Genomic DNA, 55,506 nt, shown 5'->3' on the forward strand with positions numbered 1-55,506 from the left:
GGTTTCAAGCAGGCCACGATGCTGGAGCAGGAGCCTTATGCCACGTATGCCCAGCGCCGGGTTGACCTCTCCCCCGTCGCCAATACCCATGCGGGCAAGCACATCGCTGTTCTTCTCGCTGCCCCAGTCCACCACGCGAATCGTGACCGGGTCCCCCGCCATCGCCTCGATCAGGGGGCGGTAGACCGCTTCCTGCTGGTCCTCATCGGGCACGCCTGCGGCATTCATGAACAGGAATTCGCTGCGCAGCAGCCCGATGCCCGCGGCACCGGACTGGGCGATCATGGGCAGTTCGGCCGGTATTTCCAGATTGGCCTGCAGTGTCACCACCTCCCCGCTGGAAAGACGGGCAGGCAAGCGGCGCAGGCGGCCAAGCATCTGCCGCTCCCGCGCATAGGCGGCAACCGCCACCCGTGCCGCCGCCGCCGTGCGGGTGGCAGGGCGGATGGTGACGCGGCCGGTCATGCCATCGACCACCAGCCGGGTGCGCCGCCCCATCTGCGCCAGCACCCCATGGGCGGCCAGCACCGCCGGGATGCCAAGCGCGCGCAGCAGGATGGCGGTATGGCCGGTGCTGCCGCCTTCTTCCGTCACCACGGCGGCAATACGTGAGGGATCGATCAGGGCGGCATCGGCCGGACGAAGCTGTTCGGCCACCAGAATGGCCCCGTTGGGCAGGGCGGAAAAGGAACGGTAGGGCGTACCGCTGAGGTTGCGGATCAGCCTGCGCCCGATTTCACGGAATTCGCCCGCACGCCTACGGGCCGCCACCGCGTCCTCCCCCTCGGGCGCGGGGCGGCCGGGTGGGGTGAGCATGAAGGCGGCCAGTGCCTCTGTTTCCTGCAGGACGGCGGCTTCCGCCAGCATGCCCTGGGCAAGCCGGTTCTCGATGCCACGGCGCAGACGCGAAGGACCCAGCATGCGCCGGTAGACATCCAGCAGCGAGCCGATTTCCACCTGCCCGTCCTCGGGCAGCAGGGCCAGACGTTCATGCAGCCTGCGCAACTGGGCGGTGGAGCGGGTTATCGCCTCATGCAGGCGGGTCCGCTCCTGTTCGGGGTTGCAGTCACGCCGCGCGGTATCGACCGGCGGCGGCGGCGGATCATGCGCGACACAGCCATGGCCAATGGCCACACCGGGGGAGACGGGCTGCCCCGTCAGCCGGACCTCCCCATTCCGGGCGGAAGCCGCGGGACGGCGTTCAGTCGTCTTCATCAAACCCGGCCCCGACCAGGGCAACAAGGGCCGCCAGCGCGGGGGCTCCCTGCGGGCCACGGGCCGTAATGCCGATTGTCTCGCCCCGGGCCGCCCCCAGCATCATGAGACCCATGATCGAATGTCCCGATACCGTCATGCCGACATGGGTCACATCGATATCCGCCGTGAATTTTTCCGCCACCGTCACGAACCTGGCGGCCGCCCGCGCATGCAGCCCGCGCCGGTTTACGATTTTCACATCCGCCTGCAGGTCCGGCCCCCGCGCCACGGGGTCAGCCACCGTGGCCTGCCACGCTGTCAACGGCCGCCACCGCGCATTCGCCCGCCCCCGTCAGGCACGCCGGCGGCAGGTGGGAGGCAACCGAGATATAGCGCCGTCCTGCCTCTTCCGCCCCGCTCAGGCATTCACGCATACCCGCGTGGCCGCGCATCTGCGCAAGCTTGACCAGCATGGGCATGTTCACGCCCGCCAGTACCTCCACCCGGTCGTTTTCCAGCACGGAGACGGCAATGTTGGAGGGCGTGCTGCCGAACATGTCGGTCAGCAGGATGACACCCTGCCCGCTATCAACCGAGTCGATGGCCTGCCGCAACGCAAGCCCGCATGTGCCGGGCAGCGTGGTTGCGGTCACGTTGAACACCGCTGCCTGTGCCTGCGGGCCGACAACATGTTCAAGCTCCCCCTTCAGGGTCTCGCCCAGAACCCCATGCATGACGAATACAAGACCGATCATTTCCCGGGTGTCTGCTCCGTTGTCTGGGCCTGGCCGCGCGGGCGGCTGGCCCAGCGCCAGCTGCTGCGACCCTGCCGGGCCAGTTCACGATGCATGATCACGACCGGCCAGGCATCATGATGGGGACGCCCCGCCTGTTGCGCAAGCCTGAGCGCCATGGCTTCCACCAGCGTGACCGAACGGTGCCGCCCGCCCGAACAGCCTATGGCGATGGTGGCATATTTCTTTCCCTCGCGCACGAAACGCGGCAGGACCAGTTCCAGCAGGCCCACCATCCGGTCAAGGAATTCCTGGTAATCGGGGTCACGCGCCACGTATTCGGCCACGGGCGCGTCCAGCCCGGTCATGGCGGACAGGATCGGGTCGTAATAGGGGTTGGTCAGGAAACGGGCATCGAACACCATGTCCGCCTCACGCGGGACACCGGCGGGAAAGGCAAAGGACATCAGCGCCACCGTCAGCCCGTCCAGGCCGCCTGCCGACCATTCCCCGAACCGGGCCTCGACCAGCTGGCGCAGTTCGGGCGGCGGCAGGTCGGAGGTGTCGATCACCACATCGGCAGCCTCACGCAACGGGGATGTCAGCTTGATTTCCGCCTCGATCCCTTCCTTCACGGTGCCATGCACCGCCTGCGGGTGGCGCCTGCGGGTGGCGGTGTAGCGGCGCAGGAGCACGCTTTCCTCTGCCGTGGCATAGATCAGTTCCGCATTCAGCGCCGGGTTGACGCGCAGCCGCGCAAGGGCCGCCAGCACGGCGGAGGCATCGAACCCGCGCGTGCGCGAATCCACACCGATCGCCACCGGCCGCTCGGCACGGGCGACAATCTCGTCCAGCATGCCAAGGGGCGGATTGTCGATCACCTCGTGCCCCAGATCCTCCAGGATACGGAGAATCGAGGATTTTCCCGCCCCGGACAGGCCGGTCACAAGCAGGATGCGACGGGGGAGCGGTGTGTCTTCATCCATGGTGTCAGTCACGCAAAACCCTGTTTCCTGTCAGACCTGTGCCAGGTGACACATCGCTGTATCATGGCGGTGCCGAAACATGTTCCTGATTCCATTGTCCACCGAATGGCCGATAATAAAAAGGGCGTGTGCCATCACATCTGCCCTTCATCCAGCAACTGCCTGTATCCGACCACGCAATCCAGTATCAGCCCGACCCGGGCTACGGCGGAAGCCCGTGCGGGGTCAAGGAAGAATTCCGGCAGGCCCGTTACCCTGTCACGTCCCGGTGGCGGGGGCAGGCGCACGGTACGCTCATGCATGGAAACCAGCCGGACGACGGCCCTGACACCCACCCGCGCCCGCCATGCCATGCGCACGATGCCGATGCCCCGTACTTCCAGCAGGCCCGCAAGGGGCGGCGGCGCGCTGGCCCATCCCGCATGCAGGCAGACGCGGTCATCCGCCACCAGCGCGTAGCCCGCATCCACCAGCCGGAGCAGCAGGTCCGACTTGCCCGAACCCGACGGGCCGACAAGCAGGACCCCGTCTTCCCCCCGTGCGGCGCAGGAAGCATGGATCTGGATCGGTGCGCTCATGCCACGATCCTGTCCGGAACCGGCCAAGGGGCGGGAGAAGAAAAATTTTTTATGGACAAAACATGACCATTTTGTGATTCTGGCGATAATGGAAGAAAACACACCGTTCCACCCCCCGGCAGAGGTCCATATCCGGCACCTGACCGGCGTGGACAGACAGACCGGCACCTTCCCGCCCGATCTGTTCGCCCAGATCCGCCAGGCACTGGCAGCCGGCATGGACCAGCTGGCCAGTCAGGGCATGACTGCGGAAAACGTAACCCGAATCGTGTTCACGCTAAGCCGCACGGATGGCTTCAACGCCTGTTTCCCGCTGCTTAACGACCTGTTTGCCCGCACCTGCCCGGCCACGACACTCAGGCTGGTCAGCCCCTTCGCACAGGCCGGACAGCTCGTGGAAATCGATCTAGTCACGCTACCGGGAACAGATGGTGACTGAAAGTCAGATTTCCTGCAACCGGCTGATGAAAAATAACAAAATATGGCGTAGCGGTATTCGCCAGACCTTTGCGTGAAAAAGCTTCACCAAAAACGCCCCGCCGGTTCAAGGTGCTGAGGGTGGAAAACGCTTATTCGTAATTTCATGAAAGCAGGATGGTGGTGGAGCTGAGGGGAATCGAACCCCTGACCTCCTCATTGCGAACGAGGCGCTCTCCCATCTGAGCTACAGCCCCACAATCCTCGCGCGATAAATACCCGGGCTGGTAAGCAAGTCAAGACGCATTCTGGTGCCCGCATCCTTTTTCTGGCCACCCTGCCCGGGCCGTAATGGTTGTATAGGGACCGGACGGGCACTAGATTCAGCTTTTCGTGCTTCATGAAAGTTGGCCCGTTGCTCTCCATCATCTTCAATCTGCTGTTCGAACTGATCCAGCTCTATACCTGGGTCGTGCTGCTGGCGTGCATCTTCAGCTTCCTGCTGGGATTCGGCATTCTGGACCCGCGCAACCGGATCGTGTGGAACATTTCCAACTTCCTGTACCGCATGACCGAACCGGTGCTGCAGCCAATCCGTAACATGCTGCCCAACATCGCCAATATCGACCTGAGTCCACTCGTGCTGCTGCTGCTGATCCAGTATGTGCTGATGCCGGTGCTGGGCAAGATTTACGGGATGCTTATGGTCGGGATTGCATAAATGCCATGGCTGCGGGCTATCGCCGCCAGCAGCGCGAAGGGTATGATCGGCCGAGGACCGTGGGGTTCCCGCGGGCCGGATTTCAGGAGTTTTGCTTAAATGAAAAAATCAAACCGTTTTCTGGCGCTTGTCGCGGCCCTGCCGCTTGCGGCGGCACTGTCGGGCGCACCGGCCCATGCACAGGGCTTTGGTGGGCTGGGCGGCGGCTCCTCTTCCGGTGCGCTGGGCAATGCAGCGGGCCTGCTTTCGGGCAGCGGGGTCAAGATGCCCTCCATCTCGTCCCTGCCGTCTTCGAATGTCACGGGCCTGCTGAGCTACTGCGTGCAGAACAACTACCTGGAAGGCAACAGCCCGGCCACGCTGCTGTCCTCGCTCAAGCAGAAGTCCGGCCTTGATACGTCAGGCACCCAGTACACCAATGGCCAGAACGGCATTCTGGATACCGGCAACGGCAACACCTTCTCGCTGTCCTCGCTTGAGGGCAACCTGAAGCAGAAGGCCACCAAGAAGGTATGCAATGCCGTGCTGAAGCAGGGCAAATCCCTGCTCTGAAGCCGGACCGCAGGCGCCGCCCGTTCATTCAGAACGGGCGGACGACCACCATGATCACGATGATCATCATGAGAACGGTCGGCACTTCATTCGCCATGCGATAGAACCGTTCGGGCCGGGTGTTGCGGTCATGGGCAAAGTCGCGCCGCCACCGCCCGCATGCCCCGTTGAAACCCGCCATGGCCAGGACACAGGCCAGCTTGGTCAGCCACCAGCCGGAATGCCAGTCAACTAGGCCCGGTATGGATGACAGCAGGCCACCGAACACAAACGTGCTGATCATGGCCGGCGTGGTGATGAAGCGCAGCAGCTTGTATTCCATCACCTTGAAGCGTTCCGCTTCCGCCGATCCCGCCGCCACCTGGCAGTGATAGACAAACAGGCGCGGCAGATAAAACAGGCCCGCCATCCACGCAATGAACGACATGATGTGAAATGCCTTGAGCCACAGCATGTAAGGCGCAAGCATTTCAGGCATGTGCCGTATCTCCCCTGCCCTGCCCTGTCAGGATGCGGCGCAGCAGCGGCACGAATTCATCCAGATGCGTGATGCGCAGCAGGCCCGGCCATGATGGTGCCGGCAGTTCGGCAGGGCGCAGCAGCACGCAGCCCATCCCCGCCGCCTGGGCGGCGCGCGCGCCGGTATCGGTATCTTCCAGCACGATGCAGTTGCCCGGCGCCACGCCCTGCGCCCTTGCCCCGGCCAGATAGACCGCGGGGTCAGGCTTGGGCTGGCCCATGTCACGCGCGGAATGGATGCAGGATGCGGCAATCAGTTCATCCAGCCCGGTACGGCCGAATTTGGCTTCCATTTCCGCAACCGATGAATTGGAACCGATGCGGTAGGGCAGGCCCAGTGCCGCCACGCCACGCAGCATGGCGGGCGCGCCATCAATGGTTTCCGCCTCGTTGCGCATGAGGGTGACGAGGTTGCGCTGCATCCGGGCCGGCCAGTCCTCGGGCAGGGCAATGCCCTCCGCCTGTTCGATCTCGTGTTTGAGCGCGGTCAGCGCGTGCCCGGCAAAGCGGTGGACGGCATCGTCGTCACTGATCTCGCGGCCATACTGGCGCAGGTCACGGGCGATCATGCGGCATGAAGGCTCCTCGCTGTCGATCAGGACACCGTCACAGTCAAAAATGACCAGTTCAAGCGCGCCATCGGGGCGCAGGGCGGCAGGCAGCATGTTCAGACCTCCCTGATGGTACGGATCAGGTCACCCACATGTTCGGGCGGGGTGGACGGGATCACGCCGTGGCCAAGATTGAACACATGCGGCCGCCCCTTCATGGCATCGCGGATGGCGCGGGCTTCGATGCGCATGCCCTCGCCCCCGGCCAGCACGCGGATCGGGTCGAGATTACCCTGCAGCACCAGCGTGTCGGGCACCTTTTCCGCCACGGCCATCATGTCGGCCCCGGTATCCAGCGCCATGGCATTCACGCCTGTCTTATGACCGTATTCGATGGCCATCAGCCCGCCCAGACGGGGAAAGCCGATGACCGGCACGCCGGGATGGCGGGCATTGATGATTTCGGTAATCCGCCGCGCGGGTTCGATCACATGCTGGCGGAACTGTGAAGGCGGCAGCAGCCCGGACCAGCTGTCAAACAGCATCACGGCCTCGGCCCCGGCTTCGATCTGGGCACAGAGCATGTCGGCGGTGGATGTGGTGAGCAGGTCGATCAGCCGATCAAAGAAGGCGGGATCGGTATAGGCCAGCCTGCGCGTCTCCTCGAACTCACGCGAGCCGTGGCCTTCCACCATGTAGCACGCCACCGTGAAGGGCGCGCCCGCAAAGCCGATCAGCGTGACCTGTCCCGGTCGGGCCGGGCCGATCGCCTCGGGTCCGTCCACCGTCTTGCGCAGCCGTGCCAGGGTTTCCATGATCGGCTGGACCGCTTTGGCCACCCGCGTGGGGTCAAGCCGTTCCAGATCCGCCATCGAACGGACCGGTCCCAGCACCGGCCCGCGTCCATGCACGAATTCCAGCGACTGCCCCATGGCCCAGGGCAAGATGAGGATATCGGAGAACAGGATGGCCCCATCCATGCCAAACCGGCGGATCGGCTGGAGCGTGATGTCCACCGCCATGTCGGGTGTCATGCAGCGGGTTATGAAATCGGCCTTTTCACGCAGGGCCCGGAATTCCGGCAGGAACCGGCCCGCCTGCCGCATCAGCCATACCGGAGGGGGCCAGGTCGCCTCTCCCAACAGGGTGGCGAGCAGGGGTTTGCGTGTTTCAGTCATTGATCCGTCGTTCTGTTTCGTTGTGGCCGGACTATCTCGTACTTTGCCGGCCACGGATAGCGGGCAGGGACAACGCGCGCGCGCCTTTCAAAACAATAAAAGAAAAGAGAAAGAAATTTTTTGGGGTGTTTTAAGTGCTGTGAGTCATGGGGTACCCACGTTTCCGAAAATGTACCCCACTTTTCCCACAGGGTGTACAGTTTCCGACTCCAAGGATTCCCGTGGGCGTGGGGAGTTATCCAGATTGTACCGACATAAGCCTGTGTACAACCCACCGCGGATGGACCTGTACCCGTTGTCCCCGGTACTCGGTACGGCACAGAATTGTTTGGAGTACTATCCCCATGTACCCCAGTACTCCTGACGCCGGAATTTTATCTTTCACTTCCCCAGTACGGAGCGCGCGATGCCCGACGACTCGAATCTAGTACTAAAGCCGGTACCGTTACAGGCGGAGTCGCCGCCGATAGTACTCGCCAGCCGCTCCAGCGCCCGGCGCATGCTGCTGGAATCGGCATGGATACGGGCGGATTACCGGGCGGCGGATGTGGATGAACACGCCATCCGCGCCACCTGCCGGGCACAGGGGCATGATGCCGGCCACACCGCACTTGAACTGGCGGTTGCGAAGGCGCGCCATATTGCGGCGCCACCCGGCGCATATGTCATCGGGGCGGACCAGATCCTGACCTGCAATGATACCTGGTTCGACAAGCCTGAAACCCTGCGGGAAGCCCGAAGCCATCTCCGCCAGTTGCGCGGTCGTCCCCATACGCTGCACACGGCAGTGGTGCTGATGCGCGATGGTACCACGTTATGGCGTCACGTCGCCTGTCCGGTGCTGCATATGCGGGCGTTCAGCGATTCCTTTCTGGACCGTTATCTTCAGGTCGAGGGGGATGCCATCCTGTCCTGCGTGGGGTGCTACCGGCTGGAAGGGGTGGGCATCCACCTGTTTTCCCGCATTGATGGCGAACAGGCCGCCATTATGGGACTGCCGCTGCTGGCGCTGCTTGAGGCCCTGCGCGCGCAGGGAATTCTCCTGCAATAAATTTGGGGAAAGGGGGGTTGCATTGCCTGTGGCTTATGGTTATACCCCGCGAACCGGACCACGGCAGGCCACACAATGGCCCCGCCGATGGAACAAGTGGGGCCATAGCTCAGTTGGGAGAGCGCCTGAATGGCATTCAGGAGGTCAGGGGTTCGACTCCCCTTGGCTCCACCAGATTCCTTTATCTGGTACCCCCATAAATTGGAAATTATAGCAGTTTCTGGATGTTGCTTTTTATTTTGAAAGCGATGTTGCCCGAAGCTTTTTGAAAAAAGCTTCACCAAAAACTTTCTTATGATTCCAGACAGTTGCTAGCAACCGCACGCCGCATTTTCAGGAATGTGGCGCTTTTTGTGCTGCCTTAATCGGTTCGTAACGCCTGCCGCGTTAAAACTGCATTCCAGAGTAATGAAACGAAAACCGGTCATGCCCGTTAAGGCCGGTCCGGTGCAAGGCAGGTCTGAATGCAGAGCCATCCATCGTGTAAACGCCAGTTTGCCGGTAATGGTCCGGTTCCATGGGGCCAGCATGGCTGAGCATGGGCCGCTTTCCTCCGTTGCGTCACCGCCGGATGATGTTGGCCTGAAGCCGCATGCCCTTCCCATTGAGGGCCTGCTGCTGCTTGTGCCCACCATCAGGACGGGACGGGGCAGCACCTGCCGCGCGGCCTGCACGGTCCTTTCGCATGCCGGAATTGCCATGACCGAGTATTTCATGCGCAGCAGCCGGACCGAGCGGTATGACCGCCATGTCGTGCGCGGGTTGTATTGCCAGGTGCCACCCCATGCACAGGGCAGGCTCCTTCAGTGCGGGCGTGGGGCCGTGTGGATGGTGGGTGTGGATGTGCGGACCGGCTCACGCAGCTTCGGGCAATGGGCGGGCGTTACCCTGAGCGCTGAAAATGCCCGCCAGCTCTGGATTCCGCCCGGTTTCCTGCATGGCCTGTGCTGCCTGGACGGGAATACCGAGGTCACATGCCGCCAGACCCGGCCGGATGCGCGCGCCAGTACGCGCACCATACGCTGGAATGACGAGACATTGGGCATTGAATGGCCGGTCAGGGACCAGCAGGCCGTCCTGTCCCCGGCTGACGGGCATGCCCCTTCCTTTTCCAATGTCATTGACTGGTTTCCTTACCCATGACGACGCGCCTGTCCTCTCATGCCACCTCGGCGGGGTGGCGTATTCTGGTAACCGGCGGCTCAGGCCAGCTTGCCCAAACCCTGAAGCATTGCGGAGGGGATGCGGTAATGGTGGTGGGGCGGCCCCTGTTCGATTTTGAGCAGCCCGATACCGTGGTGCGCGTCATGCAGGACATGCGGCCTGATCTTGTCATCAATACCGCCGCGTGGACCGCCATTGACGCGGCGGAAGAGGAACCGGACCGCGCCCGCCTGGCCAATACGGAAGGTCCTGCTTTGCTGGCGTGGCTGTGCGCGGGGCAGGCGGTACCATTGCTGCATGTCTCGACCGATCATGTGTTCAGCGGCACCAGGGGCCGCCCCTACAGGGAGACAGACCCCACCGACCCGCAGAGCGTGTATGGACGGAGCCGGGCGGAGGGAGAAAAAGCGGTACTGGCCGCCTGCGCACGGGCCATGGTGGTGCGGACGTCATGGGTTTATGGCCCGTATGGCCGCAATTTTGTCCGCACCATGCTGGAGGCGGCCTGCAGGGAAACACAACTTCAGGTTGTTGCCGACCAGTCGGGCCATCCGACCGCCGCCCCGGACCTTGCCGATGCCCTGCTGCAGGTGGCGGCCCGGATACGGCAGTCGGGCTGGCAACCTGCCTATCGGGGGGTGTTCCATGTCGCGGGTGGCGGCAGTGCGACGTGGCATGAACTGGCCAGTGCGGCAGTGGCGCATGCGGGCCGGCATGGCCACCCCGCGCCGCCCGTCATGCCGGTCATGACAGCCGACCGGCCAACAGCCGCCGCCCGCCGGGTTGATGCGCGCCTTGACTGCGGGCGGTTCAGGCAGGTCTTTGGTCTTGAACTGCCCCACTGGCGTGACAGTCTGGGGGCCGTGGTGGAGGCCATGCTGCGGCAGCCTGATCAGGTGGAGTGATCAAGTTCATCCAGTTCGATCAGGCCGGCCTCACCTGTCTGTGGTGGCGGGATGACGGGCATGGCGTGCGCCGTGGCCAGATCCCCCGGATGCAGCCTGCGTACCACGGCAAAGGCGGTCATGACCGCACAGGAACCGAACAGCACGCTGCCCAGCACCTGGCCAACCTGCACGCCACCGGGGCCGAATTTCATGCCGAACCAGACAAAGGGCACGGTTCCCAGCGTGGCCCGCCCCCAGTTGAACAGGGTGGAATAAAGCGGAAAGCCCAGATTGTTGAAGGCCGCATTGGCGACGAACAGCATGCCGATGAAGACGTAGCCCGCTATCGTCCAGTTACAGAACAGGTGGATCAGCATGGCCGCCGTCCCCTGTGCCGAGAAAACCCGCACCACCAGGTCCTGGGCCAGGAACAGGACAGCCCATGTCAGGGCGACACATCCCGCCACCAGCCACAGCGAGGCCACCAGTGTCGCGCGTACCCGCTCCAGCCTGCCCGCGCCGAGATTCTGGGACATGATGGGTCCCACCGACCCCGTCAGCGCAAACACCACGGCAAAGGCTACCGGCACGATCCGTTCGATGGTGGCCTGTCCCGCAATGGCCGCAAGCCCGAATCCGGCCATGGCATGGGTTACGATGATGCTGCTGACCGGCGTTGCCAGATTGGTCAGGATGGCAGGCATGGCCACTTCGCCCACCAGTTTCGTATCGGTCAGCACATGCGTGCGCACGGGCCACGCCAGCAGCCCGTGCCGCCGGGCGCAGCGGAAGCCCATGAGGGCCACGAACCCGCGCGAAAACAGGGTGCTGATGGCCGCGCCTTCAAGTCCCAGCCCCAGTACCACGATCAGCAGCGGGTCCAGAATGGCGGAGATCAGCGCCCCCAACAGCGTGACATTCATGGAAATACGCGCAGCCCCTATGGCACGCAGCAGGCCCGAGCAGCCCATGCCCGCCGCGATCAGCGGCAGGCCGGGCGAGATGATTTCCAGAAACGTGGTGGCCTGCCGTGCCGCCTCCCCGCTGGCGCCAAGCAGTGCGAGGATCGGTGCGGCCAGCCATGCCGTGATCAGGCCAAGCAGCAGGCAGATCGCCATCATGACAACACCGAACGAGGAGGCCACGCGCCGCGCCTGCTCGATCCGGCCCGCGCCGATCAGCCGGCCGCTGATGGCCCCGATGCCGATCGACAGTCCGATGGAGACGGCAATCTGCACGTAGCTGACCACGCCCGAAAAGCCCACGGCCGCCGTCAGCGCCGGATTGCCCAGCCATGCGATGTAGAACAGGTTGAGCAGGTCGACCACGAACACGGCCATAAGGCCAATGGCCCCGGTTCCCGCCATGACCACGACATGACGCACGATGCTGCCCGTGCAGAATTTGGCCTGTGGTCGTGGTGCGGGTTCTGCCCCCATTAGGGTATCCTGTCTGCTGGGCGTTATGGGGTCTGGCTTATGCGGCGCAGCCCCCTGCCGCACATGATGCGGGGCAATGAAATCCGGCACAAGGCCCCCATTCGCACCGTTTTTTGTGTCATGACATAAAAATGGCGCGCTGTTCTTTATATATTAACCCCGCATTGTGCGGTGCAAAATAACCAGATGAATTGTGCAGTGCAAAAAAAGTAAAATCGTATTTTTATTTATGTTTATTGTTGACCTTTTAAAATAAGCATGTCATACAGAATCACATGAGGCCAGCAGGCTTCCATAAATACCAAAAATATCCGGCAAGAATACCGGGATGGGTGCAGGGCGCGGATGCGTTGGCATTCCACTGGCAGGGTCCTCCTTTATTGGGGGGCCCTGTTTTTTTGCGTATGGCATAAGTAATGGGGTGCCATCCGTCTTTTACGCATCTGGTTCGTTCAGGCTTTCACTACGCTGTGGCGTGCTGGCTGCCTGCTGGCACCATTATCGTTTAGGGAGCAACACCAATGTCCAGACTGACAGCGGCCGAACGCAATGCCCTGCCGGATTCCGCCTTTGCCCTGCCCGGCCGGCGTTACCCCATACCTGACGTGACCCATGCGCGTGATGCCCTGGCCCGGGCCAGCGAGATGCTGCATCGCGGTGACCTGACGCAGGAGGAATATGACACGGTCGTGGCCCGCGCCCATGCCGTGCTGGAAAACGAATAGCCCCTGTATGAAAAAAGGGGCGCGGACCTGTGCCCGCGCCCCCTTTTGAGGCTGTCTGAAAAGCCTGTAGTCATGCAAAAGTTTTTGGTGAAGCTTTTTTCAAAAAGCTCCAAGGAATGCCGCTTTTCTGAAAAAAGGCAGCATCCAGAAACTTTTGTTGTTTTTTATCAACGCATGGCTGGCGCAGGCTTCAGCCTGCCTTGTCCAGTTCCGCCTCAAGCTGCGGCAGGATGGTAAACAGGTCGCCCACGATCCCGTAATCCGCCACCTGGAAGATCGGCGCTTCGGGGTCCTTGTTGACGGCCACGATCACCTTGCTGTCCTTCATGCCTGCAAGGTGCTGGATCGCCCCGGATATGCCCATGGCGATATACAGTTCGGGCGCCACGATCTTGCCGGTCTGGCCAACCTGGTATTCGTTGGAGACGAACCCCTTGTCCACCGCCGCGCGGGATGCGCCAATGGCGGCACCCAGCCTGTCGGCCAGCGGTTCGAGAAGCTTGAAGTTCTCCTCGTTCTGCATGCCGTTGCCGCCCGAGACCACGACGCGGGCGGATTCCAGTTCCGGCCGCTCGGATTTGGAAAGCTCGGTGCTGACAAAGGTCGAACCACCGGGGCCTGCGGGCAGGGCCACGTCCTCGATCACCGCATTGCCGCCCTCCGCCGCCACCGGCTCGAAGGAGGAGGCGCGCACCGTGATCACCTTCTTCGCATCGGCCGATTTTACCGTTGCCAGCGCGCTGCCCGCATAGATCGGGCGGACAAAGGTGTCGGCATCGTTGATGGCAACGATATCGGGGATCGGCTGCACATCCAGCAGGGCCGCCGCACGCGGCAGCACGTTCTTGGCCGTGGCCGAGGACGTGGCGAGGATATGGGTGTAACCATCGGCAAGCTGCGCCAGCAGGGCGGCAACCGGCTCGGCCAGTTCGCTGCTGCCGGTGGTGTCGGTCACCTGCAGCACCTTTTTCACGCCGGGAATGGCGGCGGCTGACTTTGCGGCTGCCGCCGCGTCGGGGCCGGTCACCAGCACATCGACATCACCCAGCCTGTTGGCCGCCGCAATGGCCGAGCGCGAAGCCTGCCGGATCACACCGCCTTCATGGTCAAGGAAAACGAGTACGGTCATGATCAGATCACCTTTGCTTCGTTACGCAGACGCGACACCAGTTCCGCCGCCGAGTCGAGTTTGATGCCCGCCTTGCGCTCGGGCGGTTCGGCAACCGAGATCACGCTCAGGCGCGGCGTCATGTCCACGCCCAGGTCGGCTGGCGTGATCTTTTCCATCGGCTTCTTGCGCGCTTTCATGATGTTGGGCAGCGAGGCATAGCGCGGCTCGTTCAGGCGCAGGTCGGCGGTGATGATGGCCGGCAGCGCCAGCTTGATGGTCTGCGCACCGCCATCGATCTCGCGGGTTACGGTCACCGCGCCGTCAGCCACATCCACCTTGGAGGCAAAGGTCGCCTGCGGGCGGTCCAGCAGCCCCGCCAGCATCTGGCCGGTGGCGTTCATGTCATCATCAATGGCCTGCTTGCCCAGAATGACAAGATCGGGCTTTTCCTTTTCCACCAGTGCCTTGAGAACCTTGGCCACCGCCAGCGGTTCGGTCACCACGTCGGTTTCCACCAGGATGGAGCGGTCAGCACCCATGGCCATGGCCGTGCGCAGCGTATCCTGCGCCTTGGCCTCGCCAATGGAGACGGCAATGATCTCGCTCACCACGCCTTTTTCCTTCAGGCGCACGGCTTCCTCGACCGCGATCTCGTCAAACGGATTCATGGACATCTTGACGCCAGCGGTTTCCACGCCGGAACCATCGGCCTTCACGCGCGGCTTGATGTTGTAATCAATCACGCGCTTAACGGGTACAAGAACCTTCATTGCATATGTGCCTGTCTGTCTTCTTCGGATAAGGGCAATCGGTGTGGCGGATACATACCGTACCCGCCGCCCGAATTACATCCCACCCGGATAGTTCGGCCCACCCGCGCCCTCCGGCGTGGCCCAGTCGATGTTCTGGGTCGGGTCCTTGATGTCGCAGGTCTTGCAGTGCACGCAGTTCTGGGCGTTGATCTGCAGCTTCGGATCGGTGGCCTCATCGGCCACCTCATACACGCCTGCCGGGCAGTAGCGGCTTTCGGGCGCGCGGAACACGTCCCAGTTCACCGTCTTCCACAGCGACATGTTGCGCACCTTCAGGTGGACCGGCTGGTCTTCCTCATGATTGGTGCTGGACAGGAACACGGAAGACAGGCGGTCGAATGTGATCTTGCCGTCCGGCTTGGGGTAGTCGATTTTGGGTGAGATCGAGGCTGGCTCCAGCACCTCGTTATCGGCGTGGCGGGTGTGCAGTGTCCATGGCGCGCGGCCACGCAGCAGCATGGCATCGATGCCGGAATACAGCGCGCCGCCCTTCATGCCGAATTTCGCAAAGGCCGGGCGGATGTTGCGCACGCCCCGCAGTTCGGGCCACAGCCAGGAATCCCGCACCCGCCGGGTGTAGGAACCGGGTTCGGCCCGGTTGGTGGCCAGTGCTTCCGCCACCGCCTCGGCCGCGAGCATGCCGGACTTCATGGCCGTATGGGTACCCTTGATCTTGGGCACGTTCAGGAACCCTGCCGTATCGCCAATCAGCGCCCCACCGGGGAAGGTCAGGCGCGGGATGGACTGGATGCCGCCTTCGGACAGCGCGCGCGCGCCATAGGCGATGCGGCGGCCGCCTTCAAAATACGGGCGGAAGGCGGGGTGCAGCTTCACGCGCTGCATCTCGTCAAACGGGGAAAGCCATGTGTTGGGGTAATCCAGCCCGACCACGAACCCGTAGGAGACAAGGTTGTCACCAAAATGGTACATCCACGCCCCGCCATAGGTCCGGTCATCCAGCGGCCAGCCAAAGCTGTGCTGCACCAGGCCGGGGCGATGCATTTCCTTGGGAATTTCCCACAGTTCCTTGATGCCCAGCCCGTAGGTCTGCGGGTCCACGCCCTTGCGCAGGTTGTACATCGCGGTGACCTGCTTGGTCAGCGAACCCCGGCAGCCTTCGGCAAACAGGGTGTATTTCGCGCGCAGTTCCATGCCCGGCGCATAGTTGTCGCCCGGCTGGCCGTCACGGCCCACGCCCATGTCCCCTGTTGCAACCCCGATCACGCGGCCGCCGTCATCCACCAGCACCTCGGCACCGGCAAAGCCGGGATAGATCTCCACACCCAGTTCCTCCGCCCGGCCGGCAAGCCAGCGGCACAGGTCACCCAGGCTGGTGATGTAGTTGCCGTGGTTGCTCATGTGCGGCATCACGCGGTCAAGGAAGGGGACTTCCAGACTACCCTTGCGTGTCAGGTAGAGCATCTGCTCTTCCGTCACGGGGGTGTTGAGCGGTGCGCCTTCTTCCCGCCAGTGGGGCAGGAGTTCTTCCAGCGCGCGTGGCTCGATCACGGCGCCGGACAGGATATGGGCGCCAATCTCGCTGCCTTTCTCGATCAGGCAGACGCTGGCATCGGGGGCGACCTGCCGCAGCCGGATCGCGGCGGCCAGTCCCGACGGGCCGCCACCAACGATAACGACATCGAATTCCATAGTCTCGCGCGTGGTCTCGCTCATACCTCTGTTGTCCTCTTGCGTCATGACCGGGATGACATGGGATAAATGTTACACTGGATAGACGTGCTTCCTAGAACCGTTTGGTGCCTGAATAAAGGCTTGTTGCGCATTCCGTTCCCGCTGTGGCGCAATCTGGCCCCCATCAGCACGCATGGGTGGGCATGGCCAGTTCGTCCCGCGCTTCCCATTCGGGGCCGACATAATTGACAATCAGCGTGCGCCGCACCCCGTTCAGCGGCCGGGGCACGAAGCCATGCCATGACCGGGCGGACGGGATGAACAGCAGCCCGGAGTTGAAGGCACCCGATGCACGGGCCACGGGCGTGCCTGTGGCTGTCATGATGTCCGTGCCCCACTGTGCCGCCTGCGCCCCCATGGAAAGCGCAATGAGCAGCGTCAGCCGCTTGGCCCCGATATCGGTATGTGGTTCCAGCCAGAAACCGTTGGTATCAAGGCACAGTTCAAGGCGCAGGGCCGTATTTTCAAGCCGGGCCGCACAATGGGTGGTGAAGACCGCGCGCGTGTGCGGCGCATCGAACAGATGCGCCAGATGGTCCAGTGCCGGATTGGCCGCGCGCAGGGCCGGGGTAATGAACAGCCGCTGCCCGTTGCGCCCGGCGCGCTGGCCACCGCTGTCACCACCCATGAAACGCGCATCGGGCCGCCATGCCACCAGTGCCGCGGCGACCGGGGCGGGCAGCACGTCATGGAGCTGCCAGTGGGGATAGGGCCACGCAATGACCGGGCTGGCCTGCAGGGCGGCAATGACGCAGTTGGTTTCCATGGGATGGTTCATGTTGTGGTATGAAAAAGGAATAGAAGTTTTCGGGTACCGCCTTTTTTCAGAAAGGCGGCGTTCCCTGAAGCTTTTTGAAAAAAGCTTCACCAAAAACGTCTTTACGGTTTTCCGGGCATTCCTGGCTACAGGGCGCTGGCGTGGCGGGTGGCGCTACCGGCACCCAGATAGCGGTCAAACACCGAAGCCACATGCCGCACGAAGGGGCGTCCCTTTTCCGTAACCCGGATCTGGCGGCCTGTGACCTGTACCAGCCCATCGCGCGCCATGCCGGCCAGGCGGCCCAGTTCGGGGTCAAGGCAGTCGGCGGGCAGGCCGTACCGTGTCGTGGTTTCGGCAAGATCGGCCTGCAGGGTGCACATCACCTGTTCTATGATGGTGGCACGCAGCCGGTCATCGGCATCCAGCGCCACGCCGCGCACAACCGGCAGGCTGTCCGTATCCTGCGCCATGAGCCGGGCATAGGCTGCGGACGAGACGGCATTCTGTGTCATGCCGCCGGGCAGGGCGGAAATGGCGGAGGCGCCGATCCCGATCAGGGCGGCAGCGGCATCAACCGTATAACCCTGGAAATTGCGGTGCAGCGTGCCGGTCGCCATGGCGCGGGCCATGCTGTCGGTGGGGCTGGCGTAATGGTCCAGCCCCACGGGCAGGAAGCCCTCCGCGCGCAGCACGCCATCAATGGCTGTGCGCTGCGCCACGCGGTCGGCCGGTCCGGGCAACTGGCCCGTGGGGATGAGGGCCTGGCGCTTCTGCTTCCACGGCACATGGGCATAGCCGAACACGGCCAGCCGGTCCGGACGCAGGCTGGCCACGGCCCGTGCCGTGCGGGCAACGCCTGCCGTATCCTGCCGGGGCAGGCCATAGATCAGGTCGATGTTGATCGCGTTCACGCCCGCCGCGCGCAAGGCATCCAGGCAGTCACGGGTCTGCTCCCAGCTCTGTATGCGCCCGCAGGCTTCCTGCACGTCAGGGTCCAGATCCTGCACGCCCATGCTGGCGCGGTTGAAGCCCAGTTCATGCAGCAGGGCAGGATATGCGGGCGGCAGGTGGCGGGGATCGACCTCGATGCTGATCTCGGCATCGGGCAGGATGATGAAGTTCTGGCGGATGGCCTGCATGACCCGGCGCATCGTGCCCGTGGGCAGCGTGGTGGGCGTGCCGCCGCCCCATTGCAGATGGCTGATCCGGCGCTGCGGGCCGATGATCGCAACAATCCGGTGCAGTTCCTCCAGCAGCAGCGCGCCATAGGCGGCGCGCGCGTCCGCATTGCGCAGCACGGCGGTATTGCACCCGCAGAACCGGCATAGCGTGTCACAGAAGGGAACGTGAAGATAAAGGGAGACCGGCTGCGAGGCCGGCAGGGCAGAGAGCCATTGGCGGCTGTCCGCCGGGCCCACCGCATCGCTGAACTGCGCTGCGGTGGGGTAGCTGGTATAACGCGGCAGGTTGCCCCCGTAGCGCGAAAGCAGGGTGCTGTCCGCCGCGCTCATGCCATCAGAACCGGTAGGCGATACCGGCGGACACCACGGTCGGGTCGAGCGAGTCGTGGGCCTTGACCTTCAGGCTCTCGCTGCTGTTTTCCGCCCAGGCGTGCATGCGCACGAACATCTGCTTGACGTCGAAGTTGAAGAACCAGTTGCCGACCAGCTGGTAGTCCACACCGGCGTTGATGGACGGGCCACCGGTAAAGCCGGAGTTCAGCTTGGACAGGCCCAGCGCGCCGCTGGCGTTCATGTTGTGGAACCACATGAAGGTGCCGCCCACGCCCACATACGGGTTCAGGCGCTTGTGCGGACGGAAATGCCACGCAACGGTCACTGTCGGCGGCAGCACCCATGCGCTGCCCACGTCGGTCTTGCTGTTGCCGGTCATCTGGGACAGCGCGCCGCCATTGGCCTGCACTTCATGGCGGGTGCTGGTGGCGATCAGGTCGAGCGAGATGTTGTCGGTCACGAAGTATTCGAACGTCAGTTCCGGCATGACCTGGTCGGTCGTCTTGACGCGGGTGCCACTCAGGGCGGTGCCATTTGCCCAGACCTTGCTGTCACGGTCTTCGGGCAGCACGCCCACGGCGGACAGGCGGATCATGAAGTCACCGCGGCCCAGGCCGATCTTGGTTGTGGAGCAGGTCTGGAAGATGCCGCAATGGCCCTTGGGCTGCGCCACGGCAACGGGGTTGGCGATCGGGGCGTTGACGTAGGTGGAAGGGGTGGCGGTCTGCGCATGGACCGCAACGGGTGCGAGGGTCGCAGCACCCAGTGCTGCCGACATGGCGAATTTACGAATGTTTTTCATCGTGAGCAGACCTTAATTTTTCATTCCATCCGTGTGGAAAGGAAGACGTTGAGAATATTCAACCTGATGTGATCAGTGCAGAAATCACGGCCACCTAGCATCCGGCTTTGATGTGAATCAATCAAAGACCCCGATCTATTTCCTTGTTGTGGTCCAGGTGGACTGTTCTTTCGGTAATGTGGCCGGATGAACACAGTTTCCGTACCGCGCTGTCCCGGTTGATGGTGGGTTTATTATAGGAAAATGTTCGTATTGCATCGCAGCCGAGTTCACGCGCCAGGGTTTCCATGGCGGGCAGCAGGGCGTTCATGATCTGCTGTTCATGCGTATAGCTGAGGGCGATGATGTAATCGGATGTCAGCGTATCGCCCGAGCACAGGTCAAACCCGCGCCGGAACGTGGCCATGCCACAGGGCGGGCGGGCGGGGCCGTAACGGGCGACCAGCATGCCTTCGCGCGCACGGGGGCCGGAGCGGGCCAGCCTGCGGCCGATGCGTACCCATTCCTGCAGGGTGATATGGGGGAAGGAAATCCGGATCAGGGGATATAGCAACGGCACGTCCGCAGGTTCCAGTCGTCTGACCATGGGCTGGGGGGGGACGTGCACGCGTCGGGATTTCCTCGGGGCTGGAATTTTTTATGAAGACCTGCAGTGTTTACCTTATTATTGCCTTTGGGATGCATTGATTTACATCAAACCATCTGTCATACTCCTAGCTCTTGGCAAATGCATTTTAGTGTATTTCTAGGGAGCCAGGGCATCTCCGGTTACTTAAGGCGCCGGAACGCAGGCGCCTGAGAGTGATTGGAAATAATTATGTCGGATATGCCTTCGTGTCAGTTTGAATCGAGGCCACGGCGTATCGTGATCGGATCAGGCGGGGTGCAGGCCGATTTCTGCACTACCTGCACCGTGCGGCCCAACAGCGTATGCAGCGTGATCGAACCGGGTGACATTTCGCGCCTGGCGGAAGTGGCGGTGGAGTCCATCGTGCCCCCCGGCCGTGGCTTCATAGAAGAGGGTGCGCCCGCCACCGATTTCTTCAATGTCACCTCCGGCACGGTCAAGCTGTTCAAGGCCCTGCCCGACGGGCGGCGGCAGATTACCGGATTTGCCGCGCCAGGCCATTTTCTCGGGCTTGCGGTATCGGACAGTTATGCCTTCGGGGCGGAGGCGGTCGATACGGTGCGTGTCTGCCGCTTCTCGCGTGAGAAGATGACCGAACTGCTGGACGATTTCCCCAAGCTGGAACGCCGCCTGCTGGAAGAGGCCTCGAATGAACTCGTCGCGGCCCAGAACCAGATGCTGCTGCTGGGCCGCAAGACCGCGCGTGAGCGCGTGGCCAGCTTCCTGCTGGACCAGATGCATGCGGGCCTGCCACCCGGGCAGGATGGCAATGGCGGCCGCCTGCACCTGCCCATGACGCGTGGTGACATCGCGGACTACCTTGGCCTGACGATCGAGACCGTCAGCCGCACATTGAGCTGGATGCGCGCCCAGGGCATGATCGAGGTGGGCAAGGGCTATGCCATCACCGTCCTCTCGGTTGCCAAGCTGGAAGTGCTGGCCGCCGGTAACGGTTAGTCAGTCGTCCTGCCCCGTCGTGGTGGTTCCGTCCATTGCGGTAATGCGGGGCTTGGCTGCCGGCGTGCGGGCGGGTCCCCCCACGATGTGGCCGATGGGGGTCAGGATATCCACATGGTCACAGATGATCTTGAACACGGCCAGAAGCGGCACCGACAGGAACGCCCCGAAAATACCCCATAGCCAGTCCCAGAACATGAGGGACGCCATGACCAGAACCGGGTTGAGCGTGAAGCGGCGTGCCAGCACCATGGGGGTTATGGTCTCGCCTTCCGTCAGGTGGATGCACAGGTAGATGGCCGGCGGCAGCAGCGCCTGCCAGGCCGACGGATAGACGAACAGTCCGACCAGGAAGTAGATGATGATGCCCATCATCGGCCCGATGATGGGAATGTAGTTGAGCAGGAACGCCACCACCCCCCACAGCAGCGGGTTGGGCATGCCCAGCAGCCAGCACTGCGTCATGTTCACCAGCCCCACAAGGCTGTTGATGATGGTGATGGTGGCCAGGTACTGCGAGACATTGCGCTCGATCTGGTAGGCGATCTGCACCGCGCGCCGCTTGTCGGCAAAGGTGGGCATGATTTCCACGAAGCGCCGGAGCAGGCTGTCCCCCTGTGCCAGCAGGAAGAACAGCATCAGGATCATGGTGAAGAACTGCCCCATGAACGCCTGCGTGCCCAGCAGGATGGAGGAACTGAAGCGGTCCAGCCCCTCCACCCCCCCGCTGGGGGAGGTAATGACAATTATGTGACCATCCGCCGTTTCGGCGGGTGTATGGTCGACATGGCCACCCGCGATGGTCATGAAATTATGGATGCGCTCGGACGCGCTGGTCAGCAGCTGGAACGGCCCGCGCAGGAAGGCCAGCCGTTCGCGCAGCGTATTGAGCGCATCGGGCGCGCATTCCAGCCAGCCGGTGGCAGGTACGGAAATGGCGGTACCCACCGCCCCCACGATACCGAATACGCATAGGATCAGGCACAGCGCCGCCAGCGGCTTGGGCAGGCGCAGGCGCATGTGCAGGAAGCGCAGCGGTGTTGACAGCAGCAGGTTGACCACCAGCGCCAGGATCATGGGCAGGATGATGGCCGACGCGAAATACAGCGTATAGAAAACCGCCAGCACGCTCAGCAGCAGCAGGCAGGCGGTGCGCGTGTCGATCCGGCTGTGGCGCATGGCCTCGTTGGCGCGCTGCTGCTGGATCTGTTCATAGGATGGGGGTGGCTCGGTCTCGGGCGGCATGGATCAGGTGTCCTGGCGTGTGGCTGGCATGGCCTGGACGGCCAGGGCGCTTCCGGTGCCGGACCGGTCATGTGTCCGCGCTGGAACCCTTATGGCGGTACCACGCGGTCACGACCAAGGATTTTGGCACATTCCCGCTACGCAACCATTGCAGGGGCCTGCGGGGTACACGCTAACGTGAATTTTATGGCACGTCCGTGCCGGACTCACGACTTGAAAGCCCGGTTGGACAGGGGTCAAATACAACGGAGGGAAGGCGCCTGCCTTCCACCACCGCAACCAATGGAGAATCCCATGGCCTGGAACACCCCCAAGATTGTTGAAGTCCCCCTGGGCGCCGAGATCAACAGCTACGTCTGTGGCGAAAAGAAGTAAGGAATAGCGCCGCCTGTCTCGCACAGGCGGCGTTTTTCTTCTACACTCTGCGTCCATGATCGACATTATCGTTCTCGGCGCGGCGGCGGGTGGCGGATTTCCGCAATGGAATTCCAATGCTCCCGGTTGCAGACGGGCCAGGGCCGGCGATCCGGCAGCCCTGCCCCGTACCCAGGCTTCCATCGCCATCAGTGGGGATGGAAAAAACTGGTTCGTGGTCAACGCATCCCCCGACCTGCGGACCCAGATAAACCAGACCCCGGCCCTGCATCCCAGCGAGGGCCTGCGTTCCACCCCCATTGCCGGCGTGATCCTGACCGGTGGCGAGGTGGACACCATTACCGGCCTGCTCACGCTGCGTGAACGCCAGCCCTTTGAACTGCTGGCCACGCCTGAAGTGCTGTCCATGCTGGATGCCAACCCCATTTTCGAAGCCCTGAACCGCGCGGTCGTGACCCGCACGCCGATGGGACTCGACCAGCCCCTTACGCTGAAACTGCCTGATGGGTCGCCTGCCGGGCTGACCATCGTGCCGTTCGCGGTGCCGGGCAAGGTGCCGCTTTATGCCGAGTCCGGGCCCGATCCCGCCGCCATATGCGAAAATGGCGAGACAATCGGGCTGGAAATATCCGATGGCAGCCACCGCGTGTGCTTCGTGCCCGGCTGCGCGCGCATGACCGACAACCTGCGCGTACGCCTGAGGGGCGCGGATGCCGTGTTCTTTGATGGCACGCTGTGGGTGGATGACGAGATGGTCCGCGCGGGCCTGGGTGAAAAGACCGGCCGCCGCATGGGCCATATGTCCATGGATGGCATGGACGGCACCATCGCCGCCCTGCGTGACCTGGGCATCAGGCGCAGGATTTTCATACATATCAACAATTCCAACCCTGTCCTTCTGGCGGATTCGCCCGAACGCGCCCAGGTCGAGGCGGCAGGGTGGGAAATCTCCCATGACGGGATGAGGATTACGGCATGAGCGGAAAACTGCTTTCCCCCGATGAACTCGAGGCCGCACTGCGCGCCATCGGGGCGGAACGCTACCACAACCTGCACCCCTTCCATCGCGCGCTGCATGACGGAAAGCTCAGCCGCGCGCAGGTGCAGGCCTGGGCGCTCAACCGCTACTACTATCAGGCCAGCATTCCGGCCAAGGACGCGACCCTGCTCGCCCGCCTGCCCACGGCGGAACTGCGGCGCGAATGGCGCAGGCGGCTGGTGGACCATGATGGTGACGCACCCGGCACCGGCGGTGTTGCCCGCTGGCTGAAGCTGACCGACGGGCTGGGGCTGGACCGCGCTTATGTGGAATCGCTGGACGGGCTGCTGCCCGCCACCCGTTTCGCGGTGGATGCCTATGTGGCCTTCGTGCGCGACCGCTCCATCCTTGAGGCCATTGCCTCGTCGCTGACCGAACTGTTCTCGCCCACCATCATAAGCGAACGCGTGGCGGGCATGCTGCGGCATTACGATTTCATCACGCCGGAAACACTGGCCTATTTCCAGCCGCGCCTGACACAGGCCCCGCGTGATTCCGATTTTGCACTGGGTTACGTGAAGGAACATGCCCGCACGCCAGAACAGCAGAAAGCGGTGCTGGATGCGCTGAAATTCAAGTGTGGCGTGCTGTGGTCCATGCTGGATGAACTGGAATACGCCTACGTTACCCCTGCCCGCATTCCCCCCGGTGCCTTCCGCCCGGATGCGGCATGACCGGCACGGGCTTGACAGACGACAGCATCATCCGGTTTGCGCGCGGGGTCCGGCTGCAGCATGACCGCGTGCGTGAGCGGTGGATCATCCAGGCGCCGGAGCGGGCCTTCATTCCCGACCCGATTGCCGCCGAGGTGCTGAAACTGGTTGATGGCACCCGCACGCTGGGGCAGATCGTGTCCGAACTGGCCAGCCGGTTCGCCGCCCCGGTTGATGTGATCGGGCGTGATGTCCATGTCATGGTCAGTGACCTTACAACCCGGCAGGTGCTGGTGGTATCATGACAGACACGCTCCTCTCCCCCATGAGCCTCCTGGCGGAACTGACGCATCGCTGCCCGTTGCAGTGCCCGTACTGTTCCAACCCGCTGGCGCTGGAACCGCGCCGGAACGAACTGTCCACCGCCGAATGGATCAGCGTTCTGGATCAGGCGGCGGAAATGGGGGTGCTGCAGGTCCATTTTTCGGGTGGGGAGCCGATGAGCCGCCCCGACCTGCCCGACCTGATCCGCCATGCGGTGGGGCTGGGGCTTTACACCAACCTCATCACGTCCGGCGTGCTGCTGAACGAGAAGACGTTCCCGGTGCTGGTGGAAGCCGGGCTGGATCATGTCCAGCTTTCCTTTCAGGATATTGATACGGCAAATGCCGAGCATGTGGGCGGCATGAAGGGCGCGCAGGCCCGCAAGATTGAAGCGGCCCGGCTGATCGCGGCCGATGGCATGCCGCTTACGCTGAACTTCGTCATCTACCGCGAAAACGCCTGCCGCGTACCCCGGATGCTGGAAGCGGCGGTGGAAATGGGTGCCCGCCGGGTCGAGATCGCGCATACGCAGTATTATGGCTGGGGCCTGGCCAATCGCGCCGCCCTCATGCCCACGCCAGCCCAGCTTGAACAGACCACGCAGGCGGTGGAAGCGGCGCGCAAAGAATACGAAGGCCGCCTGAGCATCGATTACGTCACCCCCGATTATTATGCCGACCGGCCAAAACCCTGTATGGGCGGCTGGGGGCGGCGGTTCATCAACATCTCCCCCTCTGGCCGGGTGCTGCCGTGCCATGCGGCCGAGACGATTCCCAACGTCACCTTCCCCGATGTGCGGACCGACACGCTGGAGCATATCTGGCGTGAGGCGCCGCTGTTCACCATGTTCCGGGGCACGGACTGGATGCCCCAGCCCTGCCGTAGCTGCGACCAGCGGGAAAAGGACTGGGGTGGCTGCCGCTGCCAGGCGCTGGCACTGGCGGGGAATGCCGCCGCGACCGACCCGGTCTGCAGCCGCGCGCCCGATCACGGCCGGGTGCTGGAAGTGCTGGAAACACTGCCTGTCGAGCCGCCGCCCTTCCGCTACCGCCGCTACACCCGCGCTACGGATGAGGTCGGCTGACCTCCGGCTTGGGTTCCACCCGGGGCAGGCAGATCACGAAGCGGGCACCCTGCACATGGCCATCGGCATCGGTGCGGTTTTCCGCACTGATGGTGCCACGCAGCGCGGTGATGATCTGCTTGCTGATGGACAGGCCCAGCCCGGAATGCTGGCCGAAATTCTCGCTGCTGGGCCGTTCCGAATAGAAGCGGTCGAAAATGTTGTCCAGCTTGGCCTGCGGAATGCCGGGGCCGTCATCACTGACCGCAATTTCCACCATGTTGCCCGCCGGTACCGCGCTGAGCAGGATCTTGCCGTCGGGGGGCGAGAACGAAATGGCGTTGCCGATCAGGTTGCGCAGCACCTGTACCAGCCGGTCCTCCACCGCCAGCACGGTCAGGCGGCGCTCCGGGCTGTCGCCACTGCTGGCCACGACCATGTAGGGCTGGCCGGGCTGGCGGGTGGCCTGATGGATTTCGGTCAGCACGGACAGCAGCGGCACGATGGCCACCGGCTCGGTCCGGGTGCGCGAGAGTTCGGCATCCACGCGGCTGGCATCGGCGATATCGGTAATCAGCCGGTCGAGTCGGCGCACGTCATCATTGATGATCGACATGAGGCGGCGCTGGCGCGCGGGATCATCGATGCGCAGCAGGCTTTCGATGGCCGAGCGGATGGAGGAAAGCGGGTTCTTGATCTCATGGCTGACATCGGCGGCAAAGCGTTCGATGGCGTCCATGCGGGCCCACAATGCGCTGGCGCTGTCCTGCAGGGCGCGGGCGACTTCGCCAATCTCGTCACCCCGGGCCAGCAGGCGTTCGGGCACCATGTCCGTCCGGCCCGAGGATTCGCGCATGATATGGGCCGAGGCCGCCAGCCGCAGCAGCGGGCGCGCGATGGTGAGCGACAGGTACCATGACAGCAGGATGGTCAGCGCCAGCGCCATGAGGAACAGCGACAGGATGGAGGAGCGCACCGCGAACAGCGAGCGGTCCACATCCCGTGCCTCCCGTGTCAGCTGGATGATGCCGACCGTCGTCTGGGCATCATCCATTACCGGTTCGGCCACGGTTACCATCAGCTGGTGGTTGGCGTTGCGGCGGATATAGGGCGTGATTTCCATCACCCGCGTGCCATCGGGCTGGGTGACCGGCTGGATGGAGGGGTCGGAATCCGGCGTGTCCAGCATCATGATCCGCTCCCCCGACAGGGTGGGCAGCTGGGCCAGAAGCCAGTTGTACAGCCGCTCCCCCATGTTGATGGAAGGCGGATGGAGGGGGGAGGAATGGTCCTCCTCCTCGGCACTGGAAAGTGGCGTGGCCCGGACCGGGGCACCGGGGGGCACGGGCTGGTCGGCCCGGCTGTCGGCCACGACCTGCCCGTCGGGTGCGAACAGGCGGGCATGGGCACTCGGGCTGGGTTCGGTCAGGCGCAGCAGCAGCGGGCGGGCCAGTGCCGGTTCCAGTACCGTCTCATGGCGCGCGGTGGCCATGGCGCTGTGGCCCAGGGCACCGGCATAGATGCGCGCCTGCTCACGCAGGGCCGACACCTCGGCTTCCAGCAGGCTGTTCTGGAACTGCGTAAGATAGAGCAGCGTCAGCGCCAGCAGCCCCAGCGGCAGCGTGTTGACCAGCAGGATCCGCCGCATGAGCGGGGAAACCAGCCGGGTCCGGTATTCCATGAATTCGGCAACGCTGTTCTGGCTGTCCCCGCTCCACCGGCGCGGGACCAGCCTGCGCAGGGGGGGCGGCAGGGGAAGGGAGGACAGGAAGGAACGCGGCATCCGGCGGGGTCATTCTTCCTTGTAGCGGTAACCGATTCCGTACAGCGTCTCGATCTGGTTGAACGCGTCGTCCACCTGCCGGAACTTCTTGCGCACGCGCTTGATGTGGCTGTCGATCGTGCGGTCATCGACATAGATGTTCTCGCCATAGGCCGCATCGATCAGCTGGTCACGCGACTTGACCAGTCCGGGGCGTGCCGCCAGGGCCTTGACCAGCAGGAATTCGGTGACCGTAAGCTGGATGTCGCGGCCATGCCACAGGCACTGGTGGCGGGTCTCGTCCAGCGACAGCGCGCCGCGCACCATGGTGCCGGTGGGGCTTATGCCGGCGGCCTCGCTGCGGCTGACCTCGTTGCGGCGCAGCAGCGCGCGGATGCGTTCCAGCAGCAGGCGCTGGGAAAATGGCTTGGTGATATAGTCATCCGCCCCCAGCCGCAGGCCCATGAGCTGGTCCACCTCCTCGTCCTTGGAGGACAGGAAGATGACCGGCAGTTGCGAGCGCGCGCGCAGGCGCTGCAGCAGCTCCATCCCGTCCATGCGCGGCATCTTGATGTCGAGCACGGCCAGATCCGCCGGACGGGACGACAGACCGTGCAGCGCACTCTCGCCATCGGTATAGGTGCGGACAATGAAGCCTTCCGCCTCCAGCGTCATCTGCACGGAGGTCAGGATGTTCCTGTCATCGTCAACCAGCACGATCGTCTGTTTCGTTGGCTCCATGGGGGGTCTCTTTTTGCTCCTGTACCGATCCGGTCATGACCGCCGGTACCTTGCCCGGCAGGCGGTTGCAGCATAGCGTCATATCCGCCCGCATGTCATGAGGGGATGCGGGTTCCTGCTTCACTGGAGTGACAACGTCATTCCGGCTGCCCCGTTCACGGCGGGTACGTTGCGCAAAATCGGCATGCCTGCCGCAGGCGCAACGCCTTGTCCATCGGCCAGCCGTTACCTACTTGTAAGAGCATGAGCGAGAACACAGACCCCAACCCCTTTGCCGGAACCCCCGAGGGCCACGGCACACCTTCATCCCATGCGGCGGCCCAGCCGGAGGCACCCGGTGCCGCCCCCGCGCAGGAAAGCCCGGTCGATGCCCGCATAGCCGAGCTTGAGGCCGAGGTGGCGGCCCTGCGTGACAAATGGGTCCGCGCGGAAGCCGAGACCCAGAACGTGCGCAGCCGCGCCAAGCGCGAGGTGGAGGACGCGCGGCAGTACGCCGTGCAGAAATTCGCCAAGGACGTGGTCGAGGCCGCCGACAACCTCAAGCGCGCGGTGGCCAGCCTCCCCCCCGCCACCGAAGGCGAGGACAGCCTGCTGACCCGTATGCGTGAAGGGATCGAGAGCACGGAGCGTTCCTTCGTCGGCATCCTTGAGCGCAATGGCATCAAGGCCGAAGACGCGAAGGGCAAGCCGTTCGACGCCAACCTGCATCAGGCCATGTCCGAACAGCATAGCGACGAACATGGCCATGGCACCGTGATGGAAGCCTGGACCCCGGCCTGGACGCTGCACGGGCGGCTGCTCAAGCCGGCCATGGTTGTCGTCTCCAAGGGGCCGGCGCAGGCAGGCTGAAATCCTGCCGGGCGGTGTCCCGATCCTCTTGAAAGGGGGGGGCGGGTTGCCTACATCGGTAATAACAGCCGGGAATACGGGCGGATGTGGAACGACAGTCCACCCCATGCCCCGGACGATAGGAAAGAAAGGGTCTGTCCCGATGCTTCGGGTCCGGACAGGCCGCTGAAAAGGAGAGTATCCATATGAGCAAGGTTATCGGTATCGACCTTGGTACGACCAATTCCTGCGTTGCCGTACGGGAAGGCGACGAAACCCGCGTCATCGAGAACAGCGAAGGCGCACGCACCACCCCGTCCATGGTGGCGTTTACCGACAGCGGTGAAATGCTGGTTGGTCAGGCCGCGAAGCGTCAGGCCGTCACCAACCCGGCCAACACCCTGTATGCGGTCAAGCGCCTGATCGGCCGCCGCTACGACGACCCGACGGTCACGAAGGACAAGGAACTTGTCCCGTACGCCATCGTCAAGGGTGACAACGGCGATGCATGGGTGGAAGCACAGGGCAAGAAATACGCCCCGGCACAGATCTCCGCCTTCATTCTGGGCAAGATGAAGGAAACCGCCGAGTCCTACCTCGGTGAGAAGGTGACCCAGGCGGTCATCACCGTTCCGGCCTACTTCAATGACGCCCAGCGTCAGGCCACGAAGGACGCGGGCCGTATCGCCGGTCTGGAAGTGCTGCGCATCATCAACGAGCCGACGGCGGCAGCCCTTGCCTACGGGCTGGAGAAGAAGAACGGCGGCACCATCGCGGTCTATGACCTTGGTGGCGGCACGTTCGACGTCTCCATCCTCGAGATTTCCGATGGCGTGATCGAGGTGAAGTCCACCAACGGTGACACCTTCCTTGGTGGTGAGGACTTCGATGCCCGCATCATCAGCTATCTGGCCGACGAGTTCAAGCGTGAGCAGGGCATCGACCTGCGTCAGGACAAGCTGGCCCTGCAGCGCCTGAAGGAAGCGGCGGAAAAGGCGAAGATCGAGCTGTCCTCCTCCAAGGAGACCGAGATCAACCTGCCGTTCATCACCGCTGACGCGTCCGGCCCCAAGCACCTTGTGCTCAAGCTGACCCGCGCCAAGCTGGAAAGCCTGGTGGATGACCTGATCCAGCGCACGCTGGAACCCTGCCGCGCGGCGATGAAGGATGCGTCCGTTTCCGCCGGCGAGATTGACGAGGTTGTCCTGGTCGGCGGCATGACCCGCATGCCCAAGGTGATCGAGGCGGTCAAGCAGTTCTTCGGCAAGGAACCCGCCCGTAACGTGAACCCCGACGAAGTGGTCGCCATTGGTGCTGCGGTGCAGGGCGCGGTGCTGCAGGGTGACGTCAAGGACGTGCTGCTGCTGGACGTGACCCCGCTGTCGCTGGGTATCGAGACGCTGGGTGGCGTGTTCACCCGCCTGATCGACCGCAACACCACGATCCCGACCAAGAAGAGCCAGACCTTCTCCACGGCCGAGGACAACCAGAGTGCCGTGACCATCAAGGTCTATCAGGGCGAGCGTGAGATGGCGGCTGACAACAAGCTGCTGGGCAACTTCGACCTGACCGGCATCGCGCCCGCCCCGCGTGGCGTGCCGCAGATCGAGGTGACGTTCGACATCGACGCCAACGGCATCGTGTCCGTCTCGGCCAAGGACAAGGCGACCGGCAAGGAGCAGCAGATCAAGATCGCGGCCTCTGGCGGCCTGTCCGAATCCGACATCCAGGCGATGGTGAAGGATGCCGAGGCGAATGCCGCGGCGGACAAGGTCAAGAAGGAGCAGGTCGAGGCCCGCAACCAGGCCGAAGGTCTGACCCATCAGGTCGAGAAGTCCCTGTCCGAAGCGGGGGACAAGGTTCCGGCTGCTGACAGGACCGAGGCGGAAGCGGCGATTGCCGAAGTTCGCAAGGCGCTGGAAGGCACCGATGCCGAGGCCCTGAAGACGGCGACCGATCGCCTGACGCAGGTTGCGATGAAGGTTGGCGAGGCTGTCTACAAGGCAGGCCAGGCCGAAGGTGCCGCGCCGGGTGCCGCCCCCGGCGGCGCACCGAAGGACGAAAAAGTGGTCGATGCCGACTTCGAGGACGTGGACGACTCCAAGAAGTCCTGATCGCCGCAAGGCGTCCATACAGGCTCCGGAAGGAAGGGGTGGCCCGGGTGGCCACCCCGCCCTTTCACCAGGGTGGCGCCCGTGCTTCTGTGAAGACGGGCGCTTTTCATATTCTGACCAACCATTACCCGGAACGCGAGGCGCGCGCCGCATGAAGACGGGCCGCCGCGTTTGCTAGAGGATCCCCATGGCCACCAAGATAGATTATTATTCAGTCCTTGAGGTTTCGCGCGATGCCAATGGCGACGAGATCAAGCGGGCGTATCGCAGGCTGGCCATGAAATACCACCCCGACCGCAATCAGGGCGATGCGGAGGCGGAAGGCAAGTTCAAGGAAATCAATGAAGCCTATGATGTCCTGAAGGACGAGAACAAGCGCGCCGCCTATGACCGCTTTGGCCATGCCGCCTTCGAGGGCGGTGGACCGGGCGCCGGGGCCGGTGGGTTCGATTTCGGCGGCGGGGGCCTTGGCGACATCTTCGAGCAGATGTTCGGCGACATGATGGGCGGCAGGCGCGGTGGCCGCCGTTCGGGTGCGGACCTGCAGGTGCAGGTGACCATCACCTTTGCCGAGGCCTTTGCCGGGGTAAAGAAAAAGATCACCGTGCCCAGCCGGGTCACATGTGAAAGCTGCGACGGCACCGGATCGGCCGACAGGGACCAGCCGCCCGAAACCTGCCCATCCTGTCATGGCGCGGGCAAGGTGCGTGCCCAGCAGGGCTTTTTCTTTGTGGAACGTCCCTGCCCCACCTGTCATGGCACGGGCCGCCTGATCCGCAATCCGTGCAAGGAATGCCACGGCACCGGCACGGTGGAAAAGAACCGCACCATTGAAGTTGCCATTCCCGCAGGGGTCGAGGACGGAACCCGTATCCGCATGTCTGGCGAGGGCGAGGCGGGCGGCAAGGGCGTGCCGGCGGGTGACCTGTATGTCCATGTAACGGTGGAAGCGCATCCCATCTTCCAGCGTGACGGGTCCAACATCTACTGCCGCGTGCCCGTGCGCATGGCGCAGGCCGCACTGGGTACCGAGATCGAGGTGCCGGTGGTTGATGGGTCACGCTCGAAGGTCAAGATCCCGGCAGGGACCCAGACAGGCGAGCATTTCCGCCTGCGCGGCAAGGGTTTCTCGGTGCTGCGTTCATCCGCGCGGGGTGACATGTATATTCAGGTGGTGGTGGAAACGCCGCGCCACCTGACCAAGCGCCAGCGCGAGCTGCTGGAGGAATTCGAGGGCGATGCCTCGGGCCATGCCAAGGGCAGCCCCGAGAGCACGGGTTTTTTCAGCAAGGTGAAGGATTTTTTTGAGGGAAAGCTGTAGGTCCCTGTCCTTCCGCCTTGGCTGGCATGCCGGGGTGGTGGTTGAAAAGACTGGTTATTCAGGTGTAGGGTCAGGGCACTATTCATGGTGATTCCCCCCAACTCGCACCATGGATAGGTTCAGGCGGCGCGATCCCCCGGTCGCGCCGCCATTTCTGTATCTGGACTGATGGAGAAGACTGCATGGACACGCAGCCATTGCGTATCGGGATTGCGGGCCTGAACGGGCGTGTCGGTCGCCTTCTGGCCGAGGAAGTGCCCGCTGGCGGTGCCCTGCTGGTTGGCGGCACAACGCGCGATGGGGCCTCTGTGACCGGAATAGACTGCCCGGTCTATGCGGATATCTCGGATCTGGCACCGCAATGCGATGTGGTGATTGATTTCACCCATGTAGCGACGGTCGAGACACATGCGATCGCACTGACATTGGCCGGCACCGCGTGGGTACTGGGCACGACCGGCCTGTCCACGCGCGCGCAGCAGGCGGTTGATACCACGGCCCGGCGGATTGCCGTGGTGCAGGCGGCCAATTTCTCGCCCGGTGTCACACTGGTCACGCGCCTTGCCCGGCAGATGGGGGCCGCCCTGCCCGGCAGTGATTACGATGCCGAGATACTGGAAATGCACCATCGCCAGAAGGTGGATGCCCCCTCGGGCACGGCGCTGGCCATGGGGCGCGCGGTGGCCGAGGGGCGCGGCATCAGGCTGGAAGAGCATATTGAAAGCGGGCGTGACGGCCATACCGGCCCGCGCACCGATGGTGCGATCGGCTTTGCGGCTCTGCGCGGTGGCCAGATCGTGGGGGAACATTCGGTCATCTTCACCTCCAGCCATGAACAGATCAGCCTGACCCACCGCTCGTTCGACCGCAGGGTTTACGCCACGGGTGCCGTGCGGGCCGCGCAGTGGCTGCGCACACGGCCACCCGGCCTGTATGACATGGAAGACGTGCTGGGCCTGAAGCAGCCGACGCGCTAGATCCGCCTGCATTCCATGGGGCAGCGGGATGGTGCCATTCGGGGAAATGGCTTGACGCCTGAACAGCTTTCGGCCAAACGCATGCGATCATGCGCCGGGTTCCGCAGGCGTCAATCATCCTACTCCATATGAGGCAGACAGGACCATCATGCGTAATAAAGGCGATTTTCTGTTTACATCGGAATCCGTATCCGAAGGGCATCCTGACAAGGTCGCCGACCGGATCAGTGATACCGTTCTGGATGCATTCCTGACGGCAGACGGTGAATCGCGCGTTGCGTGCGAAACGATGGTCACCACCAACCGCATCATCCTGGCGGGTGAAGTGCGTGGTCCGTCCTCCGTCACGCCCGAACTGCTGATCGAGGGCGCGCGTGAGGCGGTGAAGGATATCGGCTACGATCAGGCCGGCTTCTCATGGCGCAATGCCGAGGTGGAATACTACCTCCACGCCCAGTCCGCCGATATCGCCGTGGGCGTTGACAGCGCGGGTGAGAAGGACGAGGGCGCGGGCGACCAGGGCATCATGTTCGGCTTCGCCACGCGTGAGACCGAAAGCCTGATGCCGGCCCCGCTGTTCTACGCGCATGACATCCTTCACCGCGTGCGCGACCTGCGCAAGGCGGGTGATCCGCGTGCGGCAGCGCTGCAGCCCGACGCCAAGAGCCAGGTCACCCTGCGCTATGTCGATGGCAAGCCGGTTGGCGCCACCTCCGTCGTGATTTCCACCCAGCATGTTGAAGGGGCCAGCCAGGCCACCATCCGTGAGGAACTGGGCAGCATCGTGCGTGATGTCCTGCCCGAGGGCTGGATGCCGCCGGAGAGCGAGTTCTACGTCAACCCCACCGGCATCTTCGTCATTGGCGGCCCGGATGGTGACTGCGGCCTGACCGGGCGCAAGATCATTGTGGACACCTATGGCGGCGCGGCACCCCATGGTGGCGGCGCATTCTCGGGCAAGGACCCGACGAAGGTTGACCGCTCCGCCGCCTATGCCTGCCGCTATCTGGCCAAGAACATTGTGGCGGCTGGCCTGGCTGATCGCTGCACCCTGCAGGTTTCCTACGCCATTGGCGTGTCGCACCCGCTTTCGGTCTATGTTGACCTTGATGGTACCGGCAAGGACGTGGACGAGGAAAAGCTGGGCCGTGTGCTGCGTGAGGTCATGGACCTCAGCCCGCGTGGTATCCGCAAGCACCTGCGTCTCAACCGCCCGATCTATACCCAGACCTCGGCCTACGGTCACTTCGGCCGTACGCCGGATGCGGCGAAGGACGACTTCACATGGGAGCAGACCGATCTGGTCGATGCCCTGCGTGGCGCGTTCAACCGCTAAAAGACAATAAAGGTTTTTGGGTGCCGCCTTTTTTCAAAAAGGCGGCGTTCTTCGAAGCTTTTTGAAAAAAGCTTCACCAAAAACTTCTGTATCAAGGGGGCTTGCCATGGCTGCTTGTAAAAGCGGGTCGTGGCGGCCCCCGCTGCGTTTTTCAATCATGCCGTGTGCCACGGCAGCAGGAGCAGGATTTTCGGACACATGACCGCCTCCGTGGATGTAAAGGCATCGCCAGAACGGCTTTATGGGCGCCAGCGCGGCCATCCGCTGCGCCCGCGCCAGCAGCGCCTGCTGGACCAGACCCTGCCGCGCATGCGTTTTCCCGAGGCGGCGATAACGGACCCGGCCACGGCCTTTGGCCATCAGCCAGCGCAGATATGGCTGGAGGTAGGCTTCGGTGGTGGCGAGCATTCGCTGGCCCAGAACGAAGCCAACCCGGATGTGGGCTACATTGCGTGTGAGGTGTTCGAGAACGGCCTGTGCTCCTTGCTCTCGCGCGTCGTGCCCGAAGGGGGGGAAGACATCGCCCCGGTGCCCGAGATGCTGCGGATCTGGGACGAGGATGCGCGTATCCTGCTGCGTGGCCTGCCCGATGCGTCGATCGACCGGCTGTTTCTCATGTTCCCTGACCCGTGGCCCAAGTCACGCCATGCCAAGCGCCGCTTCGTGCATCCTGAAACGGTAAAGATGGCCGCCCGCATCCTGCGCCCCGGCGCGACCTGGCGTGTGGCGAGCGATGATCCCACCTATCAGGCATGGGTGGAGGAAGTCATGGGCGCGCAGGACCTGTTCGAGACGGCGCCGCCTGCGACCGTCCGGCCCGAAGGCTGGCCCCCGACCCGCTATGAAGCCAAGGCTTTCGCCGCAGGCCGCAGGCCGCTGTACTGGACCTTCACCCGCCGCTGAGGGAACAAAAGTTTTTGGTGAAGCTTTTTTCAAAAAGCTTCGAAGAATGCCGCCTTTTTGAAAACAGGCGGCACCCGGAAACGTTTATCTGCTGACTACGATAGCGACGTGCCGGTCAGACGCTCGGCCACCTGCCACAGCCGCCGCGCCACCCCCAGGTCGCGCGCGGCAGGGGGAATGAAGGCTTCGCCCACATGCCCCCGGCGTTCGCCGCGCCCGTCTGGGCCGTAATAGCCGCCATCGCGGGCTTCGGGCGCCATGGCGGCGAATTCGATCGGCAGCGCGCCATGGGCTGCGGACTGCCCCATAAGCTTGAACGCCCACACCGCGCCAAGGCGGGTCAGTCTTTCCTGCAGGCCCTGTTTGGATGACAGGCGGCTGGTGGAAATATCCGTCATGGCCCAGCCCGGATGGGCGGCGATGGAGTGCAGGTTCCAGTTATGGGTGCGCGCCTGCCGGTCCAGTTCCAGCGCCAGGATCAGGTCGGCCAGCTTGCTCTGCCGGTAGGCGCGGAACGGGGCGTAACGCCTGCGGGCCTGCAGGTCATCGAACACGATATGGCCATCCAGCGCGGCAAGGCTTGCCACCGTGACCACCCGCCCCCCCTGTGGGGCGGCACACAGCAGTGGACGCAGCCGGGCGGTGAGCGCAAAGGGGCCAAGGAAATTGGTGCCGAACTGCAGTTCGAACCCGTCGCGTGTTTCCAGCCGGTGCGGGGTACCCATCACGCCCGCATTGTTGACCAGCACGTCCAGCCTGCCGGTTTCCTGCGCCAGTTCATGGGCAAAGGTGGCAATGGCGGACAGGCTGGCCACATCCAGCAGGCGGAAGGAGGCTTTGGCCCCCGGTACGTCGCCCTGAAGCCGCATCAGCGCCGCCATGCCCTTTTCGGGGTTGCGGCCCGCCAGCATGACGGTGGCCCCACGGCTGGCAAGGCCAAGTGCTGTCTCGTAGCCCAGCCCCCCCGTTGCCCCCGTTACCACGGCCAGATGGCCATCCATGCGGGGTGCCTGTTTCAGGCTCCAGTGTCTGGTCATGTCCTGCCCTCCTGCTGTGACTGTTCCATCTCACGCCGTGCGGCGGCTTCCACTTCGGCTGTCAGGCGGCGTTCATGCCGGCGCAGGAACAGGACACCGCCCAGTGCCACCACCGCGCCACATGCTGCCAGCGTCATCCCCGCCGGCCCGGAAATCCGTGTTATCCTGTGCCCCAGATAATAGGCCGCATAGGCATATCCCCCCGCCCAGCATATCCCCCCCAGCGCGTTATACACGATAAACCGGGGCCACGGCATGCGGTTGGCCCCCGCAAGCAGGGCCACGAACACGCGCAGTATGGCAACAAAGCGGCCAAGGCAGACAATAATGCCGCCATACCGCCTGAACAGGAACCGCCCGGCCTGCAGGCGGCCTGCCGTAAGGCCCACCCTGCCGCCCTTGCGTTCAAGTAGCGGGTAGCCCAGCCACCGGCCGATCAGGTAGCCGAAATTGTCCCCCATGATCGCCCCGATGATGGCTGCTGTCGCGACCCATGTGATGTTCATCTTGTGGGTGGCGGCGCAGTAGAGGGCGGCGGAGATGAGGAGGGTCTCCGCCGGAAGCGGAATTCCCATGCTTTCCAGCATGATGGTAACGCCGATTACGCCATAGCCGTAATGCTGGAAAAGATGTTCAAGATGCTGGAGCAGCGGATTACCTGTCACAAAAAAAAGAATTATGTAGGTTACGGACCCAGACCGTGAAACGCGGTTTGCGCAATCCCGATCCCATTGTCACGCACAAATGGCAGGAGCAGACACATGACCCAGTCCGGCGGCAGCGACAGGCCAGCCCCCGTAACCGCCCCGTATGGCACCTGGCCCTCGCCCGTCAGCGTGGAACTGGTGGCGGGAAAGACGGTCTCCCTGTCCGACGTGCGGGTGGACGGGCGTGATGTCTACTGGGTGGAAGGCCGCCCGACCGACGCCGGGCGGCGCGTGCTGGTGCGGGCCCGGGACGGTCATGTGGCGGATGTCACATCCGCCCCCTTTGATGTGGGCACGCGGGTGCATGAATATGGCGGTGGCGCCTATGCCGTATGCCGGGGGCGCATCGTGTTCAGCAACCGGGGCGATGGCAGCGTATGGCTGGTGGAGGATGGGCCGCCGCGCTGCCTGTGTGCGGGTGCCGGGCTGCGGTATGCCGACCTTGCCTTCAGCCCCGACGGGCGCTTCGTGTTCTGCGTGCGGGAGGACCATCGCGCGCAGGACGGGGAACCGGCTGCCGCCATTGTGGTGCTGGACTGCACGGATACGACTGATCCCGCCTTCAATACCGGCACGCCGCTGGTGATGGGACCGGATTTCCTGTCCTCTCCCCGTCCCTCGCCCGACGGGCGGTACCTGGCGTGGATCGAATGGGATCATCCGGCCATGCCATGGGACAGCACGCGCCTGCGCGCGGCCTCCCTGCTGCAGGAAGGCGATGATCCACCCCGCCTTGCCGCACCGTGGAGTGTCGCGGGGGAGGACGGGCAGGCGGAATCCGTAATCGAGCCCTGCTGGGACCGGTCTGGGCACCTGCTGGCCCTGTCGGACCGTAGCGGATGGTGGAACCTCTACCGCTTTGACACCACGGGCGCGGCACCCGTGGCCCTGGCCCCCATGCAGGCCGAGATTGGCCAGCCGCACTGGGTGTTTGGCCTGCGCAGCTATGTGCCGCTTGATGATGGCAGCATCCTTGCCATGGTCATCAGCGAGGGCGCGGCCCATATGGTGTCCATCCGTGATGGCGCGGTGGACCCGGTCGCACTTGGCCATCCCGCCGCCTGCCCGCTGCCGGTTGCAGGGGGCGGGTTCGCATGGCTTGATGCGCCGCCCGATGATGCGGCGGCCGTGGTGTATGGCAGGTTAGGGCAGGCTGCCCATGTGCTGCGTCGTGCGGCCACGCTGCCCCTTGCATCGGCCGATATGGCCCGGGCCGAGACGGTCCGTTTTCCCCTGTCCGGGGGTGAGGGAACGGGACACGCCTTTTTCTATGCCCCCGCCAGTGCCCGCTATCAGGGGCCTGCAGGCGGGAAGCCGCCGTTGGTGGTCATGGCCCATGGTGGCCCCACCGGGCGGGCCAGTACGGCGTTTTCGTTCAAGGTGCAGTGGTGGACATCGCGCGGGTTTGCGGTGGTTGATGTCAATTATGGTGGCTCCACCGGCTTTGGCCGCGCCTACCGCCAGCGGCTGGAAGGCCAGTGGGGCGTGGTGGATGTGGATGACTGCATTGCCGCCTGCCAGTACCTGGCCGATGCCGGTCGGGTGGACCCGGCCCGCATCGTCATACGTGGCAGCAGTGCGGGCGGGCTTACGGTACTGCTGGCCCTGGCGCGTTCCGACCTGTTTGCCGCAGGCACCAGCCTGTATGGCGTGACCGACCTGCGCGCGCTGGCGCGTGATACCCACAAGTTCGAATCCCGCTACCTTGATACGCTGGTTGGCCCCTACCCGGCTGATGAGGCCACCTATCTGGCCCGTTCGCCCATTACGCAGGTGGCGGATATCAGGGTGCCCGTCCTGTTCCTGCAGGGGCTGGATGACAGGGTGGTGCCGCCCGCGCAGGCGGAGTCCATGGTGGCGGCCCTGCGGGCGCGGGGCGTGCCATGCGCGCTGTATGAATTTGCAGGCGAGGGCCATGGCTTCCGGCAGGAAGCGACCATCCGGCAGGCATGGGAACTGGAACTGGCGTTCTACCAGCAGGTACTGAAGCTGCCGGCCCCCCCTGCCCTCAAGGTTGAACTGAGGGTGGATGCATCTGTGGCATAAACCTGCGGCAGCATTTCAGATTGGCAAAAAGGAATAAAAGTTTTTGGGTGCCGCCTTTTTTCAAAAAGGCGGCGTTCTTCGAAGCTTTTTGAAAAAAGCTTCACCAAAAACTTTTTGGGTTATCCAGGGCGTGCGGCTGCGTTGACAAGCGCGGTCGTGGACCGGCCTGATACGATATCAACCAGCACCACGCGGCCGCCACCGGCCTTTACAATATCACCGCCCACCACCTGGTCCTCGCGGTAGTCGGCACCCTTGACCAGAATATCGGGCATGATGGCGCGGATGGCTTCAAGTGGTGTGTCATCATCAAATAGCACCACCAGATCAACGGCGCGTAGCGCGCCGATCACGGCGGCACGCGCCTGTTCATCCTGAATGGGGCGGCTTTCCCCCTTTAGGCGCTTGACGGAACGGTCCGTGTTCAGGGCCACGATCAGCTTGTCCCCCTGTGCCGCCGCCGCCTGCAGGAGTGCGATATGCCCCGGATGCAGCAGGTCGAAACAGCCATTGGTGAACACGACCCGCATGCCATGGTGCCGCCATTCACTGGCGATCGCGGCTGCCTGTTCCAGTGTGACGCGCTTGCCCGAATCCGGCATGTCCTGCATGAGGGCGCGGCTCAGTTCCGCTCGTGAGACGGTGGCGGTACCCAGCTTGCCAACAGAGAGCGAGGCCGCCGTCCCCGCGATGGTCACCGCCGTCTCGACCGGCTGGCCCGCGGACAGGATGGCCGCGACCGTGGCCACCACGGTGTCACCCGCGCCCGATACGTCAAATACTTCGGCGGCTTTGGCGCGCACATGGGTTACAGCCCCGTCCGTGCGCCACAGGGTCATCCCTTCGTCGGAGCGGGTCACGAGCACATCGCTACCAGACTGGGCGCCGGCTTCCCGCGCGGCGGCCACGACCTGCCCGTCATCAAGCAGCGGCAGTCCCGTGGCGCGCGCCATTTCCTGCCGGTTGGGGGTAATCAGGCTGGCACCACGATAGGCGGCGAACGTGCTGCGCTTGGGGTCGACAATGACCGGAATGCCCCGGGCACGGGCGCGCGTGAAAATGGCGTCCAGCACACCATCCCCCAGCACGCCCTTGCCATAGTCCGAACAGACCACGATATCGGCCCGGTCGATGGCGGCATGGGCCTGTTCCACCAGTTGCGCCGTAATGGGCGGAGCGGGTGGTGTGGTGTCCTCGTTATCGATCCGCACGATCTGCTGGCGGCCGCTCATGACACGGGTCTTGGTAATGGTGGGGCGGCCCGCATCCGTCACCAGCCCGGTCGTGTCGATCCGTGGCCAGCGTGCCAGGGTCTGGATGAGTGCGGGGGCGAACTCATCCGCCCCGACCAGGCCGACCAGCAGCACGCGTGCGCCCAGTGCGGCGGCATTTGTCGCGACATTGGCGGCGCCGCCCGCAACAGCCGTAAGCTTTTCATGCAGAAGGATGGGAATGGGCGCTTCGGGCGAGATGCGGCTGACAATGCCGGAAATGTAACGGTCCAGCATCACGTCGCCAATGACGGCGATGGTCCCGAACTGCATGTTTTCTATCATGACCTGTCCATCATTCCCGTGGCCGCCTGCGGCATCCTGATCAGGGGCGCAGGGTTTGCGCAAGCCCCGCCGCATAAAGAAAGCTTTCCCGATCCGCAATCAGGAAAGCGTCCGTCAGGGAAACAGGCCGGAGGGTGATCTCATCAGCCCGCAAGGGCTGTTTCAAAAGCAGGAAGTTCTTGGGTGCCGCCTTTTTTCAACAAGGCGGCATGTTTTGAAGCTTTTTGAAAAAAGCTTCACCAAAAACTTTTATTACTTTTTTAAAAACAGTCGGTTACTCTTCTTCTTCCACAATGGCGGTATTGCCGCGCGTGGGGCGGAAGCGGCCTTCGCGCAGCGCTTCCTCGATATCCTCCAGCGAGGCACCCCGTGTTTCCGGTACCATGAAATACACGAACAGGACCGACAGCAGGTTCACACCCGCATAGAACCACATGGTCCCCCCCAGCGTGATCTTGGTCACCAGCGTCAGCGCCGTGCTGGTGACCAGCAGGTCACTGCCCCACAGCATGGCGGAGTGCAGGCTGGTGGCGTTGCCGCGCATGGACAGCGGGAACATTTCCGCCCCCAGCAGCCAGCCCACCACCTGGATGCCACCAGCATTGAACACCATGAACAGCAGCATGAAGACAATGATCAGCCAGCTTCCCATGCTGCCCGGCTGCGGATGCATGAGGAACATGACGCCAAGCCCGATCAGGCTGAGCACGCTGCCCGGCCCCATCACCAGCACCAGACGGCGGCGGCCAATCCGGTCCACGATGTTCGAACCCAGAATGGTCATGACCAGGTAGATGATCGAGATGCCGATGCTGGCCATCAGCGCCGAGGAACTGCCAAACCCCGCATCCGACAGGAAGGTCGGCGCGTAGTAGATCATCATTTCAAGGCCGCCAGCCTGCGTGAAGAAGGCAACGCCAAGGGCCGCGATCAGGGCCGGGCGTACCCAGGGCTGGCGGATGCCGCGCCAGCCGCTGTCACGCGGGTCGGTTTCCTCATTCGCATTGGCATGGATGCGGCGCATCTCGCGGCGGATGTCGCGCTCGGAAGTACGGATGCGCTGAAGCTGCTCCAGTGCGGAATCAAGGCTTTCATGCTCGGCCGCCCAGCGCGGGCTCTTGGGCAGGAAGAACATGGAGATGAACACCACCGCCGCCGGGATGGCGGCAATCGCCACCATCGGCCGCCAGCCCCACGCATCGCGTGCGGCAAAGCCGATGACATTGGCGGCAAAGATGCCAATGCCGATGGCGATGTTGAACATGGTCACCATGTGCCCGCGCTTGTGGGCGGGTGCCAGTTCGGAAATGTACATCGGCACTACCTGCGTGGACCCGCCAACCGCAAGGCCAAGGAACACGCGCGAGATGATGAGCGTATAGACATCGGGCGAAAAGGCGCAGGCCAGTGCGCCGAGCACAAAGATCGCGGTCACGATCATGATGGATTTGCGCCGGCCGTAATGTTCGGACAGCCATCCGGTCAGCAGTGACCCGATAACCGCGCCCGCCAGGATGGCGGAGGCCACCATCTCCTGCAGGAAGCTGCTCAGGTGGAAATCACGCGTGATGAGCAGCAGGGCGCCCGAGACAATGCCGGTATCGTAACCATAGAGGCCGCCACAGATGGCGGCCACGATGGCTGCGAGCCACAGGGTCTTGCGCGCGTTGGGGGAAATCTCGATCTGTGACAGGTCGGGTAGCGGTTCGGTCTGCTGGTCTGGCCGGGCGGTTGGTACCTGGGTATTCATACGGGGCCTTTCCCTTTCTTGTTGTTATAATAATCCGTGCCCGACCGGTTGGTTCCCCCTATGGCGTAGCCACATCTGGCGGAGACGGCGGGACAAGCGCTGACTTCATGCTGGCGATCTGGCGCATGGCGTCGTGCAGGCCGGACCAGTCATCCGCCGTGGCGATGGGCTGCCACAGGGCTTCCACAGTTTCCACCGGCATCATATGGGGCGTCTCACCGCGAAAATACGGATGCGACAGATCGATACCGGGCGCAGGCTCATGCTGCATGATCCCGTCCCGCAGGGTTCTGAAACCGTCCTGCGCATAGAAGTCGGAACGCAATCCTGACAGGGCACGTTTCTGGCTCTGGGCGCCACCATACCAGTCAAAAAACGGAAATTCAAACCCAATCTGGCTTTCTTCCATGAAAGAAAACAGATCTGTGCGCAGGATGGTCGAAGATTTTCTTGAAATCTCTTTCAGGCCAAGCCGACACAGCACTGAAATATCAAGAAAACGTTCATAACGTTTCCAAAAATCATCAAATATACTTTGGATCTTCTCAAGGGTGGAAAGGGCGATCAGGCATTCCCCCAGCCGGGCCACGTTCCACATCATCGCCTCGGGCTGGCGGCCATAGGCATACAGGCCGGAATGGTCGAAATAGGCGGCGGTGAAGCTGGGGTTGAAACTGGGCAGGAAGCGCCACGGCCCGTAATCGAAGCTCTCGCCGGTAATGTTGATGTTGTCGGTGTTGAGCACCCCATGCACGAAGCCCGCCGTCATCCATTGCGCCGTCATTTCCGCCATGCGGGTGGTGGCGGCGTCATACAGGGCGGCGGCGGGGTCGGGTTCGTTGGCCAGGTGGGGGTAGTAGGTCTCGATCACATAGGCCACCAGATGCTTCAGGCTGGCGCTGTCCTGCAGGGCGACCAGACGCTGGAACGTGCCGATGCGGATGTGGGAATGGCTGAGCCGTGCCAGCACGCAGGAGCGCGTGGGCGATGGCTCATCGCCACGGTGCAGGTTTTCCCCCGTTTCGATCACGCTCAGGGTGCGGGAGGTGCGCACGCCCAGTGCGTCCAGCCGTTCGCTGGCCAGCATTTCGCGTACGCCGCCCTTGAGTGTCAGCCGCCCGTCCCCGCCGCGTGACCACGGCGTGGTACCGCTGCCCTTGGTGCCGATATCCAGCAGGCGGCCATCCACCGCGTCCAGAAGCTGGGCAAACAGGAAGCCCCGCCCATCCCCCAGGTCGGGATTGTACGCACGGAACTGGTGGCCATGGTAGCGCAGCGCCAGCGGCCGGGGCAGCGAGCCGGGCAGCGGGTCGAAATAGCCGAAATGACGGACCCATTCCGCATCATCCAGCGTGTCGAGGCCGATGCGCGGTGCCACGTCGTTATTGCGATAGCGCAGGATATGGGCGGGGAAGCGGGCCGCCTGCACCACGTCATAGAATTCATCGCCCAGCCTGCTGTGGTGGGTGGCGGGGTGGTAGTGGTTGGAAAATGGCATTTTGATCTGCTTTATGTGTGATAATGATTAATTGCTGTCCGTGCTGGCCAGCGGCAGGTCGAGCGAGAAGGCCGAACGCGCCCGCAGGCAGCAGGCGACTTCATGTTCGGAAACATCACGGATGCGGGCGGGCGTCCAGCGGGGGGCGTTGTCCTTGTCAATCAGCAGGGCCCGCACGCCTTCGGCAAAGTCGGGGCGGGCGAGCATGTGGCAGACAAGCTGGAATTCCTGCTCCAGCGCATGGTCCAGATCAGGCAGCCTGCGGGCCGCATGCCATGCGGCAAACGTCACCCATAGCGAGAACGGGCAGGCGCGCTGCATGGCGGCAAGGTCCGCCTGTGCCCAGTCCGCGCCATGGGAACTTAACCGACCCATCAGTTCAGGCATGTCCGGTGCGCTGTAGACCGGGGCGATTTCCGCCGTGTCCGGCCCGGCATCAAGCGGTGGGCACGGGGGCAGGCTGTCCATCACCACACCTGCGGGCTGATGGGCCAGGGCGTCCCGTATGCTGTCCAGTTGGCTGGAGAGCACCTGCCGGTCGGCAAAGCCTGCGGCAAGGGCGGCGGTTGCGTTCATGCGGCCCGCCGTCAGGGCCAGGCGCAGCCCGCTCAGGCCGGGCGCGCGGGAAAGCAGGTACGACCCCCCGGCATCGGGTGTCAGGGCAATGGCGGTCTCTGGCATGGCAAGGCAGGAGCGTTCGGTCACCACCCGGTAACGCACATGCCCCCCCAACCCGATGCCGCCGCCCATTGCAATCCCGTCCATGAAGGAGACGACAGGCTTGGGATAGCCCGCCAGCAGCGAGGCCATCCGGTAGCTTGTGCGGAAGGGGGCTGCTGCGGCGGCCACGCCCTCGGTTTCCAGCCGGGCGCGGATGGCGCGGATGTCACCACCCGCGCTGAAGGCTTTCGGGCTGGCGCTGTCCAGCAGCACGGTCTCGATGCCCGGATCATCACGCCATGCCAGCAGACAGGCACCGATGGCGTGAAACATGTCCATGTTCAGGGCATTGAGCGCGCGCGGGCGGTTGAGCGTGATGCGCCCCAGCCTGCCGGTATGGGTGATCTCGATCAGTTCAGGTTCCATGCAGCGACTCCTTGCGCGTTTGCAGTGTTCAACCGGGGTAGAATGCGCTACCCCGACTGTTGTCCGGCGTCACGGCTGCGTGCGGACCACAGGCATGCAACAGGGACCGAGGCAGAGCACACCATGGGGATTGACGCCCTCACTTTCCGTAACGCCATGGCGCGTCTGGGCGCGGCGGTAAATGTCGTGACCACCGGCACGCTGGATGATCCGGCGGGTTTTACCGCCTCTGCCGTATGTTCGGTTACCGATACGCCGCCGACCGTCCTGGTCTGCGTCAACCGCGCGTCGCGCGTGCGGGACCGTTTCAGGGTGGATGGGGCCATGTGCGTCAACGTTCTGGCAGGGGACCAGCAGGATATCTCGGGTGTGTTCGCAAGCCCGCTGGAACAGGCTGAACGTTTCCGCGCCGGCCACTGGTCCACGCTGACCAGCGGTGCCCCCGTACTGGAGGAGGCTGTGCTGTCGCTTGACTGCCGGATCGAACGGATTGTGGAGGTTGGCACCCATAGTGTCATGTTTGGCGTGGTGGAAAGCCTGCGCAGCAGCACGCCACGTGGTGGGCTGGTCTATTTCAACCGTACCTACCATACCCTGCCCCACGAATAACACAGGCAAAGGGTAGGGAAGTTTTTGGTGAAGCTTTTTTCAAAAAGCTTCGAAGAATGCCGCTTTTTTGAAAAAAGGCGGCGCCCAAAAACTTTTATTCTTTATCAGGGATTTGTTTTCCCCTCACTCTTAAGGGAAAATCCAGCCTTTTGACGCATGCAGGACCGGATGCACCGATACCGGAGGGAATGCGCGCCATGGGGAACAGACAGTATACACAGAGCATGTCTGCTGGCAGGGTTCCTGTCTTGACGCTGCACGGGCTGATCTGGATACATGCTGGGCTTGCGCTGTTCGTGGCGCTGATGGCCATGTGGGTGGACCACCTGCCGGATTGACCCCTGCCCCATCGGGCGCAGGGCCTGCCCCGGCGACCGGATACAGGAGGGCGTGCAGTGACCCGCGTGATACAGATGGATACGGCTGGCCCCCGGCCACAGGCGGGCATGCAGCCCCTGCTCGACCAGGCCAGCCGGTTGTGCCACGAGCGTGGTGTCAGGCTGACCGAAATGCGCCGCCTTGTGCTGGAACTGGTGCTGGCGGCCGAACGTCCGCTGGGTGCCTATGACCTGCTGGAGCAGTTGCGGGCAAGCCGGGGCAAGCCGGTGGCGCCGCCCACGGTCTACCGGGCGCTGGACTTCCTGATGGAACAGGGGCTGATCCACAAGATCGAACGCCTGTCCGCCTTCGTGGGCTGCCGCCACATGCTGGAGTCGGGACATCTATGTCACGGGCATGGCCATGTCCATGCGGCCCAGTTCCTGATCTGCAGCCAGTGTGGGCGGGTGACGGAGCTTGATGACCCCCATATTCTCAAGGCTCTGGTCGAGGTGACGCGCGCGCGTGGCTTTACGGTCAGGCAGAGCACGATCGAGGCCGAGGGCCTGTGTGCCGCCTGCGCCTGATCCGCCGCCCGCAGCAGGCAGGATCATAACGGTTTTCGGGCATGGATTGAGACACGGACATGGCGCAACGCCGAAAAGGCCGGATGGCGGAACTGCCCTTTGCGCCCCAGCCACGCGCCCGTGGCCCGAAGCGCCGCCCGCGTGGGCCGGACGCGGCCGCCTCCCCGCCGCCGGCAGCCCTGCCCCCACAGCCTGACCTGTTCGCGGCCCCCGTGGCTGCGGGGCGCAGGCTGACCTATCTCGATAACGCGGCCCTGGGCCTGGCACGGGTGGACATGCGGGGCTGGCGGGTAGGCGAAGGCCCGGACAGCTACCTGTATCATGTAACGCAACGTGACGAGATGGAGACGATACAGGCCCGGGGCACGATCCTGTTTTCCCCCCGTGCGCCGCTGGTGCTGACCGAACGCCCCGGTGTCGCGCCATGGCTTGCAAACATGATGGAAGTCATGGAACAGGACACGATTGCGGGCCATAGTGACGAAACCCCGGTCGTTTTTCGGGTAAAACGATTTTTAATCGATGAACTGCTGGAACATGATCCAGACCGGACGCGAAGATATGGTGTATCGTTTTTTCTGCTGACGGGCCTGACCCGTTCCGACTGACACGATCACCGGCAACAAGAAGAATATTTAAAGGACCGGCCATAATGGACAACAAGACAGCCGCCACCACGCCACCCACCACCAGTTTTGATACGGCACGGCTGCGTACCCTCATCATTGGTTGCCTTGCAGCCCTTGCCGGCCTTATGGCGGGGCTGGACATCGGGGTCATTTCCGGTGCGCTGGACCTGCTGGCCAGCACGTTCCATGCCACGACCATCCAGCAGGAATGGATTGTCAGCGCCATGATGGCGGGGGCCGCCGTGGGGTCGCTGTGCGGGGGGTGGATGTCCCACCAGATCGGGCGCAAGCATGCGCTGCTGGTGGGGGCGGCCGTATTCGTGGCGGGCTCGCTGGCCTGCGCGCTGGCATGGTCGATACCGTCCATGATCGCGGGCCGCCTGATCATGGGGCTGGCCATTGGTGTCGCGGCCTTCACCGCGCCGCTCTACCTGTCCGAAATTGCCAGCGAACAGGCGCGTGGCGCCATGATCTCGACCTACCAGCTCATGATCACGGCGGGCATCTTCATCGCCTTCCTCAGCAATACCATGTTCAGCTATTCGGGTAACTGGCGCGGCATGTTCGCGGTGGCGGCCGTGCCGGGCGTGCTGTTCCTGATCGGGGTGCTGTTCCTGCCCTACAGCCCGCGCTGGCTCATGATGCGTGGCCGCCGCAAGGAAGCACTGGCCGTGCTGGAGGACCTGCGCAACGACCATGGTGTGGCCATGCAGGAAATCCAGAACATCAGCCGCCAGCTCCAGCAGAAGCAGCGCGGCTGGAGCCTGCTGCGCAACAATGCCAATTTCCGCCGCTCCATCTTCCTGGGCATGGGGCTGCAGGTCATGCAGCAGCTGGCGGGCGTGAACGTGGTGATGTACTACGCCCCCAAGATCTTCGCGCTGGCGGGCTATGTCGGCCCCGCGCAGCTGTGGTGCACCGCCATGGTGGGGCTGGTGAACATGCTGGCCACCTTCATCGCCATTGGCCTGGTGGACCGCTGGGGCCGCAAGCCCATCCTGTATACCGGCTTCCTGATCATGGCTGTGGGCATGGGGTGTCTGGGCTTCATGCTCAACCGGCCCCATCTGGGGCAGACGGAGCAGATCATCGCGGTGTTCATGCTGCTGATCTACATCTCCGGCTTTGCCATGTCGGCCGGTCCCCTGATCTGGGTGCTGTGTTCGGAGGTACAGCCGCTGCAGGGGCGTGACCTTGGCATTTCCATCTCCACGCTGACCAACTGGATCGCCAACATGATCGTGGGCGCAAGCTTCCTGTCGCTGTTGCAGTGGCTGGGCAATGGCCCGACCTTCTGGCTGTTTGCCGGGTTCAACCTGTTCTTCGTGCTGGTGACATGGCGCTTCATTCCCGAAACGCGGGACATGTCGCTTGAAAAGATCGAGCAGCGCCTGATGGCGGGCCTGCCGCTGCGTGAGATCGGGCGCGGCCGGCCGCTGCCGGATGGCCAGTAAGTTATAAAAGTTTTTGGTGAAGCTTTTTTTCAAAAAGCTTCAAAGAATGCCGCCTTTTTGAAAAAAGGCGGCACCCAAAAACTTTTATTCTGTTTTGTTAAGTTATTAGTCCGGCTGCCAGCCATCAAGCTGTAGCGCTACCCCGGCCAGGTACAGGCTGCCGCATATGATCACCCGCGCCGGGGCAGGGTTGGCCCCCGCGCTGGCTGCCAGATGGGCTAGTGCTGCATGCAGCGTGGGGCCTGCGGTGGCCCGGCCCCCCGATGCGGCTACAATATCGGCCACCGGCTGGGCCAGGTGCTGCCCCGGCTCTGCCACGGCCTGAATGCTGGCGGCCCCCGGTAGCAGTGGCGCCAGGAAGCCGGTGGCGTCCTTTGTCTGTTTCATGCCGATGACCAGATGCGTGGGCCGGTCTGGCCATGCCGCCATGACATGCGCCAGCACCTCGCCCGCCCCGGGGTTATGGCCACCATCCAGCCAGAGTTCCCAACCATCGGGCAGCAGGGCGGCAAGCCTGCCGTTCAGGCGCTGCATGCGGGCAGGCCAGCGTGCCTGCGCGATCCCGGCCCATGCCCTGTCTGACAGGGCCAGCGGGCTTGCGCGCAGGGTGGCGATGGCAAGCCCTGCGTTATCAATCTGGTGGGCACCGGGCAGGCCGGGCAGCGGCAGGTCCAGCGTGCCATGGGCATCACGGTAGTGCAGGCTGGCTCCGTCCGCGCGGGTGGTGATCGACCATTCATGGTCCCGCCGGTACAGGGGGCTGGCCTTTTCACCCGCCGTGCGGGCCAGTACGGCCATGACCTCGGTCGGCTGGCGGCCGGTGGCCACGGGCACGCCGGGTTTGATGATGCCTGCCTTCTCGGTCGCGATGGCCGCAAGCGTGTTGCCCAGAAAGGCTTCATGGTCCATCGAGATGGCGGTAATGGCGCAGGCGGCAGGATGCTGGATGACATTGGTGGCGTCATACCGCCCGCCCAGCCCCACTTCCACAATGGCCAGATCCGCCGGATGGCGCGCGCACAGCACGAAGCCTGCGGCTGTCAGTACCTCGAACACGGTAATCGGGGCGCCGGCGTTGATCTGCTCGATTTCCTCCAGCACGGCTGCCAGTTCGCGCTCGGGCACGATCCGGCCCGCGATGCGGAAGCGTTCGGTCACATGCACAAGGTGGGGGGAAGTCAGCACATGCACCCGCCATCCCGCCGCTTCGGCAATGGCCCGCATGAAGGCGCAGGTGCTGCCCTTGCCATTGGTGCCCGCCACATGCACCACGGGCGGCATATGGCGTTCGGGATGGCCAAGACGGGCCAGAAGGTTTTCCAGCCGCGCAAGCGACAGGTCGATCAGGGCCGGGTACAGCCGGTTCAGCCGTTCAAGGATCTGCCCGGTCCGGCCTACGAATTCCGGACCGAGGGTGGGAGCATTCATGCGTGGTGGCCCCAGGGGGAGAGATCAGGCGGCAGCGTGCTGCGTGATGTGGCGGTAGTTGAGCTGGCCGATCAGCCGGGCCAGTGTCTCGTGCAGGTCGCCGCGCTTGACCACCATGTCCAGCATGCCATGGTCCAGCAGGTATTCCGCGCGCTGGAAGCCTTCGGGCAGTTTCTCGCGTACCGTATCCTCGATCACGCGCTGGCCCGCAAAGCCGATCAGCGCATTGGGTTCGGCAATCTGTATGTCACCCAGCATGGCGAAGGAGGCGGAAACGCCACCCGTGGTCGGGTTGGTCATCACCACGATATAGGGCAGCCCGGCATCGCGCAGCATGTCCACCGCCACGGTGGTGCGGGGCATCTGCATCAGGCTGATCATGCCTTCCTGCATGCGTGCCCCGCCTGATGCGGTAAACACCACCAGCGGGGCCTGCTGCAGGATGGCCAGGCGGGCGGCGGCGATGAACGCCTCACCCAGCGCAGCCCCCATCGTGCCCGCAATGAACTCGAACGCCATCACGGCCACGACCGCGTTATGGCCACCGATCTGGCCATGGGCGACGACCATGGATTCATCCAGGTGCGACTTGGCGCGCTCATCCTTCAGCCGGTCGGTATAGCGCTTGCGGTCGCGGAAGGAGAGGGGATCAACCGCAACCTTGGGCAGTTCGATGCGGGTGTATTCCCCGTTATCGAAGGTCCATTCCAGCCGCTCGGCCACACTCGCGCGCATGTGGTGGCCACAATGCGGGCATACGTTCAGGGCCTTGCGCAGGTCCTTGGTCAGGATCATCTGCTCACAGGATTCGCAGTTGGTCCACAGGTTGTCCGGCACTTCCCGCTTGAGCAGGCCGCGGATCTTGGGACGGACATATTCGGTCAGCCAGCTCATGGTGCCTCTCCCTTTAAAAGTCTGGGGCCACGTTCAATACAGATAGATGAAGGATTGGGCCAGATCGTCTTTCACTTCTTTACGGCATGCACCGCATCGGCCAGCCCGCGCAGCTGTTCCAGCACGGCCGGTACGGTCCGGCTGGTCGCCTTGCCTTCTTCGTCCAGCGTGGTCTCGAGCGTGTTAAGGAGTGCTGAGGCAACCACGGCGGCATCGGCCACGCGCACGGCATTGGCGGCGAGTTCCGGCGTGCGGATGCCAAAGCCGATGGCGATGGGCAGGTCGGTGGCTTTGCGCAGGCGCGGCAGGGCCTGCGCCAGTTCATCGGTGCTGGCGGTGCGGGTGCCGGTCACGCCGGTGATGCTGACGTAATACACAAACCCCGATGCGCCACTGAACACGACGGGCAGACGTTCATCCGGTGTGGTGGGGGCTACAAGGCGGATGATGTCCAGCCCGGCTGCTGCCGCTGGCCCTGCCAGCAGGTCGGATTCCTCCGGTGGCAGGTCAACCACGATCAGGCCGTCCACGCCTGCCTTGCGCGCATCCACGCAGAAGCGTTCCGGCCCGTAGGCCTCGATCGGGTTGGTATAGCCCATCAGGATGATCGGGGTCTCGTCATCGCCTTCACGAAAAGCGCGCACCATTTCCAGCACGCGCTTCATGCTCGATCCGCCCTTCAGCCCGCGCAGCGCGGCCTTCTGGATGGTCGGACCATCGGCGGACGGATCGGAGAAGGGCACGCCCACCTCGATCAGGTCGGCACCCGCACCCGGCATGCCGCGCAGGATGGCAAGCGACGTGTCATAATCCGGGTCGCAGGCTTCCACGTAGGGAATCAGGGCGCCACGGCCGTGCTGGCGCAGGCTGGCGAAGCGGCGGGCGATGCGGCTCACAGTTTTACTCCCAGGCGTTCGGCTACGGTGAAGATGTCCTTGTCCCCCCGGCCGGAGATATTGACCACGAGGATTTTGTCCTTCGCCATGTCCGGCGCGATCTTTGCGGCATAGGCGATGGCGTGCGCACTTTCCAGCGCGGGGATGATGCCTTCGGTGCGGGTGCACAGCTGGAAGGCGTCCAGCGCGTCCTGATCGGTCGCACCCACATATTCCGCGCGCCCGATGTCATTCAGCCATGAATGCTCGGGACCGACACCGGGGTAGTCCAGCCCTGCGCTGATGGAGTGCGCTTCCGTTATCTGTCCGTCCTCATCCTGCATGAGATAGGTGCGGTTGCCGTGCAGCACGCCGGGGCGACCCCGTTCGATGGAGGCGGCGGTCAGGCCACTGTCCAGCCCGCAGCCTGCCGCTTCCACGCCGATCAGTTTGACCTCGGGGTCATCCAGGAAGGGATGGAAGATGCCCATGGCGTTCGACCCGCCGCCAATGGCCGCCACGATCGCATCGGGCAGGCGGCCTTCGGCTTCCATGATCTGCTGCTTCGTTTCCTCACCGATCACGGACTGGAAATCGCGCACCATCTCGGGATAGGGATGCGGGCCAGCCACCGTGCCGACCAGAAAGTAGGTGTCATGCACATTGGTCACCCAGTCGCGCATGGCCTCGTTCATCGCATCCTTCAGCGTGCCGGCACCCGCGGTCACGGGCACGACTTCGGCACCGAGCAGCTTCATGCGGAATACGTTGGGCTTCTGGCGCTCCACATCGGTCGCCCCCATGTAGATCGCGCATTTCATGCCAAACAGCGCGCACACGGTGGCGGTGGCAACACCATGCTGGCCTGCCCCCGTCTCGGCCACGATGCGGGTGCGACCCATGCGGCGCGCCAGCAGGATCTGTCCCATGACGTTGTTGAGCTTGTGGGAGCCGGTGTGGTTCAGCTCCTCGCGCTTCATGTAGATCCTGGCACCGCCAAGCTCTTCGGTCATGCGGCGCGCGAACCATAGTGGGCTGGGACGGCCTACGTAATCCTTCAGGTAATAATCAAGCTCGCGGCGGAACGCGGGGTCGGCCTGGGTGGCGCGGTAGGCGGTTTCCAGTTCAGCCAGCAGCGGCATCAGGGTCTCGGCCACGAAGCGGCCGCCAAAGATGCCAAACCGGCCGCGATTGTCAGGTCCGCTACGCAGGCTGTTGGTGCCTGCCGGTGTCTGTGTTGCGCTCAACTTCGCTACTCCGCAAGAAAGTGGGCGTGGCTTTGTGTTACAGTCATGCAGCCGTCCCGGGCCGCCTGCCGGTTCTGGACCCAATGGCGGCAAAATACCAGCCCCCGACCATGCCGGGCATCTGTAATGATTTGACATGTTTGGTATCGCATGATGGATGGACACCCCCAGAAACGTAAGAAAGACAGCCCATGTTTCTAGCGCATCGCCCGGGCGCTCCGGCCCGGACCGTGAGCACAGCAGCCGATGGGGCGGGGGCTGCATGGCTTGACCTGCTCAACCCCACCCCGGAGGAGGAAGCCCTGGCCGCCCAGGTGACCGGCCTGCGCATTCCCACCCGTTCCCAGCTGGATGAAATCGAGAGTTCGTCGCGCCTGTTCATGGAAGGGGATGCCGTCTACCTGTCCACGCCGCTGGTGCGCAAGACGCCGGATGATTTCTTTGTCTCCCCCGTGGGGTTCGTGCTCATGCACGAGCGGCTGCTAACCGTCCGTTATACCGGTTTCAGCGCCTTTGATGTGGTGGCCCGACAGGTAGCGACCCAGACTACGCCGCTGGGGGCCAATGAAGCCGGCATCCTGCTGCTGGAGGCGGTGGTGGACCGGCTGGCCGATATTCTGGAACATCTGGGGCAGGCGCTGGATGGCATGTCACGCGATGTGTTCCAGTCCGAACAGCCGGGACAGGCCCAGGCGGGCACCCTGCTGCGCAACATGCTGCGCCGGGTGGGGCGGTCGGGTGATCTGGGTTCTTCCGTGCGTGACAGCCTGCTGGGACTGGAACGTATTGCGATCTTTCTGGGTGAAAACAAGCGTCATGACCTGTCGGAGCGGCTGCAGGCACGGCTGGGCACGGTGGAGCGTGATATCCGTTCGCTGAACGATTTCGTCTCCCAGACGGCAAACAAGGTGCAGTTCCTGCTGGATGCGACGCTGGGGTTCATCAGTATCGAGCAGAATAACGGCATGAAGATACTGACCGTGGTCAGCTTTATTGGCGTGGCACCGACGCTGGTGGCGGGCATCTATGGCATGAATTTCCATGACATACCGGAACTGAACTGGAAATACGGCTACTGGTATTCGCTTGTCCTTATGGCGGCGACGGTGGTGCTGCCGCTGCTGTGGTTCTGGCGCCGGGGCTGGCTGGGCCGGAACCAGTAGCGTCTGTCCTGATTTGGATACGATCCTGATACGAGATTATTTTAACAATTTTTGTTTCCAAAAAGGGATGAAGCAACATAAAATAAAGTTCATGTTCATGTAAGGAACATGCATCAATTGGGATGCCGGTCTGGATCTGCTGATGGGGGAACGATCACTATGAAGCCAGGTTGCAGGATTGGGTATGTCCTAGGCATCACCATGGGCCTGACGGTCCTTTCCTCCGCCGCAAAGGCGCAGGTGCAGGTTTTTTCCGGTCTGAAACCCGATAGCGGGGTCACGCGCTGGCTCAGGGACATCACACTGACCGGCCAGATCGAAGGCGGCATCATGGCCAATCCCGCCCGCCCCCAGCCCGGCTACAATTTTGGCGATTTCTTTGCCGACCATGCCAATCAGGTGCAGCTGAACCAGCTTGAATTCACCCTGAACAAGGCTATCGATTCCAGCGTGAACAAATATCAGGTCGGCTTCACGCTGGAGGCAATGTACGGCTCCGATGCCCGCTACTACCATCTGGTGGGCATCAGCGACCGTGAATGGAGCAACCGCTACCAGCTTATTCCGGCGCAGGCGCATATGGATGTGCATCTGCCATGGGTGACCAAAGGAGGGCTGGACATGCAGGCGGGCATCCTGCAGGCCCCGATGGGGGTGGAAGGGCTCGACCCCGCCTCCCGTGCGTTCTACACGCTGGCCTATACATCTGAATATTCCGTGCCGTTCCAGCATGTGGGGGCGATGTTCAACTGGCACGTCACCCCCATGGTGGACGTGACCTTCGGCATTGATACCGGTAACCAGACAACCTTTGGCCGGTCGGACAACAATAATGCGCCGGCGGGCTATTTCGGCTTCAACCTGAACAATCTGGCCCATGGCAAGCTGAAGATCGTGGAACTGAGCCGCGTGGGGCCGGAAGATTCGTGGCGTCTGATCGGTCATTACGAGGCCGACCATGCCAAC

The 55,506-nt window shown here is 63.5% G+C and carries 56 protein-coding genes and 2 tRNA genes (2 of these 58 only partly in view); 27 read left to right on the forward strand and 31 right to left on the reverse strand.

All coding sequences use genetic code 11. The features are described 5' to 3' along the window. From ptsP to CFR78_RS00290, 5 genes are all read right to left on the reverse strand, one after another. Positions 1–1,215 carry the 5' portion of a phosphoenolpyruvate--protein phosphotransferase gene (ptsP, locus tag CFR78_RS00270; RefSeq protein ID WP_034930269.1) on the reverse strand. The gene continues 624 nt to the left of window position 1, outside the view, so only the first 1,215 of its 1,839 coding nucleotides appear in the window; it begins with the start codon at positions 1,213–1,215; its stop codon lies off the left edge, out of view. Beyond that, positions 1,202–1,498, reverse strand: coding sequence for an HPr family phosphocarrier protein (locus CFR78_RS00275; RefSeq protein ID WP_034930399.1), 297 nt, complete (start codon positions 1,496–1,498; stop codon positions 1,202–1,204). The genes ptsP and CFR78_RS00275 overlap by 14 nt, the downstream gene beginning before the upstream one ends. After that, positions 1,491–1,952, reverse strand: a complete 462-nt coding sequence (locus tag CFR78_RS00280; RefSeq protein WP_007397261.1) for a PTS sugar transporter subunit IIA — start codon at positions 1,950–1,952, stop codon at positions 1,491–1,493. The genes CFR78_RS00275 and CFR78_RS00280 overlap by 8 nt, the downstream gene beginning before the upstream one ends. Continuing rightward, positions 1,949–2,917, reverse strand: coding sequence for an RNase adapter RapZ (gene rapZ / locus CFR78_RS00285; protein WP_034930267.1), 969 nt, complete (start codon positions 2,915–2,917; stop codon positions 1,949–1,951). Before rapZ ends, CFR78_RS00280 begins: the two co-directional genes overlap by 4 nt. A gap of 134 nt (positions 2,918–3,051) precedes the next feature. Continuing rightward, complete coding sequence (locus CFR78_RS00290) at positions 3,052–3,495, reverse strand: HPr kinase/phosphorylase (RefSeq protein WP_034930264.1); 444 nt, start codon at positions 3,493–3,495, stop codon at positions 3,052–3,054. 73 nt (positions 3,496–3,568) lie between these two features. Here CFR78_RS00290 and CFR78_RS00295 point away from each other — a divergent pair, with 73 nt between their 5' ends. Continuing rightward, positions 3,569–3,934 carry a RidA family protein gene (locus CFR78_RS00295; protein WP_258365808.1) on the forward strand — a complete coding sequence of 122 codons (366 nt, stop codon included), beginning with the start codon at positions 3,569–3,571 and terminating at the stop codon, positions 3,932–3,934. Positions 3,935–4,093: 159 nt separating this feature from the next. On the opposite strand, the gene CFR78_RS00300 is transcribed toward CFR78_RS00295, so the two are convergent. After that, a tRNA-Ala gene (locus tag CFR78_RS00300) sits at positions 4,094–4,169 on the reverse strand. Positions 4,170–4,312: 143 nt separating this feature from the next. Here CFR78_RS00300 and CFR78_RS00305 point away from each other — a divergent pair. Together CFR78_RS00305 and CFR78_RS00310 are read left to right on the forward strand one after the other, a co-directional pair. After that, a complete protein-coding gene (locus tag CFR78_RS00305; protein ID WP_034930262.1) occupies positions 4,313–4,633 on the forward strand; it encodes a YggT family protein in 321 nt (106 codons plus the stop codon). Positions 4,634–4,732: 99 nt separating this feature from the next. Beyond that, complete coding sequence (locus CFR78_RS00310) at positions 4,733–5,185, forward strand: YjjA family protein (protein ID WP_007397256.1); 453 nt, start codon at positions 4,733–4,735, stop codon at positions 5,183–5,185. 28 nt (positions 5,186–5,213) lie between these two features. Here CFR78_RS00310 and hemJ read toward each other — a convergent pair whose 3' ends face one another. From hemJ to hemE, 3 genes are read right to left on the reverse strand one after another with little or no spacing between them, the layout of a single operon-like run. Beyond that, entirely contained in the window at positions 5,214–5,663 is a 450-nt protein-coding gene (hemJ, locus tag CFR78_RS00315) for a protoporphyrinogen oxidase HemJ (protein WP_034930259.1), read from the reverse strand. Further along, on the reverse strand, positions 5,656–6,369 hold the full coding sequence (locus CFR78_RS00320) for an HAD family hydrolase (RefSeq protein ID WP_034930256.1): 714 nt from the start codon (positions 6,367–6,369) through the stop codon (positions 5,656–5,658). The genes hemJ and CFR78_RS00320 overlap by 8 nt, the downstream gene beginning before the upstream one ends. A gap of 2 nt (positions 6,370–6,371) precedes the next feature. After that, positions 6,372–7,433, reverse strand: a complete 1,062-nt coding sequence (gene hemE / locus CFR78_RS00325) for a uroporphyrinogen decarboxylase (protein ID WP_034930254.1) — start codon at positions 7,431–7,433, stop codon at positions 6,372–6,374. Between the two features lie 406 nt (positions 7,434–7,839). Here hemE and CFR78_RS00330 point away from each other — a divergent pair, with 406 nt between their 5' ends. The 4 genes from CFR78_RS00330 (at position 7,840) to rfbD (ending at position 10,553) form a co-directional block, all read left to right on the forward strand. Continuing rightward, on the forward strand, positions 7,840–8,484 hold the full coding sequence (locus CFR78_RS00330) for a Maf family protein (protein WP_084149663.1): 645 nt from the start codon (positions 7,840–7,842) through the stop codon (positions 8,482–8,484). Positions 8,485–8,582: 98 nt separating this feature from the next. Next, a tRNA-Ala gene (locus CFR78_RS00335) sits at positions 8,583–8,658 on the forward strand. Between the two features lie 354 nt (positions 8,659–9,012). Further along, complete coding sequence (locus tag CFR78_RS00340) at positions 9,013–9,627, forward strand: dTDP-4-dehydrorhamnose 3,5-epimerase family protein (RefSeq protein WP_007397250.1); 615 nt, start codon at positions 9,013–9,015, stop codon at positions 9,625–9,627. After that, entirely contained in the window at positions 9,624–10,553 is a 930-nt protein-coding gene (gene rfbD, locus CFR78_RS00345) for a dTDP-4-dehydrorhamnose reductase (protein WP_051672056.1), read from the forward strand. The genes CFR78_RS00340 and rfbD overlap by 4 nt, the downstream gene beginning before the upstream one ends. Here the strand turns inward: rfbD and CFR78_RS00350 are convergent. Next, positions 10,541–11,974 carry an MATE family efflux transporter gene (locus tag CFR78_RS00350; protein WP_007397248.1) on the reverse strand — a complete coding sequence of 478 codons (1,434 nt, stop codon included), beginning with the start codon at positions 11,972–11,974 and terminating at the stop codon, positions 10,541–10,543. The two genes, rfbD and CFR78_RS00350, sit on opposite strands and share 13 nt — an antisense overlap. 521 nt (positions 11,975–12,495) lie before the next feature. On the opposite strand from CFR78_RS00350, the gene CFR78_RS00355 reads away from it, so the two are divergent. After that, positions 12,496–12,699, forward strand: a complete 204-nt coding sequence (locus tag CFR78_RS00355) for a hypothetical protein (protein ID WP_007397246.1) — start codon at positions 12,496–12,498, stop codon at positions 12,697–12,699. Between the two features lie 190 nt (positions 12,700–12,889). On the opposite strand, the gene CFR78_RS00360 is transcribed toward CFR78_RS00355, so the two are convergent. From CFR78_RS00360 to CFR78_RS00395, 7 genes are all read right to left on the reverse strand, one after another. Beyond that, entirely contained in the window at positions 12,890–13,828 is a 939-nt protein-coding gene (locus CFR78_RS00360; protein ID WP_007397244.1) for an electron transfer flavoprotein subunit alpha/FixB family protein, read from the reverse strand. Positions 13,829–13,830: 2 nt separating this feature from the next. Then, a complete protein-coding gene (locus CFR78_RS00365; protein WP_007397243.1) occupies positions 13,831–14,580 on the reverse strand; it encodes an electron transfer flavoprotein subunit beta/FixA family protein in 750 nt (249 codons plus the stop codon). Between the two features lie 75 nt (positions 14,581–14,655). Further along, a complete protein-coding gene (locus CFR78_RS00370) occupies positions 14,656–16,296 on the reverse strand; it encodes an electron transfer flavoprotein-ubiquinone oxidoreductase (protein WP_034930251.1) in 1,641 nt (546 codons plus the stop codon). A gap of 142 nt (positions 16,297–16,438) precedes the next feature. Next, a complete protein-coding gene (locus CFR78_RS00375; RefSeq protein WP_034930249.1) occupies positions 16,439–17,080 on the reverse strand; it encodes a hypothetical protein in 642 nt (213 codons plus the stop codon). Between the two features lie 137 nt (positions 17,081–17,217). Beyond that, positions 17,218–18,585 carry an oxygen-independent coproporphyrinogen III oxidase gene (gene hemN, locus CFR78_RS00385; RefSeq protein ID WP_007397240.1) on the reverse strand — a complete coding sequence of 456 codons (1,368 nt, stop codon included), beginning with the start codon at positions 18,583–18,585 and terminating at the stop codon, positions 17,218–17,220. 4 nt (positions 18,586–18,589) lie between these two features. Further along, complete coding sequence (locus CFR78_RS00390) at positions 18,590–19,390, reverse strand: OmpW/AlkL family protein (protein WP_007397239.1); 801 nt, start codon at positions 19,388–19,390, stop codon at positions 18,590–18,592. A 121-nt stretch (positions 19,391–19,511) separates the two neighbouring features. Next, the gene (locus tag CFR78_RS00395) at positions 19,512–19,976 is read right to left on the reverse strand and encodes a hypothetical protein (RefSeq protein WP_034930246.1); all 465 of its coding nucleotides are present in this window, start codon (positions 19,974–19,976) and stop codon (positions 19,512–19,514) included. A 231-nt stretch (positions 19,977–20,207) separates the two neighbouring features. Here CFR78_RS00395 and CFR78_RS00400 point away from each other — a divergent pair, with 231 nt between their 5' ends. After that, positions 20,208–20,975: a Crp/Fnr family transcriptional regulator gene (locus CFR78_RS00400; RefSeq protein ID WP_039998538.1), complete on the forward strand. Its 768-nt coding sequence runs from the start codon at positions 20,208–20,210 to the stop codon at positions 20,973–20,975. Here CFR78_RS00400 and CFR78_RS00405 read toward each other — a convergent pair whose 3' ends face one another. Continuing rightward, positions 20,976–22,220: an AI-2E family transporter gene (locus CFR78_RS00405; RefSeq protein ID WP_110580938.1), complete on the reverse strand. Its 1,245-nt coding sequence runs from the start codon at positions 22,218–22,220 to the stop codon at positions 20,976–20,978. 294 nt (positions 22,221–22,514) lie between these two features. Here CFR78_RS00405 and pqqA point away from each other — a divergent pair, with 294 nt between their 5' ends. From pqqA to pqqE, 5 genes are read left to right on the forward strand one after another with little or no spacing between them, the layout of a single operon-like run. Continuing rightward, positions 22,515–22,595, forward strand: a complete 81-nt coding sequence (pqqA, locus tag CFR78_RS00410; protein ID WP_010508617.1) for a pyrroloquinoline quinone precursor peptide PqqA — start codon at positions 22,515–22,517, stop codon at positions 22,593–22,595. A 55-nt stretch (positions 22,596–22,650) separates the two neighbouring features. Next, positions 22,651–23,574, forward strand: a complete 924-nt coding sequence (pqqB, locus tag CFR78_RS00415) for a pyrroloquinoline quinone biosynthesis protein PqqB (RefSeq protein WP_007397233.1) — start codon at positions 22,651–22,653, stop codon at positions 23,572–23,574. Continuing rightward, entirely contained in the window at positions 23,571–24,308 is a 738-nt protein-coding gene (gene pqqC / locus CFR78_RS00420; protein ID WP_007397232.1) for a pyrroloquinoline-quinone synthase PqqC, read from the forward strand. Before pqqB ends, pqqC begins: the two co-directional genes overlap by 4 nt. Beyond that, complete coding sequence (pqqD, locus tag CFR78_RS00425) at positions 24,305–24,592, forward strand: pyrroloquinoline quinone biosynthesis peptide chaperone PqqD (protein ID WP_034930240.1); 288 nt, start codon at positions 24,305–24,307, stop codon at positions 24,590–24,592. The genes pqqC and pqqD overlap by 4 nt, the downstream gene beginning before the upstream one ends. Then, positions 24,589–25,695, forward strand: a complete 1,107-nt coding sequence (pqqE, locus tag CFR78_RS00430) for a pyrroloquinoline quinone biosynthesis protein PqqE (RefSeq protein WP_034930238.1) — start codon at positions 24,589–24,591, stop codon at positions 25,693–25,695. Before pqqD ends, pqqE begins: the two co-directional genes overlap by 4 nt. On the opposite strand, the gene CFR78_RS00435 is transcribed toward pqqE, so the two are convergent. Together CFR78_RS00435 and CFR78_RS00440 are read right to left on the reverse strand one after the other, a co-directional pair. Further along, a complete protein-coding gene (locus CFR78_RS00435) occupies positions 25,676–27,355 on the reverse strand; it encodes a sensor histidine kinase (protein ID WP_258365835.1) in 1,680 nt (559 codons plus the stop codon). The genes pqqE and CFR78_RS00435 overlap by 20 nt on opposite strands. 111 nt (positions 27,356–27,466) lie before the next feature. After that, the gene (locus CFR78_RS00440; RefSeq protein WP_007397227.1) at positions 27,467–28,177 is read right to left on the reverse strand and encodes a response regulator transcription factor; all 711 of its coding nucleotides are present in this window, start codon (positions 28,175–28,177) and stop codon (positions 27,467–27,469) included. Between the two features lie 243 nt (positions 28,178–28,420). Here CFR78_RS00440 and CFR78_RS00445 point away from each other — a divergent pair, with 243 nt between their 5' ends. From CFR78_RS00445 to metK, 5 genes are all read left to right on the forward strand, one after another. Beyond that, positions 28,421–29,026 carry a nucleotide exchange factor GrpE gene (locus tag CFR78_RS00445; RefSeq protein ID WP_007397226.1) on the forward strand — a complete coding sequence of 202 codons (606 nt, stop codon included), beginning with the start codon at positions 28,421–28,423 and terminating at the stop codon, positions 29,024–29,026. A gap of 185 nt (positions 29,027–29,211) precedes the next feature. After that, positions 29,212–31,119, forward strand: a complete 1,908-nt coding sequence (dnaK, locus tag CFR78_RS00450; protein WP_007397224.1) for a molecular chaperone DnaK — start codon at positions 29,212–29,214, stop codon at positions 31,117–31,119. A 187-nt stretch (positions 31,120–31,306) separates the two neighbouring features. Continuing rightward, on the forward strand, positions 31,307–32,440 hold the full coding sequence (gene dnaJ, locus CFR78_RS00455) for a molecular chaperone DnaJ (protein ID WP_007397222.1): 1,134 nt from the start codon (positions 31,307–31,309) through the stop codon (positions 32,438–32,440). Positions 32,441–32,622: 182 nt separating this feature from the next. Then, positions 32,623–33,417 (forward strand): 4-hydroxy-tetrahydrodipicolinate reductase, encoded by a 795-nt coding sequence (gene dapB, locus CFR78_RS00460; protein ID WP_034930233.1) that lies wholly within the window; start codon positions 32,623–32,625, stop codon positions 33,415–33,417. A gap of 148 nt (positions 33,418–33,565) precedes the next feature. Beyond that, positions 33,566–34,753 carry a methionine adenosyltransferase gene (metK, locus tag CFR78_RS00465; protein ID WP_007397219.1) on the forward strand — a complete coding sequence of 396 codons (1,188 nt, stop codon included), beginning with the start codon at positions 33,566–33,568 and terminating at the stop codon, positions 34,751–34,753. Between the two features lie 33 nt (positions 34,754–34,786). On the opposite strand, the gene CFR78_RS16150 is transcribed toward metK, so the two are convergent. Beyond that, positions 34,787–34,951, reverse strand: a complete 165-nt coding sequence (locus CFR78_RS16150) for a hypothetical protein (RefSeq protein ID WP_156953859.1) — start codon at positions 34,949–34,951, stop codon at positions 34,787–34,789. Here CFR78_RS16150 and trmB point away from each other — a divergent pair, their 5' ends adjacent. Next, positions 34,952–35,656: a tRNA (guanine(46)-N(7))-methyltransferase TrmB gene (gene trmB, locus CFR78_RS00470; RefSeq protein ID WP_034930228.1), complete on the forward strand. Its 705-nt coding sequence runs from the start codon at positions 34,952–34,954 to the stop codon at positions 35,654–35,656. Between the two features lie 95 nt (positions 35,657–35,751). On the opposite strand, the gene CFR78_RS00475 is transcribed toward trmB, so the two are convergent. Together CFR78_RS00475 and CFR78_RS00480 are read right to left on the reverse strand one after the other, a co-directional pair. Continuing rightward, positions 35,752–36,693 (reverse strand): SDR family oxidoreductase, encoded by a 942-nt coding sequence (locus CFR78_RS00475; RefSeq protein WP_034930225.1) that lies wholly within the window; start codon positions 36,691–36,693, stop codon positions 35,752–35,754. Further along, complete coding sequence (locus tag CFR78_RS00480; RefSeq protein ID WP_007397215.1) at positions 36,690–37,358, reverse strand: DedA family protein; 669 nt, start codon at positions 37,356–37,358, stop codon at positions 36,690–36,692. Before CFR78_RS00480 ends, CFR78_RS00475 begins: the two co-directional genes overlap by 4 nt. A 96-nt stretch (positions 37,359–37,454) precedes the next feature. On the opposite strand from CFR78_RS00480, the gene CFR78_RS00485 reads away from it, so the two are divergent. Next, on the forward strand, positions 37,455–39,446 hold the full coding sequence (locus tag CFR78_RS00485) for a S9 family peptidase (RefSeq protein WP_034930222.1): 1,992 nt from the start codon (positions 37,455–37,457) through the stop codon (positions 39,444–39,446). A gap of 119 nt (positions 39,447–39,565) precedes the next feature. Here the strand turns inward: CFR78_RS00485 and rfaE1 are convergent, their stop codons facing one another. From rfaE1 to CFR78_RS00510, 4 genes are all read right to left on the reverse strand, one after another. Then, positions 39,566–41,002, reverse strand: a complete 1,437-nt coding sequence (gene rfaE1 / locus CFR78_RS00495; RefSeq protein WP_034930380.1) for a D-glycero-beta-D-manno-heptose-7-phosphate kinase — start codon at positions 41,000–41,002, stop codon at positions 39,566–39,568. 274 nt (positions 41,003–41,276) lie between these two features. Continuing rightward, complete coding sequence (locus tag CFR78_RS00500; protein WP_007397210.1) at positions 41,277–42,752, reverse strand: sugar porter family MFS transporter; 1,476 nt, start codon at positions 42,750–42,752, stop codon at positions 41,277–41,279. A 58-nt stretch (positions 42,753–42,810) separates the two neighbouring features. Then, positions 42,811–44,250 (reverse strand): protein adenylyltransferase SelO, encoded by a 1,440-nt coding sequence (locus tag CFR78_RS00505; protein ID WP_034930220.1) that lies wholly within the window; start codon positions 44,248–44,250, stop codon positions 42,811–42,813. A gap of 27 nt (positions 44,251–44,277) precedes the next feature. After that, positions 44,278–45,336: an enoyl-CoA hydratase/isomerase family protein gene (locus CFR78_RS00510; protein WP_034930217.1), complete on the reverse strand. Its 1,059-nt coding sequence runs from the start codon at positions 45,334–45,336 to the stop codon at positions 44,278–44,280. A 123-nt stretch (positions 45,337–45,459) separates the two neighbouring features. On the opposite strand from CFR78_RS00510, the gene CFR78_RS00515 reads away from it, so the two are divergent. The 4 genes from CFR78_RS00515 to CFR78_RS00530 all read left to right on the forward strand — a co-directional run bounded on the left by CFR78_RS00515 (position 45,460) and on the right by CFR78_RS00530 (position 48,933). Further along, on the forward strand, positions 45,460–45,945 hold the full coding sequence (locus CFR78_RS00515) for a flavin reductase (RefSeq protein WP_034930215.1): 486 nt from the start codon (positions 45,460–45,462) through the stop codon (positions 45,943–45,945). A 395-nt stretch (positions 45,946–46,340) separates the two neighbouring features. Next, the gene (locus CFR78_RS00520; protein WP_034930212.1) at positions 46,341–46,850 is read left to right on the forward strand and encodes a transcriptional repressor; all 510 of its coding nucleotides are present in this window, start codon (positions 46,341–46,343) and stop codon (positions 46,848–46,850) included. A gap of 59 nt (positions 46,851–46,909) precedes the next feature. Further along, complete coding sequence (locus CFR78_RS00525) at positions 46,910–47,458, forward strand: hypothetical protein (RefSeq protein WP_240471388.1); 549 nt, start codon at positions 46,910–46,912, stop codon at positions 47,456–47,458. Positions 47,459–47,502: 44 nt separating this feature from the next. Beyond that, a complete protein-coding gene (locus CFR78_RS00530; RefSeq protein WP_034930208.1) occupies positions 47,503–48,933 on the forward strand; it encodes a sugar porter family MFS transporter in 1,431 nt (476 codons plus the stop codon). A gap of 105 nt (positions 48,934–49,038) precedes the next feature. Here the strand turns inward: CFR78_RS00530 and CFR78_RS00535 are convergent, their stop codons facing one another. The 4 genes from CFR78_RS00535 to trpB form a co-directional block, all read right to left on the reverse strand. Continuing rightward, positions 49,039–50,361: a bifunctional folylpolyglutamate synthase/dihydrofolate synthase gene (locus tag CFR78_RS00535; RefSeq protein ID WP_034930206.1), complete on the reverse strand. Its 1,323-nt coding sequence runs from the start codon at positions 50,359–50,361 to the stop codon at positions 49,039–49,041. 24 nt (positions 50,362–50,385) lie between these two features. Then, positions 50,386–51,255, reverse strand: coding sequence for an acetyl-CoA carboxylase, carboxyltransferase subunit beta (gene accD / locus CFR78_RS00540; RefSeq protein ID WP_034930204.1), 870 nt, complete (start codon positions 51,253–51,255; stop codon positions 50,386–50,388). 71 nt (positions 51,256–51,326) lie between these two features. Next, positions 51,327–52,151, reverse strand: coding sequence for a tryptophan synthase subunit alpha (trpA, locus tag CFR78_RS00545; protein WP_034930201.1), 825 nt, complete (start codon positions 52,149–52,151; stop codon positions 51,327–51,329). Next, entirely contained in the window at positions 52,148–53,377 is a 1,230-nt protein-coding gene (trpB, locus tag CFR78_RS00550) for a tryptophan synthase subunit beta (RefSeq protein ID WP_034930199.1), read from the reverse strand. The genes trpA and trpB overlap by 4 nt, the downstream gene beginning before the upstream one ends. Before the next feature lie 191 nt (positions 53,378–53,568). Here trpB and CFR78_RS00555 point away from each other — a divergent pair, with 191 nt between their 5' ends. Together CFR78_RS00555 and CFR78_RS00560 are read left to right on the forward strand one after the other, a co-directional pair. Beyond that, positions 53,569–54,540, forward strand: a complete 972-nt coding sequence (locus CFR78_RS00555; RefSeq protein WP_034930197.1) for a magnesium transporter CorA family protein — start codon at positions 53,569–53,571, stop codon at positions 54,538–54,540. A 201-nt stretch (positions 54,541–54,741) separates the two neighbouring features. Then, positions 54,742–55,506 carry the 5' portion of an outer membrane beta-barrel protein gene (locus tag CFR78_RS00560; protein WP_007397194.1) on the forward strand. The gene runs 501 nt beyond the window's last position, so the window shows 765 of its 1,266 coding nt (coding positions 1–765); it begins with the start codon at positions 54,742–54,744; its stop codon lies off the right edge, out of view.

It is taken from the genome of Komagataeibacter rhaeticus (assembly GCF_003207855.1).
GTDB classification, from domain to species: domain Bacteria; phylum Pseudomonadota; class Alphaproteobacteria; order Acetobacterales; family Acetobacteraceae; genus Komagataeibacter; species Komagataeibacter rhaeticus.

What these genes read in the sequence shown, in the direction of transcription:
- CFR78_RS00280 (WP_007397261.1), bottom strand. Translation starts at nt 1,952, where the DNA reads ATGATCGGTCTTGTATTCGTCATGCATGGGGTTCTGGGCGAGACCCTG.
- CFR78_RS00525 (WP_240471388.1), top strand. Translation starts at nt 46,910, where the DNA reads ATGGCGCAACGCCGAAAAGGCCGGATGGCGGAACTGCCCTTTGCGCCC.
- CFR78_RS00395 (WP_034930246.1), bottom strand. Translation starts at nt 19,976, where the DNA reads ATGGTCAGACGACTGGAACCTGCGGACGTGCCGTTGCTATATCCCCTG.
- CFR78_RS00320 (WP_034930256.1), bottom strand. Translation starts at nt 6,369, where the DNA reads ATGCTGCCTGCCGCCCTGCGCCCCGATGGCGCGCTTGAACTGGTCATT.
- CFR78_RS00440 (WP_007397227.1), bottom strand. Translation starts at nt 28,177, where the DNA reads ATGGAGCCAACGAAACAGACGATCGTGCTGGTTGACGATGACAGGAAC.
- CFR78_RS00445 (WP_007397226.1), top strand. Translation starts at nt 28,421, where the DNA reads ATGAGCGAGAACACAGACCCCAACCCCTTTGCCGGAACCCCCGAGGGC.
- CFR78_RS00365 (WP_007397243.1), bottom strand. Translation starts at nt 14,580, where the DNA reads ATGAAGGTTCTTGTACCCGTTAAGCGCGTGATTGATTACAACATCAAG.
- trmB (WP_034930228.1), top strand. Translation starts at nt 34,952, where the DNA reads ATGACCGCCTCCGTGGATGTAAAGGCATCGCCAGAACGGCTTTATGGG.
- CFR78_RS00435 (WP_258365835.1), bottom strand. Translation starts at nt 27,355, where the DNA reads ATGGAATACCGGACCCGGCTGGTTTCCCCGCTCATGCGGCGGATCCTG.
- CFR78_RS00515 (WP_034930215.1), top strand. Translation starts at nt 45,460, where the DNA reads ATGGGGATTGACGCCCTCACTTTCCGTAACGCCATGGCGCGTCTGGGC.
- CFR78_RS00340 (WP_007397250.1), top strand. Translation starts at nt 9,013, where the DNA reads ATGGCTGAGCATGGGCCGCTTTCCTCCGTTGCGTCACCGCCGGATGAT.
- dnaJ (WP_007397222.1), top strand. Translation starts at nt 31,307, where the DNA reads ATGGCCACCAAGATAGATTATTATTCAGTCCTTGAGGTTTCGCGCGAT.
- CFR78_RS00475 (WP_034930225.1), bottom strand. Translation starts at nt 36,693, where the DNA reads ATGACCAGACACTGGAGCCTGAAACAGGCACCCCGCATGGATGGCCAT.
- CFR78_RS00355 (WP_007397246.1), top strand. Translation starts at nt 12,496, where the DNA reads ATGTCCAGACTGACAGCGGCCGAACGCAATGCCCTGCCGGATTCCGCC.
- CFR78_RS00555 (WP_034930197.1), top strand. Translation starts at nt 53,569, where the DNA reads ATGTTTCTAGCGCATCGCCCGGGCGCTCCGGCCCGGACCGTGAGCACA.
- CFR78_RS00510 (WP_034930217.1), bottom strand. Translation starts at nt 45,336, where the DNA reads ATGGAACCTGAACTGATCGAGATCACCCATACCGGCAGGCTGGGGCGC.
- pqqB (WP_007397233.1), top strand. Translation starts at nt 22,651, where the DNA reads ATGATCGACATTATCGTTCTCGGCGCGGCGGCGGGTGGCGGATTTCCG.
- CFR78_RS00310 (WP_007397256.1), top strand. Translation starts at nt 4,733, where the DNA reads ATGAAAAAATCAAACCGTTTTCTGGCGCTTGTCGCGGCCCTGCCGCTT.
- hemN (WP_007397240.1), bottom strand. Translation starts at nt 18,585, where the DNA reads ATGAGCGCGGCGGACAGCACCCTGCTTTCGCGCTACGGGGGCAACCTG.
- CFR78_RS00360 (WP_007397244.1), bottom strand. Translation starts at nt 13,828, where the DNA reads ATGACCGTACTCGTTTTCCTTGACCATGAAGGCGGTGTGATCCGGCAG.
- CFR78_RS00530 (WP_034930208.1), top strand. Translation starts at nt 47,503, where the DNA reads ATGGACAACAAGACAGCCGCCACCACGCCACCCACCACCAGTTTTGAT.
- CFR78_RS00500 (WP_007397210.1), bottom strand. Translation starts at nt 42,752, where the DNA reads ATGAATACCCAGGTACCAACCGCCCGGCCAGACCAGCAGACCGAACCG.
- CFR78_RS00405 (WP_110580938.1), bottom strand. Translation starts at nt 22,220, where the DNA reads ATGCCGCCCGAGACCGAGCCACCCCCATCCTATGAACAGATCCAGCAG.
- CFR78_RS00370 (WP_034930251.1), bottom strand. Translation starts at nt 16,296, where the DNA reads ATGAGCGAGACCACGCGCGAGACTATGGAATTCGATGTCGTTATCGTT.
- CFR78_RS00390 (WP_007397239.1), bottom strand. Translation starts at nt 19,390, where the DNA reads ATGAAAAACATTCGTAAATTCGCCATGTCGGCAGCACTGGGTGCTGCG.
- CFR78_RS00305 (WP_034930262.1), top strand. Translation starts at nt 4,313, where the DNA reads ATGAAAGTTGGCCCGTTGCTCTCCATCATCTTCAATCTGCTGTTCGAA.
- CFR78_RS00485 (WP_034930222.1), top strand. Translation starts at nt 37,455, where the DNA reads ATGACCCAGTCCGGCGGCAGCGACAGGCCAGCCCCCGTAACCGCCCCG.
- CFR78_RS00330 (WP_084149663.1), top strand. Translation starts at nt 7,840, where the DNA reads ATGCCCGACGACTCGAATCTAGTACTAAAGCCGGTACCGTTACAGGCG.
- dapB (WP_034930233.1), top strand. Translation starts at nt 32,623, where the DNA reads ATGGACACGCAGCCATTGCGTATCGGGATTGCGGGCCTGAACGGGCGT.
- CFR78_RS00535 (WP_034930206.1), bottom strand. Translation starts at nt 50,361, where the DNA reads ATGAATGCTCCCACCCTCGGTCCGGAATTCGTAGGCCGGACCGGGCAG.
- accD (WP_034930204.1), bottom strand. Translation starts at nt 51,255, where the DNA reads ATGAGCTGGCTGACCGAATATGTCCGTCCCAAGATCCGCGGCCTGCTC.
- dnaK (WP_007397224.1), top strand. Translation starts at nt 29,212, where the DNA reads ATGAGCAAGGTTATCGGTATCGACCTTGGTACGACCAATTCCTGCGTT.
- pqqD (WP_034930240.1), top strand. Translation starts at nt 24,305, where the DNA reads ATGACCGGCACGGGCTTGACAGACGACAGCATCATCCGGTTTGCGCGC.
- CFR78_RS00375 (WP_034930249.1), bottom strand. Translation starts at nt 17,080, where the DNA reads ATGGAAACCAACTGCGTCATTGCCGCCCTGCAGGCCAGCCCGGTCATT.
- rfbD (WP_051672056.1), top strand. Translation starts at nt 9,624, where the DNA reads ATGACGACGCGCCTGTCCTCTCATGCCACCTCGGCGGGGTGGCGTATT.
- CFR78_RS00400 (WP_039998538.1), top strand. Translation starts at nt 20,208, where the DNA reads ATGTCGGATATGCCTTCGTGTCAGTTTGAATCGAGGCCACGGCGTATC.
- rfaE1 (WP_034930380.1), bottom strand. Translation starts at nt 41,002, where the DNA reads ATGATAGAAAACATGCAGTTCGGGACCATCGCCGTCATTGGCGACGTG.
- rapZ (WP_034930267.1), bottom strand. Translation starts at nt 2,917, where the DNA reads ATGGATGAAGACACACCGCTCCCCCGTCGCATCCTGCTTGTGACCGGC.
- pqqE (WP_034930238.1), top strand. Translation starts at nt 24,589, where the DNA reads ATGACAGACACGCTCCTCTCCCCCATGAGCCTCCTGGCGGAACTGACG.
- pqqC (WP_007397232.1), top strand. Translation starts at nt 23,571, where the DNA reads ATGAGCGGAAAACTGCTTTCCCCCGATGAACTCGAGGCCGCACTGCGC.
- pqqA (WP_010508617.1), top strand. Translation starts at nt 22,515, where the DNA reads ATGGCCTGGAACACCCCCAAGATTGTTGAAGTCCCCCTGGGCGCCGAG.
- CFR78_RS00350 (WP_007397248.1), bottom strand. Translation starts at nt 11,974, where the DNA reads ATGGGGGCAGAACCCGCACCACGACCACAGGCCAAATTCTGCACGGGC.
- hemE (WP_034930254.1), bottom strand. Translation starts at nt 7,433, where the DNA reads ATGACTGAAACACGCAAACCCCTGCTCGCCACCCTGTTGGGAGAGGCG.
- metK (WP_007397219.1), top strand. Translation starts at nt 33,566, where the DNA reads ATGCGTAATAAAGGCGATTTTCTGTTTACATCGGAATCCGTATCCGAA.
- CFR78_RS00290 (WP_034930264.1), bottom strand. Translation starts at nt 3,495, where the DNA reads ATGAGCGCACCGATCCAGATCCATGCTTCCTGCGCCGCACGGGGGGAA.
- hemJ (WP_034930259.1), bottom strand. Translation starts at nt 5,663, where the DNA reads ATGCCTGAAATGCTTGCGCCTTACATGCTGTGGCTCAAGGCATTTCAC.
- CFR78_RS00505 (WP_034930220.1), bottom strand. Translation starts at nt 44,250, where the DNA reads ATGCCATTTTCCAACCACTACCACCCCGCCACCCACCACAGCAGGCTG.